Annotated in this window: 58 protein-coding genes and 3 pseudogenes (1 of these 61 running past the window's edge); 59 read left to right on the forward strand and 2 right to left on the reverse strand. The window is 52.5% G+C overall.

From position 1 onward, the window contains the following. Positions 1-140: 140 nt before the first annotated feature. From FNY10_RS25575 to FNY10_RS25595, 5 genes are all read left to right on the forward strand, one after another. Positions 141-479, forward strand: coding sequence for a hypothetical protein (locus tag FNY10_RS25575; protein ID WP_053390250.1), 339 nt, complete (start codon positions 141-143; stop codon positions 477-479). 54 nt (positions 480-533) lie between these two features. Continuing rightward, a complete protein-coding gene (locus FNY10_RS25580) occupies positions 534-881 on the forward strand; it encodes a hypothetical protein (protein WP_160705038.1) in 348 nt (115 codons plus the stop codon). 90 nt (positions 882-971) lie between these two features. After that, on the forward strand, positions 972-1,202 hold the full coding sequence (locus tag FNY10_RS25585; protein ID WP_032744242.1) for a hypothetical protein: 231 nt from the start codon (positions 972-974) through the stop codon (positions 1,200-1,202). A 46-nt stretch (positions 1,203-1,248) separates the two neighbouring features. Then, entirely contained in the window at positions 1,249-2,082 is an 834-nt protein-coding gene (locus FNY10_RS25590) for an N-6 DNA methylase (RefSeq protein WP_053390248.1), read from the forward strand. A gap of 648 nt (positions 2,083-2,730) precedes the next feature. Further along, a complete protein-coding gene (locus FNY10_RS25595; protein WP_053390246.1) occupies positions 2,731-3,273 on the forward strand; it encodes an antirestriction protein in 543 nt (180 codons plus the stop codon). A 22-nt stretch (positions 3,274-3,295) separates the two neighbouring features. Here the strand turns inward: FNY10_RS25595 and FNY10_RS25600 are convergent, their stop codons facing one another. Next, a complete protein-coding gene (locus tag FNY10_RS25600; RefSeq protein ID WP_053390245.1) occupies positions 3,296-3,790 on the reverse strand; it encodes a transglycosylase SLT domain-containing protein in 495 nt (164 codons plus the stop codon). A 433-nt stretch (positions 3,791-4,223) separates the two neighbouring features. Between FNY10_RS25600 and traM the strand changes: the two genes are divergently transcribed. From traM to FNY10_RS25850, 50 genes and pseudogenes are all read left to right on the forward strand, one after another. Further along, positions 4,224-4,616, forward strand: a complete 393-nt coding sequence (traM, locus tag FNY10_RS25605; RefSeq protein ID WP_053390193.1) for a conjugal transfer relaxosome DNA-binding protein TraM — start codon at positions 4,224-4,226, stop codon at positions 4,614-4,616. A gap of 237 nt (positions 4,617-4,853) precedes the next feature. Then, complete coding sequence (locus tag FNY10_RS25610) at positions 4,854-5,555, forward strand: hypothetical protein (protein WP_094898581.1); 702 nt, start codon at positions 4,854-4,856, stop codon at positions 5,553-5,555. 160 nt (positions 5,556-5,715) lie between these two features. After that, positions 5,716-5,877, forward strand: a complete 162-nt coding sequence (locus tag FNY10_RS25615) for a TraY domain-containing protein (protein WP_172686697.1) — start codon at positions 5,716-5,718, stop codon at positions 5,875-5,877. A 64-nt stretch (positions 5,878-5,941) separates the two neighbouring features. Beyond that, positions 5,942-6,310 (forward strand): type IV conjugative transfer system pilin TraA, encoded by a 369-nt coding sequence (gene traA, locus FNY10_RS25620; protein WP_064386081.1) that lies wholly within the window; start codon positions 5,942-5,944, stop codon positions 6,308-6,310. A 13-nt stretch (positions 6,311-6,323) separates the two neighbouring features. Beyond that, entirely contained in the window at positions 6,324-6,629 is a 306-nt protein-coding gene (gene traL / locus FNY10_RS25625; protein ID WP_064343526.1) for a type IV conjugative transfer system protein TraL, read from the forward strand. 15 nt (positions 6,630-6,644) lie between these two features. Beyond that, positions 6,645-7,211 carry a type IV conjugative transfer system protein TraE gene (gene traE, locus FNY10_RS25630; protein ID WP_064359954.1) on the forward strand — a complete coding sequence of 189 codons (567 nt, stop codon included), beginning with the start codon at positions 6,645-6,647 and terminating at the stop codon, positions 7,209-7,211. Continuing rightward, entirely contained in the window at positions 7,198-7,932 is a 735-nt protein-coding gene (traK, locus tag FNY10_RS25635; protein WP_064343528.1) for a type-F conjugative transfer system secretin TraK, read from the forward strand. Before traE ends, traK begins: the two co-directional genes overlap by 14 nt. Next, positions 7,932-9,353, forward strand: a complete 1,422-nt coding sequence (traB, locus tag FNY10_RS25640) for an F-type conjugal transfer pilus assembly protein TraB (protein WP_053390199.1) — start codon at positions 7,932-7,934, stop codon at positions 9,351-9,353. Before traK ends, traB begins: the two co-directional genes overlap by 1 nt. After that, on the forward strand, positions 9,346-9,780 hold the full coding sequence (locus FNY10_RS25645; RefSeq protein WP_020322358.1) for a conjugal transfer protein TraP: 435 nt from the start codon (positions 9,346-9,348) through the stop codon (positions 9,778-9,780). The genes traB and FNY10_RS25645 overlap by 8 nt, the downstream gene beginning before the upstream one ends. 33 nt (positions 9,781-9,813) lie before the next feature. After that, positions 9,814-10,398 (forward strand): type IV conjugative transfer system lipoprotein TraV, encoded by a 585-nt coding sequence (gene traV / locus FNY10_RS25650; protein WP_064343530.1) that lies wholly within the window; start codon positions 9,814-9,816, stop codon positions 10,396-10,398. A gap of 612 nt (positions 10,399-11,010) precedes the next feature. Further along, the gene (locus tag FNY10_RS25655) at positions 11,011-11,199 is read left to right on the forward strand and encodes a hypothetical protein (protein WP_053390286.1); all 189 of its coding nucleotides are present in this window, start codon (positions 11,011-11,013) and stop codon (positions 11,197-11,199) included. A gap of 83 nt (positions 11,200-11,282) precedes the next feature. Further along, positions 11,283-11,684, forward strand: a complete 402-nt coding sequence (locus tag FNY10_RS26680) for a hypothetical protein (RefSeq protein ID WP_064343532.1) — start codon at positions 11,283-11,285, stop codon at positions 11,682-11,684. Further along, positions 11,681-11,980 carry a hypothetical protein gene (locus FNY10_RS25665; protein ID WP_053390308.1) on the forward strand — a complete coding sequence of 100 codons (300 nt, stop codon included), beginning with the start codon at positions 11,681-11,683 and terminating at the stop codon, positions 11,978-11,980. Before FNY10_RS26680 ends, FNY10_RS25665 begins: the two co-directional genes overlap by 4 nt. Before the next feature lie 87 nt (positions 11,981-12,067). Beyond that, a complete protein-coding gene (locus FNY10_RS25670) occupies positions 12,068-12,451 on the forward strand; it encodes a hypothetical protein (protein WP_042946290.1) in 384 nt (127 codons plus the stop codon). Between the two features lie 92 nt (positions 12,452-12,543). Continuing rightward, positions 12,544-15,183 (forward strand): type IV secretion system protein TraC, encoded by a 2,640-nt coding sequence (gene traC, locus FNY10_RS25675; protein ID WP_064343533.1) that lies wholly within the window; start codon positions 12,544-12,546, stop codon positions 15,181-15,183. Beyond that, entirely contained in the window at positions 15,183-15,575 is a 393-nt protein-coding gene (gene trbI / locus FNY10_RS25680; RefSeq protein WP_064343534.1) for a type-F conjugative transfer system protein TrbI, read from the forward strand. The genes traC and trbI overlap by 1 nt, the downstream gene beginning before the upstream one ends. Further along, positions 15,572-16,198 (forward strand): type-F conjugative transfer system protein TraW, encoded by a 627-nt coding sequence (gene traW, locus FNY10_RS25685; protein ID WP_064343535.1) that lies wholly within the window; start codon positions 15,572-15,574, stop codon positions 16,196-16,198. Before trbI ends, traW begins: the two co-directional genes overlap by 4 nt. A gap of 43 nt (positions 16,199-16,241) precedes the next feature. Next, positions 16,242-17,201 (forward strand): conjugal transfer pilus assembly protein TraU, encoded by a 960-nt coding sequence (gene traU / locus FNY10_RS25690; RefSeq protein ID WP_229295972.1) that lies wholly within the window; start codon positions 16,242-16,244, stop codon positions 17,199-17,201. Between the two features lie 12 nt (positions 17,202-17,213). Further along, positions 17,214-17,861, forward strand: a complete 648-nt coding sequence (gene trbC, locus FNY10_RS25695; protein ID WP_064343536.1) for a type-F conjugative transfer system pilin assembly protein TrbC — start codon at positions 17,214-17,216, stop codon at positions 17,859-17,861. Next, entirely contained in the window at positions 17,858-18,241 is a 384-nt protein-coding gene (locus tag FNY10_RS25700) for a hypothetical protein (protein WP_053390297.1), read from the forward strand. The genes trbC and FNY10_RS25700 overlap by 4 nt, the downstream gene beginning before the upstream one ends. After that, on the forward strand, positions 18,238-20,193 hold the full coding sequence (gene traN / locus FNY10_RS25705; protein ID WP_064343537.1) for a type-F conjugative transfer system mating-pair stabilization protein TraN: 1,956 nt from the start codon (positions 18,238-18,240) through the stop codon (positions 20,191-20,193). Before FNY10_RS25700 ends, traN begins: the two co-directional genes overlap by 4 nt. Positions 20,194-20,224: 31 nt before the next feature. Then, positions 20,225-20,485, forward strand: a complete 261-nt coding sequence (locus tag FNY10_RS25710; RefSeq protein ID WP_053390216.1) for a hypothetical protein — start codon at positions 20,225-20,227, stop codon at positions 20,483-20,485. After that, positions 20,478-21,089 (forward strand): hypothetical protein, encoded by a 612-nt coding sequence (locus FNY10_RS25715; protein WP_053390217.1) that lies wholly within the window; start codon positions 20,478-20,480, stop codon positions 21,087-21,089. The genes FNY10_RS25710 and FNY10_RS25715 overlap by 8 nt, the downstream gene beginning before the upstream one ends. Then, positions 21,079-21,321: a conjugal transfer protein TrbE gene (trbE, locus tag FNY10_RS25720; protein WP_053390218.1), complete on the forward strand. Its 243-nt coding sequence runs from the start codon at positions 21,079-21,081 to the stop codon at positions 21,319-21,321. Before FNY10_RS25715 ends, trbE begins: the two co-directional genes overlap by 11 nt. A gap of 45 nt (positions 21,322-21,366) precedes the next feature. Next, entirely contained in the window at positions 21,367-21,693 is a 327-nt protein-coding gene (locus tag FNY10_RS25725; protein ID WP_053390219.1) for a hypothetical protein, read from the forward strand. 20 nt (positions 21,694-21,713) lie between these two features. After that, a complete protein-coding gene (traF, locus tag FNY10_RS25730; protein WP_053390220.1) occupies positions 21,714-22,466 on the forward strand; it encodes a type-F conjugative transfer system pilin assembly protein TraF in 753 nt (250 codons plus the stop codon). 10 nt (positions 22,467-22,476) lie between these two features. Beyond that, on the forward strand, positions 22,477-22,713 hold the full coding sequence (gene traQ, locus FNY10_RS25735; protein WP_053390221.1) for a type-F conjugative transfer system pilin chaperone TraQ: 237 nt from the start codon (positions 22,477-22,479) through the stop codon (positions 22,711-22,713). Next, positions 22,688-23,248: a type-F conjugative transfer system pilin assembly thiol-disulfide isomerase TrbB gene (trbB, locus tag FNY10_RS25740; protein WP_039698500.1), complete on the forward strand. Its 561-nt coding sequence runs from the start codon at positions 22,688-22,690 to the stop codon at positions 23,246-23,248. Before traQ ends, trbB begins: the two co-directional genes overlap by 26 nt. Next, entirely contained in the window at positions 23,235-24,605 is a 1,371-nt protein-coding gene (gene traH, locus FNY10_RS25745; RefSeq protein ID WP_075606918.1) for a conjugal transfer pilus assembly protein TraH, read from the forward strand. The genes trbB and traH overlap by 14 nt, the downstream gene beginning before the upstream one ends. Beyond that, positions 24,605-27,484, forward strand: coding sequence for a conjugal transfer mating-pair stabilization protein TraG (gene traG / locus FNY10_RS25750; RefSeq protein WP_064386194.1), 2,880 nt, complete (start codon positions 24,605-24,607; stop codon positions 27,482-27,484). The genes traH and traG overlap by 1 nt, the downstream gene beginning before the upstream one ends. 16 nt (positions 27,485-27,500) lie before the next feature. Then, positions 27,501-28,169: a hypothetical protein gene (locus tag FNY10_RS25755; RefSeq protein ID WP_128317877.1), complete on the forward strand. Its 669-nt coding sequence runs from the start codon at positions 27,501-27,503 to the stop codon at positions 28,167-28,169. Positions 28,170-28,521: 352 nt separating this feature from the next. Continuing rightward, the gene (gene traT / locus FNY10_RS25760; protein WP_064386198.1) at positions 28,522-29,253 is read left to right on the forward strand and encodes a conjugal transfer complement resistance protein TraT; all 732 of its coding nucleotides are present in this window, start codon (positions 28,522-28,524) and stop codon (positions 29,251-29,253) included. Between the two features lie 191 nt (positions 29,254-29,444). Next, a complete protein-coding gene (locus FNY10_RS26685; RefSeq protein WP_202395549.1) occupies positions 29,445-30,137 on the forward strand; it encodes a hypothetical protein in 693 nt (230 codons plus the stop codon). 118 nt (positions 30,138-30,255) lie between these two features. Next, entirely contained in the window at positions 30,256-32,574 is a 2,319-nt protein-coding gene (gene traD / locus FNY10_RS25770; protein WP_075606915.1) for a type IV conjugative transfer system coupling protein TraD, read from the forward strand. Next, the gene (gene traI, locus FNY10_RS25775; RefSeq protein WP_075606914.1) at positions 32,574-37,832 is read left to right on the forward strand and encodes a conjugative transfer relaxase/helicase TraI; all 5,259 of its coding nucleotides are present in this window, start codon (positions 32,574-32,576) and stop codon (positions 37,830-37,832) included. Before traD ends, traI begins: the two co-directional genes overlap by 1 nt. Before the next feature lie 82 nt (positions 37,833-37,914). Further along, positions 37,915-38,640: a type-F conjugative transfer system pilin acetylase TraX gene (gene traX, locus FNY10_RS25780; RefSeq protein WP_064386205.1), complete on the forward strand. Its 726-nt coding sequence runs from the start codon at positions 37,915-37,917 to the stop codon at positions 38,638-38,640. A gap of 156 nt (positions 38,641-38,796) precedes the next feature. Then, on the forward strand, positions 38,797-39,387 hold the full coding sequence (locus FNY10_RS25785; RefSeq protein WP_009651737.1) for a fertility inhibition protein FinO: 591 nt from the start codon (positions 38,797-38,799) through the stop codon (positions 39,385-39,387). Between the two features lie 149 nt (positions 39,388-39,536). After that, the gene (locus tag FNY10_RS25790) at positions 39,537-40,328 is read left to right on the forward strand and encodes a DsbA family protein (protein WP_075606913.1); all 792 of its coding nucleotides are present in this window, start codon (positions 39,537-39,539) and stop codon (positions 40,326-40,328) included. A 129-nt stretch (positions 40,329-40,457) separates the two neighbouring features. Further along, the gene (locus FNY10_RS25795; RefSeq protein WP_042927543.1) at positions 40,458-41,054 is read left to right on the forward strand and encodes a PIN domain-containing protein; all 597 of its coding nucleotides are present in this window, start codon (positions 40,458-40,460) and stop codon (positions 41,052-41,054) included. Positions 41,055-41,123: 69 nt separating this feature from the next. Beyond that, the gene (locus FNY10_RS25800) at positions 41,124-41,768 is read left to right on the forward strand and encodes a hypothetical protein (protein WP_042927545.1); all 645 of its coding nucleotides are present in this window, start codon (positions 41,124-41,126) and stop codon (positions 41,766-41,768) included. A 55-nt stretch (positions 41,769-41,823) separates the two neighbouring features. After that, positions 41,824-42,450, forward strand: coding sequence for a DUF2726 domain-containing protein (locus FNY10_RS25805; protein WP_009652809.1), 627 nt, complete (start codon positions 41,824-41,826; stop codon positions 42,448-42,450). Next, positions 42,447-43,013: a phospholipase D family protein gene (locus tag FNY10_RS25810; RefSeq protein WP_052544827.1), complete on the forward strand. Its 567-nt coding sequence runs from the start codon at positions 42,447-42,449 to the stop codon at positions 43,011-43,013. The genes FNY10_RS25805 and FNY10_RS25810 overlap by 4 nt, the downstream gene beginning before the upstream one ends. A gap of 132 nt (positions 43,014-43,145) precedes the next feature. Then, positions 43,146-43,412, forward strand: coding sequence for a replication regulatory protein RepA (gene repA, locus FNY10_RS25815; protein ID WP_042927547.1), 267 nt, complete (start codon positions 43,146-43,148; stop codon positions 43,410-43,412). Positions 43,413-43,635: 223 nt separating this feature from the next. After that, positions 43,636-43,713, forward strand: a complete 78-nt coding sequence (gene tap / locus FNY10_RS25820) for a RepA leader peptide Tap (RefSeq protein WP_009652807.1) — start codon at positions 43,636-43,638, stop codon at positions 43,711-43,713. Further along, a complete protein-coding gene (gene repA, locus FNY10_RS25825) occupies positions 43,706-44,725 on the forward strand; it encodes a plasmid replication initiator RepA (protein ID WP_009652816.1) in 1,020 nt (339 codons plus the stop codon). Before tap ends, repA (FNY10_RS25825) begins: the two co-directional genes overlap by 8 nt. Before the next feature lie 969 nt (positions 44,726-45,694). Continuing rightward, positions 45,695-46,182, forward strand: a pseudogene (locus FNY10_RS25830) (Tn3 family transposase); the annotation flags it as partial. Positions 46,183-46,204: 22 nt separating this feature from the next. Next, positions 46,205-46,705 (forward strand): annotated as a pseudogene (locus FNY10_RS25835) (NADH:flavin oxidoreductase); the annotation flags it as partial. Between the two features lie 32 nt (positions 46,706-46,737). After that, positions 46,738-47,706, forward strand: a complete 969-nt coding sequence (locus tag FNY10_RS25840; RefSeq protein ID WP_013815099.1) for an IS5-like element IS903B family transposase — start codon at positions 46,738-46,740, stop codon at positions 47,704-47,706. 300 nt (positions 47,707-48,006) lie between these two features. After that, on the forward strand, positions 48,007-48,207 hold the full coding sequence (locus FNY10_RS25845) for a hypothetical protein (protein ID WP_022631502.1): 201 nt from the start codon (positions 48,007-48,009) through the stop codon (positions 48,205-48,207). Positions 48,208-48,769: 562 nt separating this feature from the next. Then, positions 48,770-49,339: pseudogene (locus FNY10_RS25850) on the forward strand (substrate-binding domain-containing protein); the annotation flags it as partial. A gap of 57 nt (positions 49,340-49,396) precedes the next feature. Here the strand turns inward: FNY10_RS25850 and FNY10_RS25855 are convergent. Then, positions 49,397-50,365, reverse strand: a complete 969-nt coding sequence (locus tag FNY10_RS25855) for an IS5-like element IS903B family transposase (protein ID WP_004099053.1) — start codon at positions 50,363-50,365, stop codon at positions 49,397-49,399. 372 nt (positions 50,366-50,737) lie between these two features. On the opposite strand from FNY10_RS25855, the gene glgB reads away from it, so the two are divergent. From glgB to glgP, 4 genes are all read left to right on the forward strand, one after another. Then, positions 50,738-52,930: a 1,4-alpha-glucan branching enzyme gene (gene glgB, locus FNY10_RS25860; RefSeq protein ID WP_004099052.1), complete on the forward strand. Its 2,193-nt coding sequence runs from the start codon at positions 50,738-50,740 to the stop codon at positions 52,928-52,930. A 129-nt stretch (positions 52,931-53,059) separates the two neighbouring features. Further along, positions 53,060-54,343, forward strand: a complete 1,284-nt coding sequence (gene glgC, locus FNY10_RS25865) for a glucose-1-phosphate adenylyltransferase (RefSeq protein WP_015632388.1) — start codon at positions 53,060-53,062, stop codon at positions 54,341-54,343. A gap of 89 nt (positions 54,344-54,432) precedes the next feature. Further along, positions 54,433-55,866 carry a glycogen synthase GlgA gene (gene glgA, locus FNY10_RS25870; RefSeq protein ID WP_004197677.1) on the forward strand — a complete coding sequence of 478 codons (1,434 nt, stop codon included), beginning with the start codon at positions 54,433-54,435 and terminating at the stop codon, positions 55,864-55,866. Positions 55,867-55,884: 18 nt separating this feature from the next. Continuing rightward, positions 55,885-57,671, forward strand: partial view of a glycogen phosphorylase gene (glgP, locus tag FNY10_RS25875; protein ID WP_087812715.1) — the 5' portion only. It continues 661 nt past the right edge of the window; 1,787 of the gene's 2,448 nt are visible here — the first part of the coding sequence; it begins with the start codon at positions 55,885-55,887; its stop codon lies off the right edge, out of view.

Raw genomic sequence — 57,671 nt, forward strand, 5'->3', positions numbered from 1 at the left:
CGGCGAACGGCTCTCAAACGGGTGAAGGTAACAACCAGCGGAGCAGAGCAGCAGGTCCCCGCAAAACGTCAAAACCGCGGCCCCGGCAACTCAACGGGTGACGGTTTTAAAACCTCAAAGTCAGAAAAAGGAAAACACTCATGAATACCCGCATCGTTCATTCCATATCGTCCGTTCTGCGTACTGATGGCTTTGTGCGCAACATCCACGCCGCTAACCCGTTCGATGTTATCCGCGCCGATGTGGTGCTGGCACGCATCGAGAAAGAGGCGGGGCGCTGCTGCGGGATGCATTACGAGCTGTATCAGGCGCGCGTGCTGGGCGATGCGCTGGATTATCTGGGCGCGCTGCCGCTGAAAGACCGCCCGGCATTCATGGGTGCGGCGGCAAAACGTGGGTATCTGCTGACGTTAGCCGAAGAAGAGTGTGCGCAGGAAGCCCGCGATGTGCTGCTGAGTGAACTGGCGGCAAACGAGTAGACAACCCCGGATGGCGGCATGTAGCTGCCATCCCTTAACCCGAAGGAGAAAACCATGCACTTACATCTCACCGAATCCTCAGCCCGTCCGGGAATGCAGGTCACAACAGAAGCCGAGCGCGAATACTGGCTGAGTCGCCAGAAAGCAGCGGTGAAAGCGCCCGCTGAAATCGATGTTCACGCCTTCCATGATGCGCTGGGTCTGATGTACCCGCTCAACTGGTCAACGAGTGAGAGCGGTGGCTGGGAGACGTTCATGCTGCAGGAAATGGTCTGTGGTGACGTGACAGAGATTTATGCCCGCTACGGAGCCAGATATTTCCGGCTGCGGGATGTGTGCAACCTGAGCCATGCGCAGATTAAAACGCGCATTAAGGAGGAATTTAACCTGTTCCGGAAATGAAAAAAGCAGGGAAAACCCTGCTTTATCCACGCCGTAAAAGTCGCGGGAACGATTTTTTCGGCTTCACATACACGATATATGGAGGTCTGTATGACCCTGACTATTCTTTCACCTTCCACTGAGGCTGTAAAGCCCCGCCGTCACCAGCGCATTCTGCGCGATGACATCGCCGCGCGGGAGATTGACCCGGCGCTGAAAGCCTTCGGACGGCATATTGCCCGGAGCATTCGCAAGGGGCGCGGCGTCCATATCCCGGCGATGAACAACACCGCCTTCGGGCAGGTGCTCCGCACGCTTGAACTCAAACGCGCATGTAACTGATAAGGTGAGCCGCTCCTTCGGGAGCGGCAACAGCGGAGGTAATTGTATGTCGCAGCTGAGTTTTGCCGATGTGTTCAACATGGCCAGAGAAACCGCTGAGAATAGCCCTGTGATCCAGGTCAGGGCGCAGGTCGCGGAAGTGGTGCCTTCTGTTCAGCGTTTGATGAGTGAGCAGCACAGCCGGAGCCGGTTTATCCACGTGTTTAAAGACACGGGTCGCCATCTGGGACGCTGGGAGGTGTTCAGTGATTTTCTGTCACTGGCCGCCAGTGAACTGGATATGGCCCGGATAAGAGCGCCGGAAAGCATTGAGCACTGCCGGAAAATCTGCGCGCGTTATGAGGCGTCAGATATCGCGAAGATGCAGGAGATGTTCTGCATGATGGTGTGCGCACTGGAGGCTAAATTTCATGATTTCCTCGGCGCCATTTTCATGGTGCTTGAGCTGGGCGATAACTTTCGCGGGCAGTATTTTACCCCATATCCGGTCCAGTCCCTCATGGCCCGGATGCTGATGCCGGGCGTCAGGGACACTATCCGCCGGGAAGGGATAGCCACGGTCAGCGACCCGGCCTGTGGTGCCGCCGGGATGCTGATTGCGTATGCGGAGTGCCTGCTTGAGGCAGATATCAATCCTTCCATGCACATGTTCGGCAGCTGCATCGATATCGATCCGGTGGCGGCGGATATGGCATTCATCCAGCTGTATGTGCTGGGAATAGCCGCCGAAGTGGTGACGGGGAACACGCTGACGATGCAGATCCGGCGGGTAAGATACACCCCCGTGTATTATCTCAATGAGTTCGAAAAACGTCTGGCAGACCAGAACCGATACCGGGCTATGCTGGAGTTTATGCGCGGAATACCGGAGGCTGCGTAAATAACCGGAAGGGCAGGGGATAACCTGCCCGACTGCGGAAAAAAGGCCGCGCACCTGCGGTGCAGACTAATACCGGCTGCGCTACGCGCCGCCCGTATTAGTCCGTCGCGGGTTTCTCTCTTCATTAATATTTATTTGTCACTGTTATATTTCATCCGGCATCCTGCTGTTTATCTCTTCTGGTATTTACCCTTTGCGCTGAAAATAATAAAAACTGGTCCGGGCGTCGTCCCTGGCGGGACACGGCTGTCGTGAACAGAGCCAGCAAGCTGTCTCTGCCCGGCCCTTCGGTAAACCTCCGGGCAGCGGGCTTCCATCCTGACGCAAATTCAAAATTGCGCTTGCTGCATCCTTATCAGGATGCGCCGCTGTCACCGTGGCGATAAATACCCGCCACTCTGATGGCCGGAACGTGAATTCGATAAAGACCGAATTGGCGTTCCGGGTTGTGTGCATGCTCACCCCCGCGCTATATCGCCCGACATCATCTTTTCGCGGAGGGCGGCTTTTAGCATCAGCCGTGGCGAAAATAAAGGGGTATATAAACGCTTCGCGCCCCTTTATTTCCTCCCCGTCGGCTGCAAATTGCCCTTTGCCGCTCAGTGATGAAGTCGAACGATTTAATAAACCGCGAAGGAGAAGTTCAGCATGCACACAATTAACGTCAACACCAAGGTCAACACCGCCACTCGTGAATCAGACGAACAATTTAAAACAGACAAATATCTGCGTTATGCAGTGACCGATGGTGATGAGCGTCTGGATTTTATCCCGGCCCTCTTTTTTACGCCGTCAGCAGATAATATGGCGGCTAGCTGGTTACGCCAGCACTCCGATTACGACGGTGGTTTCTGGTCTTACTGGATCATTCCGCAGGGTGTCGGCGGAAATATCACGCCTAATCGCATCCAGTTCATCACTACGCAGACCGGGTATATCGCACCGGAAGGAAAACAGTCTTACAGGATGCGCATCCCCGGCAATTATTTTGACGGTGACGTCAGCGCCGATGCTGCAGGAATTATTGCTACACTAATGATAATGAACTGGCTGTCATGGCAAGTGGCTGATATGGGACCGGAATATGCCCGCGTCTGTAAATATCTTGTTTCCCGTCAGGATGCGCTGAAAGATTATCTCAGCATTATTCATCATCCCGAACGGCATTTAATCTGGCGGGCGATAGACTAATCATATACCTGAAAAAAAGACCTCATTCATGAGGTCTTTCGTTTTTAACCAGCCGGGATTGTCCGGCATTTTTATTTGCCTTGATGGCCCGGTAGATAGCTTCAATCTTTCTGGCATATGCCAGTCGTCGCATGGCCTGCCTGTCCGTTCTGCGGAATCCTGCGTTGTAGGCACCGACTGCCTCCCAGCTGACGCCCCACTTCTTAAACGCCAGCGCCAGATAATACGCACCGGTATAAATATTCAGGCAGGCATCCGTCAGAAGATGTTCCGGTTTAATACCGAACTCCGATAACCGGGCATGGTGCTGCGAATCGATTTGCATCAGTCCGGCACCGTAGCCCGATCCCGGATTTTTTCCGATGGCATTCACCACCCATTTAGACTCCTGCCATGAAATAGCCCGGAGCAGATCCGGATCTATTTGATAATCCCGACCCGCCATATCAAAACAATCCGTAGCCCATGCAGGCGTGGATATTAAAAGCAGGGCGGCAAACGCCAGTTTTTTTCTCAAAAGACTCCCTCCGGGCCGATTCCTGCAAATACGTTAACCCAGACCAGGGCCAGACTCAACAAATATGCACTCCTCACCACAAAATCACCACACACTACGCAAAATTAAAATTTTGCAGATTTGCATTTAAGAACAGTGGTTTAGTGTGAGTTAAATTAATTTATTTAATATAAGATTATACGATAGCGAATCGTCAATGAATTACCGACGATTCATTAACGAATCGCTAATGAATCGCTTACGATTCATAATATTAAATTCAGGTGGTTAAGGTGAATTGACTCTAGATTCAATTCGTGATGTGATTCGCCTGGTGAATTGCAAAAAAACAGTATGAATCTAGATTCGATTCACGATTCGAATCGTGGACGATTCATGCGTAATGGCTGGAGTTTATAAAATATGAAATCTGGATTTTTATAAGGAGTATGACGTGGCTAAAGTTCAGGCTTATGTCAGTGATGAGGTTGCTGATAAAATTAATGCGATTGTTGAGAAAAGACGTGTTGAAGGGGCAAAAGATAAGGACATCAGCTTTTCAAGCATATCAACAATGTTGCTGGAACTAGGCTTGCGTGTTTATGAAGCTCAGATGGAACGCAAAGAATCTGGTTTCAATCAGATGGCCTTCAACAAGGCCTTACTGGAAAGTGTGATTAAAACGCAATTTACAGTTAATAAAGTTCTCGGCATTGAATGCCTGAGTCCTCATGTCAGTGGAAATCCGAGATGGGAGTGGCCGGGACTTATTGAAAATATCCGGGATGATGTTCAGGAGGTTATGCTCCGATTTTTCCCTGACGAGGAGAGCGAAGACGAAGAGTAGAATAAGACTTTTCGTAGAAAGGTGATTGATTGTATAAATAGAGTGCTTTTTTATTCAAGGATGAATAATTGTTCTATTCATTGATGATTATTCAGAATAAAGATCTATGCTTATTTGGTGACTTTATTGAAAGTGAGTTTTATAATTCAGGTGTAGTTTAAAAATTGAGAAACATTAGCGTCAGAGGATGCACCCTCTGACGCTAACTATCCATAGAACCTTCTAAGGAGGCAACCTATGTGTGCGAAGGATCGTAGTCAAAACTCAGTATGCAGTCAAACGGAATTGGTGAATTCTTTATTCCATCTGGCTGATGTTTCGTCTTGTCCATGTCTCATTCGGGATTCATCGGGTATCATCGTCCATAGCAATCTATTGTTAACTTCAAAAATTTTAGAAGATATTAATATAAGTAAGGTTTTTTCTCTATTCTCACACTCTGATTTAAGATCTCTTAACGAGGAAGATGTCCGTGTAATTACATATGGAGGGGGGAAAATCGTTGATGGTGTTACGATCGGTAAATATAATTGTAGCATTTTAATTGAAGGTTTTTTTGTATGTGACAGGGTTTATACGAAGTGGACTTTTGTTAACATTAAAACTCTGGATTTTGATTTTTCCGATAAGTTGGTTTCCTTTAAAAATTCTTTTCTCGATCTTATATCTTCTTTGGCTAAGGAGAACGTTAATAAATGGTATGTGCTACATTTACACTCCTTCGGCTTTACTCATGGTCAGATCTCAAATCTTATTGGTATTAGTGAGAAAACATCGAGAAATTATTCCTTGGAAATACGAAGGGTATTAAAGGTTAGTAACCAGGATGAATTAATTTTACTTCAAATCTCATCATCACTTTACCATATACTCATTTCTAATATATCAAAGCCTCTTGCCCGAAAAGGGTTTTCTATAATCAAAGGACATTTCCGGTAAATGAATGTAAGTGGGATTTACTCAAAATCCCACCTTTATTTGTTTACTTTTGTTCTTGTCAATGTAAACTTTATTAAAGTTTATTAACTGTTTTTTTGGAGGACGATTGGAAAGAGCGGTTAGGAGTAACGCACGATCTGCGCCAGGAAAAAATGTGCTTCTGAAGCTGGATGAAGAGACTAATCGTCGGCTAATCAAAGCTAAAGACAGAAGCAGAAGAAGTAAAACGTCTGAGGCATATTTGCGATTGAAAGATCACCTTGAACGTTTCCCGGATTTTTATAATTCAGAAATCACTGAGCCAGGAGGTAAAAAGACATAATAAATTATGTAGTTTAAAGTTTTCTAGCTGTTTTAAATAATCATTCTTTTTAAAGGAAATAAATATGAATGCTGTATTAAGTGTTCAGGGAAATGCTTTCTCTGAAGAAACCAAACCGTCTTTTATGTCACGCGTTTTCAATAAAAAGACAGCGCTGAAAGTGACCAAGGCTGCGCTGCCGTTGGCTGTTCTGGCATCGTTCTTCCCGGACGTTGCTATGGCCACCACCACCGCAACAGACCTGATGAAATCCGGTGATACCACCGTGAAAGGCACCTTCGGCAAGTCTTCCAGCGTGGTCAAATGGGTTGTTCTGGCTGAAGTTATCGCGGGCGGCATCATGTATATGATGACCAAAAACGTGAAGTTCCTGTTTGGCTTCGCCATCATTTCGACCTTTATTACCGTCGGTATGTCGGTCGCAGGTTACTAACAGGATAAAGGTGATGACGGGAGACGAATTAAAGAAATACCGTTTCCCGGAAACACTGACAAACCAGAGCCGCTGGTTTGGCTTATATCTTGATGAACTTATCCCGGCCGTGATTTGTCTCGGCTGGGGTTTCTGGACCAGTAAGTTCTTATTTGGTATGGCCGCAGCGGCACTGGTTTTCTGGGGTATCAAGAAACTGAAAAAAGGGCGGGGCAGTTCCTGGCTACGCGACCTGATTTACTGGTATCTGCCAACCTCCCTTCTTAAAGGCTTCTTTCATGATGTTCCGGACTCCTGTTTCCGGCAGTGGATTAAATAATCGGGGAATTAACATATGGAACATGGAGCCAGGCTCAATACCACGCGCGTTATTGCGCTGGGTTATATCTGTCTGGGGACAGTCCTGGGCCTCAGTCTGACCACGAATATTATTCAGGGTATTAATAATTACCGCCTGCAGACCGAACAGAAAGTGGCTGTGACTCCCATGCTGTTCAATGCACCTTTCGCTGTTTCTCAGAATCAGGCGGACGCATCCTATCTTGAACAGTTAGGACTGAGTTTTATTGCGCTGCGTCTGAATGTCACCCCGGAAACGGTCGACGCCCAGCATGCCCAGCTGCTCCGGTATGTTTTTCCCGGGGCGCAGAACAGCCTCAAAATCCAGCTGGCAGAAGATGCTAAGCGGATAAAAGACAACAATGTGAATGCCTCTTTTTATATGACGTCTGTCCGTACGTACCCGGCTGAAAATCGGGTGGATATCCGCGGAGAACTGAAAACGTGGATAGGGGATTCTGCCCCCTACAGTGAAATTAAAAGTTACGTCCTGCAGTTTAATCGTGTGGATGGTGTCAGCTGGCTGGCGCGTTTTGGAGAAATAAATAATGAAAAAAATTAACCCGTTATTTCTCTCCGGTTGCCTGTTCTTTTCGCTACCTGCGATATCGGCCACCCTCAGCGGTACGCTGGCGCCGACCGTTGTTCCCCTGGCGAACGGCGGACAGGCAAACATCGCCGTGAGTAACACGGACCCCAACCTCTTCACCGTTCCCGGTGACCGTATCACCGCGATTAACAGTCTGGACGGCGGTCTGACAAACCAGGAGCAGACCGACAGCGGTGGCGCCATTCTGGCCACGGTCAGCAAAAAACCGTTCACGTTTATTGTGGAAACCGAGCGCGGACTGAACTTTTCCATCCGGGCGGTACCACGCGCCGGGGTTGGCCGGACTATCCAGCTGGTCTCCGAGCTCGTGGGGACACCGGGTCCCGCTAAATCATGGGAAGAATCCAGTCCGTATGAAGGCATTCTGGTTTCCCTGAACCGTGCTGTTCGCCAGGGCCAGATCCCTGATGAATACCAGGCTGTTCCTGTCACATCGGAATCACTGCAGGTGCCCGCTGGTCTTCGTGCGACAGCGGAAAAAGTCTGGACCGGGCATCACCTGAAAGTGGTGCGTTACAGCCTCGAAAATATCAGTTTTTCGCCCCGAATGATCCGCGAAAGCGATTTCTGGCAACCCGGCACCCGCGCCATCATGCTCAGCAGTCCTGCTGGTCAGCTGACCGGTGGTGGCCGGATGCAGGTCTGGATCACCACCTCTGAAGGGGGGCGCTGATGGCCAACTTCAATACGATCATCAAACGTAAGCAGTACCTGTGGCTGGGCCTCATTCTGGTCGGTGGCGCGGGCGCCATCGGGGGGGGAATGTATCTTTCTGACCTGAACCTGAGTTCGGAAGAAGAGGCCCCCGTGCAGGGAGAGCCTGCCCCGGATATGACAGGCGTGGTTGACAGTAATTTCAACAGCAAAGTGGAGCAGCATGCGACAACGGAGATGCAGGCCACTGCTGCGGACCTGAACAAGCGCTTTGGCGCACTGCAGGGCGAAGTGGACATACTGAGTAAGGGCCGTGCTGCCGATCAGGTTCGTATCGAGCAACTCAGCAATGAGAATGCCGCGATGCAGGAGCAACTGAGGACGCTGGGCGTCAGGCCATCCGTTCCCGGTGGAGAGCCGGCGCCGACCCCTCCCTCTCCGGCACCCGGGCCGGAAGGTGAACCGCAACCGGCAAATTATCCGCCACAGCCTGGTGGTGCGGTACCGCCGCCGACCGCTTTCTATCCGGGTAACGGTGCTGTGCAACCCCCGCAGGTCAGTTATCAGTCTGTACCGGTACCGAACCAGATCAACCGTAAAACGTTCATCTACAACAAAGGGAAAAAGGGCAGGGAGCTGCCGTATATCCCGTCAGGCAGTTTTGCGAAAAGCAGTCTGATCGAAGGCGCCGATGCGAATGCTTCCGTGACCGGGAATGAATCAACCGTACCGATGCAGTTACGCATCATCGGTCGGGTGGAAATGCCGAACAGTAAAACCTATGACCTGACCGGCTGCTTTGTCGGCCTGGAAGCCTGGGGGGATGTCTCCAGTGAGCGCGCCATTGTCCGGACCCGCAATATCAGCTGCATCAAAGGGGATAAAACCATCGACCAGCCGATTAACGGTCACGTCTCATTTATGGGCAAGAACGGTGTGAAAGGCGAGGTGGTGATGCGTAACGGCAAAATCCTCGGCTGGGCCTGGGGCGCAGGCTTTGTTGACGGGATTGGTCAGGGCATGGAGCGGGCTTCGCAACCTGCTGTTGGCCTGGGTGCAACGGCATCCGTTGGCGCCGGGGATGTGCTTAAGATGGGGATTGGCGGCGGGGCATCCAAAGCCGCACAGACCCTGAGTGAGTATTACATCAAACGCGCTGAACAGTATCACCCGGTCATCCCGATTGGTGCCGGTAACGAAGTCACGGTGGTGTTCCAGGACGGTTTCCAGCTGAAAACCATTGAAGAGCTGGAAGCGGAAAAGAACGGGCAACAACAGGCGCAGAACCAGGCACAACCTGAACAACCCGAGAGCAGGTCACAGCAATCCGGCGGGAACCTCAATGGTTTTAATACCGATGAGATGCTGAAGAAACTGGGCAAGCTTGACCCGCGCGAGTTCTCGCCAGGGGCTGCATCTCAGGGAGAAAACAATGGTTAAGTCTCTCATCACTCTCGTTCTGTCAACGCTGCGCTGGACTCACTGGCTGGTTCAGTATGCGGTGGTGTATCCGCTCGGTATGATGATGTTGCTGGTTGTCGTTGTGTTCTGGACTGGGCATAACACGCCCGGGCAGATGCTGGTGAAGACCATTGAATCGGTGCAACGCGAAGGATATGTCATTCACGACTGCACGGGGCCAGCTTCGCGTGAAGCACTTAATGGTGATGCGGTGAAGCCACTGCTGTCTCCGGTTTTACAGGAAGCCTGCACGACTGTCAGTACGGATGCGACAGGGTACGCAGCACATATCGACCAGGGTTACACAAAAAATATTCTCTGGCTCTGGCTGCTGATGGCGATGGTATTTACGGGGGGCTCGATAGTTATCGGGAGTACTCCCCGGACCGGAGTGACGGGATATTAATTTTTAATAAATAAACAGAGGACAGGTGAATATATGAAGGAATTAATACTGTTAATTCCTCTGGGCAGCGCTTTGCTTTTAACCGGGTGCGCGGGCACAGAGACGGAATTTGAATGTAATGCCACGACATCGGATACCTGTATGACGATGGAGCAGGCCAATGAAAAGGCGAAAGCAAAAGAGGAAAGTGCTTCGGCAAAGCCGGCTGCGGCAGGGTTGCCACAACTGGCTGAGGGTAATTTCAGAACAACGTCAGTTAATTCGTACCCGTTGCCGCCACAGCCCAACCTGACCCGGGCCAGAGTGGCCGTGGAAAAAGATCGAGCACGTGCAGTGTACCTAAATAATCCAACGGCAAAGAATGAAGCAGCATATTTCGAAACCGAGAAACGGAGCCAGTCTTTGCCGGTAGTAAAAATGTCTTTACCGGTGGTCGCGTCAACGTTTTCGTCACCGTCAACGCTGCCAGGTAATTATCCCCGGCCATTGAGAAAAGGGGAGGAGACAACGTCTTTGTGGATAGCGCCGTATGTAGATTCAGATGATGTTTATCACCAGCCCACAACGGTTGTATTTGTGGTTAAGCCATCGGCATGGGGCCAGCCCCGCATTAACTAATCAACAGCGCCGTTAATGGCGCTGTATATCTCTTTTTATTACTGGCTTTAAACGAGTGCCCTGTGCGTTGAAAGGGATGGGCGGTAGCGTACATAAATATTTTATGCTGAAAGGTAAATTGAAACCCATCTGTCTGGTTATAGCACTTATTTTGATGGTCCCTGGTGGATTGATTTTTTTATCAGTGCTCGGTGCTGTGAAAGAAGGAAGTCAGACATCTGATTTTACGGCGATTATATGGGTCTGTTTAATTATGGTGTTTACAGGCGTGGTTATGGTATTTAAATGGTTAGACAGTTAAATGATTAGGCAGAGGTGATAAAAAACATGTGGGATGACAGGATTATAAATTGCTTTTGTTTGGTTATGGTTGTGTTGGTGGGTGTAATGTTTTTTTTTAAATTAACACAACCCAGCAATGACGATTTAATTAAGGACGGTAAATACTGGTCAGCTGACTGCATTCTGAAGGAGGTTGATATTCCTACCGGTTTTTTAACTGGTAACATTAATCGACTGGATTGTTCCGGGGTCGTTGTTAATGTGGTGAAGGGAAAATACGACCAGGCAGTATCTGCGTATAACAAATCTAAAAATCAGAGGTGATGCAGGATGATTAACTTTAAAGATTTCACTGGTCTTAAAGAGAGTACATTCTTTATCTCTCAGGATGAAAAGCAAGCGACTATTGATATGAATGAATGGATTGAAAACAATACGGTTTCAATAATGTCGATTGAAACGATAGTGAAAGAATATCGATTTGTTTGTGTCAGGCTCTGGTACAAAGAGGAACGTTGAGGACGTGGTGCTGAACATCATAAAGATGAAAATATTGAAATCAAAGCCAGTGAGCCACCGAACGATACCAGGAGAAACTTGAAATGAACGCATTTTACTATGGTATCAATCTGGGATGGATAGCGGGAATATTTCTGGCGCTCTTTATTGTGGGGGGCATCCTGGCAGCATCAATGTGTGCAATCCCACAGAAGTATCAAAGCCGTTTTAACGCTGGGAACACCTTTATCTGGAGCTCACTGGCCGCCGTGGTGGGACTGGCTGGGATACTCCCCATCCTGATTATGACGGTATCAATGGATGACCTGGAAGCAGGTAAACACTGGCACACAGAATGCAAACTGATGGAAGTCAACATTCGGGATGGTGCCTTTTCAGAGCCTGTGAATAGACTGGATTGCGCCGGGGTTATCATCAATGTACCGTCCGAAAAATATTATCGTTATATCTCTGAATGGCAATTGTATAAGGCTAAAAATAAATGAAATCAGATGAGATGAGCTGGTTTAAACATGTTCTTAGTTTGTCTGTAATAATCATTTTTGCAGGTTTTTTGTTTTATCTTTATGACTCGGAATACAGAGGTGACAAAATAGCGACCGAAGAACAGTTGCTGGATATTTCTCATGAAATACCCTGTGCGGGAGAGGCTTTTTGGATGGTGCTTCGTAATAACCCGAAGCCGTTAACCCTTCGCTCAGCGAATAAAATAGCCTCAGAGTGTAACGAGAGGAATAAGCAACTTCAGGTATTAAGTAAAACCCGCTCCGATGAGGGGTGAATATATCCGTCAGTGGCAATTACATAAGGCTGGCGATAAATGAATTTACCCGGTTGGCATAATAATTATTAATGAGGTTTTTTAATTATGGCTTTGATTAAAAAGTATGGTTTTTTGCTTATTCCTGCGTTGTACTGGCTCATCTATCTGGGTGTCAGATTGACTTACAACGGACTGGCTGGAGAGTACACACCAGATTTCATTCAGAGTATACGCCATGACGGTGTGTTTATTATCTGCAGCTTACTGGTGTTTTATATTGCCTGTTTAAGAGTTGATGTCAGTGACGGAGAGCTTTCAGGGGTGCTCTTTTTGGCTGTTATTCTTTTTCATGTTGCTGCATTAATTATCTCGCTTCTTATCTGTTTATGGCAGGGGGCACTGTTGTCGGATGTTATTTTTATCTGGCAACTGGGCACCTCGATGATGATGTTAGTGTTCATCCCTGTACTCACTTTTAGATATGCTTAGTTATCCCATAAAAAATACAGCGTCTGACATGTCTGTTGTTTGCTGCTTCATCTCTTTTTTTATTATTTAAACGCTCATTAAGGAACGCTCACATGCGTAATAACCTGATGGATACCGTCGCTCAGGCCGTGAACTCGCTTGTGTCGGCACTACAGTTACCTGATGAATCTGCGAAAGCGAATGACACGCTGGGCAGCATGAATTTCCCCCAGTTTAGCCGGATTTTACCCTATCAGGATTATGATTCTGAAACAGGGCTTTTTATTAACACGAAAACGATCGGCTTTATGCTGGAAGCCCGACCCCTGCCGGGGGCAAACAAGGATATTGTCGGCACACTGGAGCATTTGTTGCGGACAAAAATCCCTCGTGGCGTGCCGTTCACTATTAATCTGGTGTCCAGTAAGCTCGTCGGGAACGACATTGAGTACGGGCTGCGTGAATTTAGCTGGAGCGGTAAGGAGGCGGAGAAGTTCAACGCCATTACCCGTGCCTATTATCTCCGCGCGGCAGAAACCCGCTTCCCTTTGCCGGAAAGCATGGATTTACCCCTGACCCTGCGGAACTATCGGGTCTTTATTTCCTGCTGTATCCCGAGAAAAAAGAAAAGCAAAGCACAGATAGTCGAGCTTGAGAACCAGGTCAAAATTATCCGCGCCTCACTGGGTGGCGCCTATATTCCCACGCGTGTTATGGACGGTGCCGCGCTGGTCGAACTGATGCGTGAAGTGATTAATCCTGATCCGGGGGAGATGTATCACAAACCCTATAAACTGGACCCGTATCAGGACCTCAACTATCAGTGTGTGGAAGACAGTTTTGACATGAAGGTCACGGCCGGGCACCTGAAGATCGGTCGTCTTGGTCACAACGGGAAAGAGACAGTCACCAGGGTGACCAGCTATCACCTTGAACGTGACCCGGAAATTGCCTTCCTCTGGACCAGTGCGGATAACTACGCCAATTTACTGAGCCCTGAGCTCTCCATCTCCTGTCCGTTTGTGATCACACTGACACTGATGGTGGAAGACCAGGTGAAGACCCAGAATGAAGCCAACCTGAAGTTCATGGACCTGGAGAAGAAAAGCAAAACCTCTTACGCCAAATACTTCCCGTCAGTGGAGAAAGAAGTCAAAGAATGGGGTGATATCCGCCAGCGTCTGGCGACCAACCAGACCAGCCTTGTGTCATATTTTTTCAATATCACCACCTATACCCAGGACAATGTTGAAGCCTCACTCACCACCGAACAGCAGGTGCTGAACAGTTTTCGTAAAGGCGGTTTCCAGCTGATCCCTGCCCGCTACCATCACCTGCGTAACTTTCTGGCCATGTTGCCCTTCAAATCCGGTGAGGGACTGTTCAGAGAGCTGCAGGCGGCCGGGGTGGTCAAACGGGCCGAAACGTTCCAGGTCGCCAATCTTCTGCCCGTGGTGGCCGACAGCCCGCTGGCCCCGGCCGGTCTGCTGGCGCCGACCTACCGCAACCAGCTGGCGTATATCGACCTTTTTTATGAAGGCATGGATAACACCAACTTCAATATGGCGGTCTGCGGCACCTCCGGGGCAGGTAAAACGGGGCTGATACAGCCGCTGATCCGCAGCGTGCTGGACTCCGGCGGTTTTGCCTGGGTGTTCGATATGGGGGATGGCTATAAGTCCCTGTGCGAAAACATGGGCGGGGTCTACCTCGATGGTGATTCGCTGAAGTTTAACCCGTTCGCCAATATTCTCGATGATGCCCACTTTGACCTCTCCGCGGAACGTATCCGTGACCAGATGTCAGTGATGGCCAGTCCGAACGGTAACCTGGATGAGGTCCACGAAGGCCTGCTGTTGCAGGCTGTGCAGGCGGCCTGGCTGAGCAAAGGGACGCATGCCCGCATCGATGATGTGGTGGCGTTCCTGCAGAGCGCCAAAGACAGTGAGGAATATGCCGACTCTCCGACCATCCGCAGCCGCCTGGACGAGATGATTATTCTCCTCGATCAGTACACGGTGAACGGGATTTACGGGGAGTACTTTAACTCGGACAAACCCACCCTGCGCGATGACGCCCGGATGGTGGTGCTGGAACTGGGGGGACTTGAATCGCGCCCGTCTCTGCTGATTGCCGTCATGTTCTCGCTGATTATCTATATCGAGAACCGGATGTACCAGTCCCCCCGGAGCCTGAAAAAGCTCAACGTCATTGACGAAGGCTGGAAACTGCTCGATTTCAAAAACGAAAAAGTGGGGCAGTTTATTGAGAAAGGGTACCGGACCGCGCGCCGGCATACCGGTGCCTACATCACCATCACCCAGAATATAGTCGACTTCGATTCTCCCACCGCATCCACCGCAGCCCGGGCGGCCTGGGGTAACTCCTCGTACAAGTCGATCCTCAAACAGTCAGCCAAAGAGTTCGCCAAATATAACCAGCTGTATCCGGATCAGTTCTCAAAGATGGAGCAGGACATGATTAACAGTTTCGGCTCTGCAAAAGAGCAGTGGTTCAGTTCTTTCATGCTGCAGGTGGAAGCGAACTGCTCCTGGCATCGTCTGTTCGTCGACCCGCTCAGCCGGGCCATGTATTCCTCCAAAGGCGCGGACTTTGAATTTATCCAGGCGCGTCGGAAGGAGGGTGTCGATATTCATGACGCGGTGTATGAGCTGGCCTGCCTTAACTTCCCGGCGGAAATGGCTGAGCTGGAAGCCCGCATCGCACGCGATAACGTAAGGAATACAGCCTGATGGAAAACAGTACAGAAAAACAGACAAGCACGACGTCCTCAACCTTCCGCCGGGTTTCCGTCATCGTTGCCCTGGTGCTCTTCACGCTGGCGACCAACGTCTTCCTCACGCGGGTGGTACTGGAGTACACCACGCCGCGGGTGGTGGCCTTTGATATGAAGAAAACGCTCGACAGTTTTATGGACAGTGTCAGTCAGAAACAGCTGTCAGAGGCGCAGTCCAAAGCGCTGTCGGAGCGGTTTAACAGTGCGCTGGAGCAGAGCCTGGCGGATTACCAGCTACAACATCATGTCCTCATCCTGGTCTCGCCGGCGGTGGTTCAGGGCGCTCCCGATGTGACCCGGACAATCCAGACGGACATCGCCCGCCGGATGAAAGGAGGCCGCGAATGATACGTCTTCGTCGTTACCTCCTAGCCAGTTGTCTGTTGTCGCCATTGACCTATGCCGCCGACCTCGGAACCTGGGGGGATTTATGGCCCGTCCGTGAGCAGGACATGCTGGAACTTATCACGCAGCGGCTGCAGGGACTGCAACAATCCGGCCAGTGGGATAAGACAATGGGCGAGTTTAAGCAGCGGGTGATCGAGAACAGCCAGCGCCCGGCCCCGGTGGAGGGGCTGCACAGAGCGGAGAAATATGCGCAACGCTGGTTTGACCCCAGCATTCGCCTGACGGAAGACCTGAAGGATAACGAAGGGCGGGTGTTTGCTCACCAGGGCGAGCTCATCAATCCCCTGAAAACCGTGCCCTTTATGCAGACCCTGTACTTTATCAACGGCGACGATCCTGACCAGATAGCCTGGATGAAACGCCAGGTGCCGGAAACGCTGATGAGCAAGATTATCCTGGTCCGGGGCAGCGTCCCTGACACCTCGGCTGCGCTGGACAGCCGGATTTATTTTGACCAGAACGGTGTGCTTTCAAAACGGTTCGGCCTGACCAGTGTGCCGGCGCGTATTACGCCGGCGCCCTCCGGTGAGCGGCTGAATATCGAAACCTTTCCTGTTAAATAAGGACGTTTCAGTGAAATCCCTGACCCTGTTTCTGAGTGCCCTGATGATGTGGGGATACAGCCTCAGTGCGGCTGCGGACCCCTCCTGCGAGGGACGTTTTGTTAACCCGATCACCGATGTCTGCTGGCAATGCATTTTTCCGATGTCCATCGGGAGTGTGTCGGTTGCGGCCGGAGGTGGCCCGGATACCGTGAATCCGGCCAGTCCGGTTCAGTACTGTCCCGCACCGCCCCCGATATTTGTTCGTATCGGTCTGGCGATTGGCTACTGGGAGCCGATGGCCATGACGGATGTCAGCCGTTCACCTGGCTGCATGGTGAACCTCGGGGGATTCAGTATCAATCTCGGCAAGACCGGGATGGGTACGGCTAAGAAGGATGACAGGCAGGTGAACGGGGCCTTCTATCACGTCCACTGGTACAAGTATCCGCTGACCTACTGGCTGAACATCATGACCTCAGCCGGGTGCCTGGAAGGAGGCGATATGGATATTGCCTATTTATCCGAAATCGACCCGACCTGGGTGGACAGCAGCCTGACCACCATTCTGAATCCGGAAGCGATTTTGTTTGCTAACCCGATCGCCCAGGGCGCCTGTGCGGCAGATGCGATTGCCAGTGCATTCAACAAACCACTCGATATTTTGTTCTGGTGCGCCGGCTCTCAGGGTTCGATGTACCCGTTTTCTGGCTGGGCCAGCAACGAGTCCAGTCCCCTGCAGTCATCGCTGTTACTCAGTGAGCGAATGGCCTACAAGCTTCACCGGCAGGGACAAATCATGGAGACCGTCGGCGCAGATGTGGCGGTCTGCTACGAATACCCGTCTCCGATCATCCCAAAAGAGCGGTGGCGCTATCAGATGGTGAATATGTATCCGGACAGCGGTCAGTGCCACCCTCTCGGGCGCAGTGTGATGCGCTGGGAGGCGGGCAGAAATCCACCCAACACGCGGAAAAACTACGGCTACCTGATGTGGCGTAAACGTAACTGTGTCTACCTCTGAATGGAGTCCCTGATGAAGTTAAAGAATGTATTAATGACGCTGGTTGTATTGTCAGGCCCAGTCGTCGCTGCCGGTAGCCCAGGCAGTCCGACTACGGCAGACAGGGAGTGGCTGAAACAGCAGGAAAACCTCAGTGAACAGTTACGTCAGCATCCGGACAAACAGCTGCAGCAGGAACTGGAAGCGCAGATTAACCGCAATCCCCTGGCACAGTCCGATCGTCAGTTTATTGACAACCTGGCCAGTCAACAAAAGGAGGCTAACCAGGAAAAACCGACTGAAGGGGCGCTGTACTTTGTCTCCTTCTCGATACCGGAAGAAGGTCTGAAGCGAATGCTTCACGAAACAAAGCAGTACAGCATTCCTGCCACGTTGCGAGGGCTGGTTAACAACGATATGAAAGCGACGACCGATGCGGTGATGAACCTGGTGAACGACGGGGTGACTGACGGTGTGCAAATCGACCCGACGCTGTATACGCAGTACAACATCCGTAGCGTGCCGGCCCTGGTGGTGCGCTGTCAGGCCGGCTTCGACGTGGTGCATGGCAATATCAGGCTGAAGCAGGCGCTGGAGAAGGTCGCAGAGAAAGGGGACTGCGCGCAGACGGCCCGACAGATGCTCGACCTGTCCTCAGGTGCCATCAGGAGCCAGCCATGAATGGAAAACCGTACCATTATATCGACAAGGATATCCGGTACCTGGTGGCCTGTATGAACGCCCATGAGTTCAGGACCTACGCATCCTGTCAGGGGTACGGGTTACCGGTTGATTCCATTATGCCTTATATCGCTTTCACCTCGTCTGTTGCGAAGGCCTCACGGCTCAGCCAGTGTCTGCGTGAAGATGCTGAATCAGGAGATCCTGTACTGAACTGGGGATGGGATATCACCGGCAGTTTTGATTCAACGTATTCCCTCTGTTTTCGGCTAAGCCCGACGAAGCCACATAACCACTTAAGCCGCTGGCGTCGGGGCTCTCTGCGAGGCGATTTCAATGTCATTGCGTGCTATGTGAAAAAACAAGGAGAGTTCTCATGAAAGAGGTTCCCCTCATTATTACTCTGCACGCTGCTGTGCTCGGGACATTTATCTGGTTTACGACGCCGGTCTGTGCCGACAGCAGTACGGATTACAAAGCCGGTTCGGATTTCGCAAAACAGGTTCAGGGAGGGGGGCTCGATGCCCTGAAAAACTTTAATGGTGAGCAGACCTTACCCGGTTATACCTCCCGACCCGACCAGACGAAATACTACGGTGGCGTGACAGCCAGCGGTGACAGTTCCCTGAAAAGAGACTCTGCCTCGGAGTTCAGCCAGAACGAGGCCGGACAAAGTATCACGGAGTCGTTCACCAACCGGCCCCCTGACAGTATTTCAGCGGATGCCCCCTTTATTCAGGCGGCACAGGACACCGAATCCCGGGCGGACAGCATTGTCGGCGATACCGGTCAGGCCTGTAAGGCACAGGTGGTTAATCGTAGCGAGTTCACGAACCATACGTGCGAGCGGGATTTGCAGGTGGAGAACTTCTGCACGCGGGAGGCGACGCTGAAAGACAACGCCACGACGCAAAAGGTCAGTCGTACCTACCAGCAGGCTGTCCCGATGAATTTCACCCGAAACAGCACCCGATGGAGCGGGACGCTGACCATCCCGTCGACAGGGCGGCTGCTCAGCGTGTCTGTTGACGGTGAACCTCTGCCGGTTCCCTGGATTTATGAATGTGACAACGAAGGAAAGGTCAGAGACAGTTGCAAGCTTGCAGTCAGTGAAAACATCAGCCTCTTTGATAAAACATTCCCTGTCGATGTGATGACCTGGCCGAATACGGTGACGACGTGCTCCGGGGGCCAGAACACACACTGTACAAGTCATTACTACGATGGCACCGGGAAAATTCATCAGTCTTTCAGCATGGACCGGAACGTTGTCGCCGGGCAGAGCTTTCCGGTAACGAAAACGTCGAAAACCCAGCCATCAGTGAATGTTAAATCCATTCAGGTGACGGTCATACTGGTCATGGAGGAGACGGAAACCGTATTTGCACCAGAGGTGGTCTGGGTTGAAAGCTGTCCGTTCAGCAAGGACGAAGGCACGAAAACAGGTGAAGAATGTATCAGCCCGGGCGGGACAAAAAACCTCAACCTGGGCGGGAAGGCGTATTCCTTCACAGAAGCATGCTGGAAATACAAGGACACCTGGCTCACACAGCCTGCGGATCATGGCTCCTGTGAGAGCCTGATGAACAATACAGCCTGCACGCTCTCTTCACGTCAGTGTGCCTTCACCGGTGAAGACGGGACCTGTCTGCATGAGTATGCCACGTACTCCTGCGAAACCCGGACCAGCGGTAAGCAGATGATCTGCGGCGGGGATGTATTCTGCCTTGATGGTGAATGCGATAAAGCGGTCAGCGGCACGAACAACGGCTTTGGACAGGCAGTTTCAGAGCTCGCGGCGCTGGCCGCTGCGGGTAAAGATGTTGCGGCGCTGAACGGGGTGGACGTCAGGGCATTCACCGGCAAGGCAAAATTCTGTAAGAAGTTCGCTGCAGGCTTCAGCAACTGCTGCAAGGACAGCGGATGGGGCCAGGATGTGGGCCTGGCACGCTGCAGCAGCGAAGAGAAGGCGCTGGCCAAAGCGAAAACCAACAAGCTGACAGTCAGTATTGGTGAGTTCTGCTCGAAGAAGGTACTGGGGATCTGTCTGGAGAAAAAACGCAGTTACTGCCAGTTTGACTCAAAACTGGCTCAGATAGTCCAGGAGCAAGGCCGTAACGGACAGCTGCATATTGGGTTCGGTGGTGCCAGCAGTCCGGACTGCCGGGGGATCACGGTAGCAGAACTGCAGGGCATTAACTTTAATCAGCTGGACTTCACGAACTTCATGGAGGACCTGATAAATAACCAGAAAATACCGGATAACAGTGAGCTGACTGATAAAACAAAACAACGCATAAAAGAACTTCTCACGCAGTCTTCAGCAAAATGATTTCTGAATAATTAAATTTAAAGGTGATAAAATGACAGCGTCATTTATGATGATATTTCAGCTGCTGACCTTGTTTTTAATTCCATTCATCCTTGCTGTGTTCATGTCAGGCCGCAGCCTGATCCTGATATTTTTCGGTGCTCTGACATCACAGGCAACAGTTGCTGTCGCGTTTTCTCTGCTCTCCAGTCGGGACGGGGCTGAGTGTATGGGGATGGGGGCACTGTCGCTTGTTTTTTATGTCATCACGTTGTCCCGTATTGAAAATAATAAGGATGGTTTAAATGAATAGACTGGTCAGGTCCGCCACGGTTTTGTTTTTTATTCTAATAATGCCATTTTCAAATGCCGCAAGCAGAGAGGAACTCGAGAAGCTGTATTCAATGCAGATGCCCGGCACTGTCATTCAGTGTAAGAGAACAGATGAAACGTTTTTTACAAAAATAAGAATGATTTCCCGGTATACGGTTACGGAGCAAAGTGAAAATAAAACAAAAATGGATGGGCGGGTTGCCATGTACGCCACCGGTCTGAAAACGTTACGATTTGAAGCTGAATTTAAAGCTACCCGGACAATGCTGGATACTCGTGATATGTGGGAGGTCGACCCCGACTCGCTGGTTATGAAAGTATCAGGTGAGGATGCAAAACGCTTTAAAAATAAGGGAGGGGTTGATTTTTTCAGGGATAATAGCAGGTTAAACTATGACGATCACTCTGATATTCGATTTACTACCTACCCCGATTATATTATCGGGGAGGATGACCCCGGATTCTTTACATCAAAAGGCGCAGAGGAATGTACCACTCGCTTTGCTGACAGTTTTCCCGCGGGGAAAGCCGGGCTGAAGGTGAAGGAGGATAACAGTAATAAGGAACACAACCATGAAAATTAACTTTCATAAATATCCTGCCGTCGATTTTCTGGTGAGATTACTGCTGACAATAATCATTATCTCCCCTGTGCTGTATTTCTCATGGGATGCCGTCAAAGGGACGTCAGGTAGTGATTATATTGAGAGTGTGGTTTTTATTCTCATGGTCGGTTTTTTCTGGCTGGTGAGTTACCTGTTTTTTTCTGCTCTGGCGGGACTGATAAAAACCAGTCGTAAGGAGAAAAAAAGATGACTCAGCCTATGCCACTATTTTTCACGATGTGACCAGGAGGGGGGCATGGAAGAGAAAAAATCATACGGGGTGGTGATGCTGTTTGTCGGCGTGTTTGTCGTCTTCCTGGTCTGTGTCATGTCGTACAGCCTGTGGCGCGATAAGCAGATTAATGCGTTTATGACCACCAACCGGGCCTGGGGTATTCAGTGTGACCGGGTTTCTCAGGCCGCGTGGGTGGTTAAAGGAGGGGAGCGGGTGAACCTGGAAATGAATTCGCTTCCCCTGTACTGCAGCGGGTATCGCTTTGAAGCCCGCAATGACGCAGGAAAAACACGGCGTCTTCTTGATAAGTACAGCGTCTATCAGCATCTGTCACGCCAGCCGCGTTAATTCATAAAAGGGTATTTACCATGCGAACAATACATGCCGCCATGCTGGCGGGGTGCCTTTGCTGCACCCTGATGCCGGCTTACGCAAAAGACGCGGGCTGGCAGTGGTACAACGAGAAACTGAAGTCCCGGGAAGAAGAGCAACTGCCGGCACCAGCGGCCTCACCGCCGCAAATGGATATTCTGGAGAAACAGGCAGCTCTGCAACATGCAACGAAAAAAGCATTAGCGGAAGCCATCTTGTACCCCTCAGTGCCGGCTTTTGTGAAGTTCTTCCGTCTCCAGAACTACTGGACGCAGCAGGCTGGCCTGTTCTCGATGAGCGCAAAGAAAGCCATGCTGGAAAACCCGGAGCTCGATTACAACCTGCAGTACAGCCACTACAACGGCACTGTGAAAAACCAGCTGGCTGCCGACTATGCCGAACAGCGAAAGGCTATCGCCACTCTCGCACAGCACTACGGTGTGATGTTCTTCTACCGGGGGCGTGAGGCCATCGATGGACAGCTGGTCCAGGTGATTCAGAACTTTCGCGAGACTTACGGCCTGAGCGTGATACCGGTCTCTGTGGACGGCGTGGTGAATCCCCTGCTCCCTGACAGCCGGATGGACCAGGGCCAGTCACAGCAGCTCGGCGTGAAGTACTTCCCGGCGATGATGCTGGTCAACCCGAAAAGCGGGCAGGTGAAACCCCTCAGTTACGGCTTTATCAGTCAGGACGACCTGGCAAAACAGTTTCTCTATGTCTCCAGCGACTTTAAACCCAATTTTTAAGGAGAGTGTCATGCGAAAGATTCGTTTTCCCGATTTAGACATTACCGGGATGTGGGTGCTGGCCGTGGGCGTATTTTTCCATCTTATCGCCCGGCTGGTAAGGAAGCAGCCTGAGATGGCCATTCAGGCCGGAGAAATTCTGGGGTTAGGGATGGTTATTTTCGGCGGGTACAAAATTATCAACGCCCTGATTGCTGAGGCAGAAAAACAGGAGAAAGCCCGTGAAAAGCCATCTGAAGATAATTAGTACGGGCGCTCTGCTGCTGGCACTTTCTCCCGTGATTTACGCCGGTACACTCGATGAAGTGAAATCCCTCTGGGATCCGCAGGGCATAACTGGCGCCGCTCCGGCGGCATCCACTGGCGTACCTGCGTCTGAGAAGCCGGTCTCTCAGGTCCGCTTGTACCGGCTCAGCAACGGCAGACAGGTCAACCTCAGCGACTGGAAAGTGGTGTTGTTTATGCAGGGGCACTGCCCGTACTGCCACAAGTTTGACCCGGTCCTGAAGCAGTTATCAGGCCAGTATGGTTTCTCCGTGTTCTCTTACACCATTGACGGGCAGGGGGATGAAGCGTTTCCCGAAGCGCTGCCGGCACCGCCTGACGTGATGCAGACCTTTTTCCCGAATATCCCGGTGGCCACGCCGACCACGTTTCTGGTCAACGTGAACACCCTGGCGGCATACCCGATATTGCAGGGAGCCACGGATGCGCAGGGGTTTATGGCCAGAATGGATACCGTATTTCAGATGATGGGGGCGACAGGGAATGAGCAACATTAAAAGGGCCGCGCTGGCCGGAGGTTTTTTGCTGGGTATCTCTCTCCCGGCCGCCGCCGATGTGAACGGCGATATGAACAACTTTTTCAACAAGCTGGGGTTCGCGTCCAATACCAGCCAGCCTCAGGTCTGGCAGGGGCAGGCGGCGGGTTACGCCTCCGGTGGTTCGCTGTATGCCCGGACGCAGGTGAAAACGATCCAGCTGGTCAGCATGACCCTGCCGGATATTAATGCCGGTTGCGGCGGCATCGATGCATATCTGGGTTCGTTCTCTTTTATCAACAGCGAACAGCTGCAGCGCTTCGGCAAACAAATCATGTCCAACGCCGCGGGCTACTTCTTTGACCTGGCACTGCAGACCACTGTACCCGAAATCAAGACCGCAAAGGACTTCCTGCAGAAGATGGCCAGCGACATCAACAGCATGAACCTCAGCAGCTGCCAGGCCGCGCAGGGAATTGTCGGCGGGCTGTTTCCTCGAACCCAGGTCGCTCAGCAGAAGGTATGCCAGGATATCGCCGGCGAGAGCAATATCTTTTCGGACTGGGCCGCGTCCCGACAGGGCTGTTCGGTGGGCGGGCAGATGGACAAGGTGCAGGACAAAGCCAGCGACAAGGACAAGGAACGGGTCATGAAGAACATCAATGTCATGTGGAATGCCCTGTCCAAAAACCGCCTCTTCGACGATAACAAAGAGCTGAAAGAGTTTGTGATGACGCTGACCGGTACCCTGATTTTTGGCGAGAACAGTGAAATCACACCGCTGCCGGCACGGACCACGGATCAGGACCTGATTAAGGCGATGATGGAGGGAGGGACGGCTAAAATCTACCACTGCAATGATTCAGAAAAATGTCTCAAGGTGGTGGCCGATGCCAGCGTGACGATTTCAGACAAAAAGGCGCTGAAGAACCAGATCTCCGCTCTGCTGAGCAGTATCCAGAACAAAGCAGTAACGGATACCGCGCTGACAGAGCAGGAGAAAGGGTTTATCTCCAGCACCACCATCCCGGTCTTTAAATACCTGGTTGACCCGCAGATGCTCGGGGTCTCTAACTCGCTGCTGTACCAGCTGACGGACTATATCGGCTACGACATACTGCTGCAGTACATCCAGGAGCTGATCCAGCAGGCCCGTGCAATGGTCTCGACCGGTAACTACCCGCAGTCGACGATGGACATGATCCTCGAGAACCTGAACCAGGCGAGTGTGCAGATTGCCGCTTTTCAGTCCCGGATACAGGTGCAGCAGGACGCGCTGCTGGTCGTTGACCGGCAGATGAGCTACATGCGTCAGCAGGTATCCGCCCGCATGATGACCCGCTACCAGAACAACTATCACTTCGGAGGGAGCCTCTGATGCTGGAAATCTACACGATAGCCGGCGGCGACTGGTTTCGGGGCAACCTGAATGCCATTGCCGCTTTCATGAGTACCGGTACCTGGTCCTCCATTGAGAAAATGTGTATCGCCTTTTCCGTACTGATTGTCGCCAGCAGCTGGGTGAAAAAGCACAACGTCATGGATCTGGTCGGCTGGGTGTTTGCCCTGACGCTGGTCTCGATGCTGGTCGTCATTCGCAAACCGGTGCAGATTATCGACTACAGTAATGTCTCTCAGGTCTATCAGGTCGACAATGTCCCGATAGGCCTGGCGATTCCTGCCTCACTGACAACACGCGTCGGGAATGCGCTGGTACAGAGCTATGAGATGATTTTCTCCCTGCCCGACAGCGTGACGTACAGCAAGACAGGGATGCTGTTTGGCAGTAATTTAATCGCTAAAAGCACCGACTTTTTATCGCAGAACCCGGAGATCACCACGTTGTTCTCTGACTATGTGCAGAACTGCGTCATGGGCGATATTTTTCTCAACCATAAGTATTCCTTTGAGGAGCTGATGGAATCTGCTGACCCGTACTCGCTGATATTTTCTCAGCCGAGTCCACTTCGTCAGGTTCCTAATAACAGCTATAAGTTTCTGGAGAAAGACTATATTGGCACCACGTTTATCAGCTGTCAGGTGGCGGCAACGGAGCTGAAGCAACGGCTGGCTCTGGATACCCAGACGGGCGGGAAAACCTGGAACTACTATGTGCGCCAGCTCTTTGGCGGCAAACCCAACCCGGACCTGCTGTTCAGCCAGATGATCGGTGACAGCTATAACTTCTTCTACAGCTCGGGGCAGAGCGCGGGACAGATAATCCGCCAGAATGTCACCATGAATGCACTGCGCAGCGGTATTCAGAGCTACGCGGCCCGCAGTGGTGATACGGCCAGCCTGGTGAACATCGCCAACACCTCTTCGCTGGAGAAACAACGCCTGGCACAGGCGACAATGGGCCACCAGGCATTACGCTCCCTGCCGTTGATGCAGACGGTGGTGATGGGGATCATGATTGGCCTGTTTCCGATCATGGTGATGGCCGCCATGTTCAACATGATGACAATGCAGGTCATCAAGGGTTACTTTTATGCGCTGATGTGGCTGCAGTCCTGGCCTCTGCTGTACGCCATTCTGAACAGCGCGATGGCGTATTATGCGAAGCAAAATGGAGTACCGGTGGTCCTGTCTGAACTCTCTCAGGTTCAGCTCAAGAACTCCGATATTGCGACAACTGCGGGCTACATCTCGATGATGATCCCCCCCTTAACCTGGGCCATGATTAAAAGTATGGGGGCAGGGTTTTCCAGCGCGTACAGTCATTTTGCCTCGTCGGGCCTCAGCTCGACGTCGCAGGCCTCTTCCAGCGTCGTGGACGGGAATTACTCGTTTTCGAATATGCAAACGGACAATGTCAGCGGAAACAGCTGGAACACCAACAGTTCAACGGCATTTGGACAGATGTCCCGGCAACTGGGGAACGGAGGCATGGGTACACAGACCCGGGATGGTTCGATGGTCTGGGACAGCAGCGGTGCGATGTCAAAACTGCCGGTGGATATTAATGTTGGCCGTCAGATAGCCAGTGCACAGCAGCAGATGGCACGTGAATCTGACGTCCAGGCAGAGAGCTCTCTGCAGGGCTATAACAGCAGCGTGACCAGTGCCTGGAACAGCCTGAAGCAATTTGGCACAAATATGGGGACCAGCGCGTCAACCACCACGGGGGCAGATAATACCGAGTCGTCGCAGGATTCAATGGCGAAAAGCAAAATGTGGAACGCGGTTGTTTCAAATGCAAAAGCCAACAACATAAGTAACGAACAGTCGTTCCAGAACTTGATGGATGAATCGACAAGGGGCTCAATCACGGGTGAAGCTTACGGTGGGGTGAAATGGAGCTCGGGAGATCAGCTTGCCGGTAAACTGGGTAAATTGGCTACAGGAGCCAGTATCGATGGAGGTCTGAAAGTTGCAGCAAGTGGTACTGCGGGCACGGGTTCAACTGATACTGTAGGGCAATCCGGCCGCCACTCAGTAGATACCAGACATGATACCAGTAGCCAGGCGGCGAAAGATTTTAAAGAGGGGGCTGACTACATCACCAGCCATAAAACCAGTACATCAGGTAACACGACAGATAATAATGCAAGCTCCCGCGTGGACCAGTTCTCTGCGTCACTTTCCAGTGCGAAAAACAGCTACGACCAATATACAAACAGCCGTACTCGCAGCCATGAATTTAGCGAAATGGCTTCTCGAACAGAGAGTATGAGCGGCCAGATGAGTGAGAATCTGACGCAGCAGTTTGCAAACTTTGTCCAACAACGGTCTCCACAGAATGCAGAAGCTATCCTGACAAATACCAGTTCGCCGGAAGTGGCAGCACAACGAGAATCGCTGGCCCGTGAATTTGTTAAGGCACAGGTAGAGCCTAAGGTTGATGGCGCCTATCAGGATGCGAGAGGCACAATCGGTCAGGGAATGCCTACTGTGTCAGGAGGTGGAGGGGCTGGTACCGTAGAAGCCGATTATAACCAGCACAGTGGCAGTATTGATGGAATGACGCATAATGCTGGAATCAAGGGTAATGTGGGTCAGACAGTGGGATCGATGGTGTCTCAAAACAAACAGGCACACGAGGAAAGCCGTCAGGGAATTCAGCAGCAGGGGGATGATGTGAAAACACAGCAGACCGGTCTGGAAAACCACCACAAAAAAGAAGGAAATAATTTTAGTGAGCAATATAATAAAGAGATAAGTTCTCAACGAGACACGTTGATAAGTGATACAACGGAAAAACTCAGGGAGAATGCCTTAAAGAGATCAAAAGATCTTGAAGATAAGCTCCCTTAGGATTTGGGGATAGAAGATGATAACTGAGAAAATTATTCAAAAAGAATTGGGCGTTTTAGTTAAAGTGCTAAGTTATAGTGGTTTGAAGTCGGTATCGTTTTGGAAAAGTGTATGGCCAGGGCTTATGCTTTGCAGTTGGTTTGTTTTTTGGCCGCTAATGTTTTTTAGTGGTCGATTATATTCACCTTTTAATATTAGTGAGGAGCGACTCGGAGTCGTCGTGTCTATAGGAACTTCTTTTGTTTTAGGATTGTTATCTTTAATTTTTATTGGTAGCGCTCGTTCTTTATATTTGTCTGCTCCGTACAGCTTTAGAATTAACTCGAAAATGTATTTTTTTCTCTCCAAGAAAATAAAAAGATACGCTGCCGTGTTTTCTTTTTGGTATGCTGTGCTTGTTGTCTTTTGTGCTTTATTTAATCTAAGTACGATATGTTTTTTGTCTGCAATCATTGCTTCAGTGATTGGTTTCTCTGTGTACATGAATATAGATTTTAATCGATATAAAATAAATGAGTTGGCATATATTTTAACACCATGTAAACGTGTTGGCGAAAGTATAATATCAACCAGTAGTAGTTTTGATGGCATAAAAATAGATGAGCATAATCCAGCAACAGGTCTTCCAATGAATGGTGGTGTTGATGTTGCGGGGAATCCATATGGTTACAGTAGACATGAGTAAGCTTTGAGTTGTAGTTTAAGTAAATGTGGTTTACTCGGCTGCTTATAAATTAAGCTGTCATTTGTATTTGTATTTGTATTTGTATTTGTATTTGTGTTTTATGTGGGTGTTGCATTAATTGTCATTAGTTCACAGCACTCGCATGCTTATCCTAGATGTAAAATGAAAACTCTCAGGCCTATTAATTATGGTAGTTTATTAATAGGCTAAGAGTTTCTTTGGGTTATTATTGATTGTTCAAACCGTAATAAATTTATACCTTTCCCTTAAAATTCCTTTATAGTGAATGCGCATTCCGAAGAAATAAGAGAATGTGTATTCACTTATATTGATTATGTCTCAAGGATTCAGGATGAAACTAAATAAAATCATGGCTGTAATGGTCATCAGTTCAGCACTGGTGCTTTCCGGTTGTAGCGCAATGGGTACAGCAATTAAAAAGCGTAATCTGGATGTAAAAACACAGATGAGCGAAACAATCTGGCTGGAGCCGTCAAATAATAAGACCGTTTATCTGCAAATCAAAAATACCTCTGATAAAGATATGAGCGGGCTCCAGTCGAAAATCACCAGTACCGTCACAGCAAAAGGCTACCAGGTCGTCACTAATCCCGATACCGCGGGTTACTGGATTCAGGCAAATGTCCTGAAGGCCGATAAAATGGACCTGCGTGAAACCCAGGGCTGGCTAAGCCGGGGTTATGAAGGTGCGGCAACAGCGGCTGCGCTGGGTGCAGGGATCACCGCCTATAATTCCAGTTCAGCCGGCGCGACCCTCGGTGTCGGTCTGGCAGCTGGACTGGTAGGCATGGCGGCTGATGCGATGGTGGAAGACGTGAACTACACGATGATCACCGATGTTCAGATCTCCGAACGGGCCAAAACCCAGGTACAGACGGATAATGTCGCGGTATTACGCCAGGGTACCTCCGGTGCGAAAGTGCAAACCAGCACCGAAACCGGTAATCAGCATAAATACCAGACGCGCGTTGTCTCCAGTGCGAACAAAGTTAATCTCAAGTTCCCGGAAGCACAGCCTGTTCTGGAAGACCAGCTGGCTAAATCTATCGCGAATATTCTGTAAGTTTGCCACCTCACGGCCCGGGTATACCGGGCCAGACTGACATCGCCTCCCTGGCCTGTCAGGTTAATTCGACATTTAATCAGCTTATTCCTCCTCAGAACGGTGAGCAGTTGCACAATTTATTTGTGCATCTGTGAGGCGTTGCCGCCATCGGCGGAGTTATTTCATCTTTTTTAATTTAGAGGTTATATATGGCAACATCTGAATCTGCCAGATCTGTTGATACGCATGAATTGATGCCGAGTGATTTTTATCCGCACCCCTCAGAGGGTGGCGCTTATTCCTCATCGCAACAGAGTGTCCCGACTTTCGTTGATGACTATGTTGTGTATTTCGGCGGTGCATTTGTTATTGTGTTCTTTGTTTTGATAATATTATTCTTGTCCCGAAAAAATACTTCTTTACACACGAAAAGTAAGCGTGATGCTTTGCCTGTCAATCCCGATAAAAAGCCTGAAGGATGGAGCCAGCCAGAATATTTCCAGCTCTCCTTATGTGTGGAAGGGCCGGCAGACGCTGATGATTCCGTCTTTTCTTCTCTCGCCTCTCGTGTTGTCCGCGAAGCTGAAAATCTGTATATCCCCGGCGTCAATCGCCGCGACAGCTCTGACGGTGAGTTTGCCTGGTCTGTGCAGACTAAATTTCCTTCTGACAAGCTGTGCGGCTCCTGGCTTTCTCCGGGGACAGGCTGGTTTGAACGTCCGGATATCATTGAACGTCCCGTGAAATGGCTCTGCGTCTGCCTGCAATATACGGCTGAAACATCGCCATCCGCACTCCATTCCCTTGTTGATGAGGCCGGACGGCAGGTAGCGAAATCGTACCTCAAAGGCGGACATTGTCACGGCTCTGAGGGCTATACCTTCTGCATACGTAGCTTCTGAATGATTGCAGCGGATGAGGACCCGCAACAATGCTGTGATGACATTTTCTGTAGTGATGTATTTCCTTTGATTCATCTGTTCCCCCCCGGCTGTATTAATTTAATGACGGATTATTGCCATGAGTTTTAATGCCAAAGATATGACGCAAGGCGGTCAGATTGCCAATATGCGCTTTCGCATGTTTGGCCAGATTGCCAATATTATATTCTATGTGCTTTTTATTATTTTCTGGGTGTTGTGCGGGTTGATACTGATGTACCGGCTCAGCTGGCAAACTTTCGTTAACGGCTGCGTCTACTGGTGGTGTACGACACTGGCGCCCATGCGCGATATTATTCGCTCCCAGCCGGTCTATACGATTAACTATTATGGGAAATCGCTGGAATATAATTCGGAGCAAATCCTTGCCGATAAATATACCATCTGGTGCGGTGAGCAGCTCTGGACCAGCTTCGTTTTTGCCGCCATAGTGTCGTTGACCGTCTGTATTGTGACGTTCTTTGTCGCCAGTTGGGTGCTGGGGCGCCAGGGGAAACAGCAAAGCGAAGATGAGAATACCGGGGGCCGCCAGCTATCCGATAAACCAAAAGAAGTGGCCCGCCAGATGAAACGCGATGGGGTGGCCTCCGATATTAAAATTGGCGATCTGCCTATTCTTAAACACTCTGAAATCCAGAACTTCTGTCTTCACGGTACGGTTGGCTCAGGTAAATCCGAAGTCATCCGCCGGCTGCTGAATTACGTGCGTGCACGCGGTGATATGGCCATTATTTACGACCGCTCCTGTGAGTTCGTCAAAAGCTATTACGACCCGTCACTGGATAAAATCCTTAACCCACTGGATTCCCGCTGTGCAGCCTGGGATATATGGCGCGAATGCCTGACACTACCGGATTTTGATAACGTCTCTAATACGCTGATTCCGATGGGCACTAAAGAGGACCCGTTCTGGCAGGGCTCCGGCCGCACCATATTTTCCGAAGGTGCGTACCTGATGCGCGAGGATAAAGACCGTAGCTACGAAAAGCTGGTTGATACCATGCTGTCCATCAAAATCGACAAGCTGCGCGCGTACCTGAAAAACACGCCGGCCGCCAACCTGGTTGAGGAGAAAATTGAGAAAACGGCCATCTCCATTCGTGCCGTACTGACCAACTACGTTAAAGCCATTCGCTATCTGCAGGGGATCGAGAAAAACGGTGAGCCGTTCACTATCCGCGACTGGATGCGGGGCGTACGTGAGGACCAGCCCAACGGCTGGTTGTTTATCTCCTCCAACGCTGACACGCATGCGTCACTGAAGCCGGTTATCTCGATGTGGTTGTCTATCGCCATCCGCGGCCTGCTGGGGATGGGTGAGAACCGTAACCGGCGCGTGTGGATTTTTGCGGATGAGCTCCCCACGTTGCACAAGCTGCCGGACCTGGTCGAGATCCTGCCGGAAGCGCGTAAGTTCGGCGGCTGTTATGTGTTTGGTATCCAGTCTTATGCCCAGCTGGAAGATATTTACGGCGTGAAGCCCGCGGCGACGCTGTTCGACGTGATGAACACCCGTGCCTTTTTCCGCTCCCCGAGTAAAGAGATTGCTGAGTTTGCCGCCGGCGAAATCGGTGAGAAAGAAATCCTCAAGGCCAGCGAGCAGTACTCTTACGGTGCAGACCCGGTGCGTGACGGCGTGTCGACCGGCAAGGAAAAAGAGCGGGAAACGCTGGTCAGTTACTCCGACATCCAGACGCTGCCTGACCTGTCCTGCTATGTCACCTTGCCGGGCCCGTATCCGGCGGTGAAGCTGGCTCTGAAATACAAATCCCGGCCGAAAATTGCCGAGGGATTTATTCTCCGTAACCTCGATACGCGGACGGACGCCAGACTGGATACCCTGCTGGAAGCCCGCGAAGCGGAAAGCAGTCATGCCCGGACGCTGTTTACGCCAGATGCACCGGCGCCTGAGCTGGCGGAGAAAGACGAAAAAGTCGGGAATCCGCCTGAGCAGAGTCAGCCTGCGGAAAGCAGCGGAACGCCTGCGACGGTAAAAGTACCGTCAACGGCGAAAACGCCGGAAGCCGATGAATCCGGTCAATCACCTGAAGTTTCTAATCCTGCTGCACTGCTCACGAAAGTGGTGACTGTTCCGTTAACCCGCCCCAGGCCTGCTGCAGCGACGGGCACGGCTGCAGTGGCATCCGCTACCGATGTTCGTGCTACACCTGCAGGAGGGACAGAGCAGGCGCTCGAGACGCAGCCTGCAGAGCAGGGACAGGACATGCTGCCTCCTGGTGTGAACGAATACGGCGAAATCGATGATATGCACGCCTGGGACGAGTGGCAGTCGGGAGAGCAGACACAGCGTGACATGCAGCGACGTGAAGAGGTCAATATCAATCACAGCCACCGCCGCGATGAGCAGGATGATATCGAGATTGGAGGGAACTTCTGATGCTGAGTTTCAGCCAGGTTAAATCGGCGGGCAGTGCCGGTAACTACTACACAGAGAAAGACAATTACTACGTCATCGGCAGCATGGAGGAGCGCTGGCAGGGAAAAGGCGCGGAAGCTCTGGGGCTGGAGGGGAAGGTAGATAAGCAGGTCTTTACAGAGCTGCTGCAGGGAAAACTCCCTGACGGCAGCGACCTGACCCGGATGCAGGATGGCGTCAATAAGCACCGACCCGGTTACGACCTGACGTTCTCGGCACCGAAGAGTGTATCGATGCTGGCCATGCTGGGTGGAGATAAGCGTCTTATCGACGCCCATAACCGGGCAGTCACCGTGGCACTGAATCAGGTTGAATCCCTGGCATCAACACGGGTACAGAAAGACGGCGTGTCGGAAACAGTCCTGACCAACAATCTGATTATCGCCCGGTTTAACCACGATACGTCGCGCGCGCAGGAGCCACAGATACACACGCACAGCGTGGTTATCAATGCGACGCAGAACGGAGATAAATGGCAGACGCTGGGCAGCGATACCGTCGGTAAAACCGGGTTTTCCGAAAACATACTGGCCAACCGCATCGCTTTCGGAAAGATATACCAGAGCACTCTCCGGGCCGATGTTGAGTCGATGGGTTACAAGACAGTGGATGCGGGTAAGCATGGCATGTGGGAGATGGAGGGCGTGCCGGTTGAGTCTTTTTCCACGCGCAGTCAGGAGCTCAGGGAGGCAGCCGGACCTGATGCCTCCCTGAAGTCCCGGGATGTGGCCGCGCTCGATACCCGCAAGTCGAAGGAAGCTATCGACCCGGCAGAGAAGATGGTGGAGTGGATGAACACGCTGAAGGAGACCGGGTTCGACATCCGGGGCTATCGTGAAGCCGCCGATACTCGGGCAAAGGAACTGGCCAGCGCGCCTGCTGCGCCGGTGAAAACGGACGTCCCCGATATCAGCGATGTGGTGACGAAGGCGATTGCCGGTCTCAGCGACCGCAAGGTGCAGTTCACGTATGCCGACCTGCTGGCCCGCACGGTCAGCCAGCTGGAAGCCAAACCCGGTGTGTTCGAGCAGGCGAGGACCGGTATCGATGCGGCGATCGAACGCGAGCAGTTGATCCCGCTCGACCGCGAGAAAGGCCTCTTTACCTCAAACATCCATGTCCTGGACGAATTATCCGTTAAAGCGCTGAGCCAGGAGATCCAGCGCCAGAATCATGTTTCCGTTACGCCAGATACCGCTGTTGTGCGCCAGTCACCGTTCAGCGATGCCGTCAGTGTGCTGGCCCAGGACCGGCCAACAATGGGGATTGTCTCCGGCCAGGGCGGCGCGGCTGGCCAGCGTGAGCGGGTGGCTGAGTTAACCCTGATGGCCCGGGAGCAAGGGCGAGATGTGCACATCATTGCGGCTGACAACCGATCGCGGGAGTTTCTGTCTGCGGATGCGCGGCTGGCAGGGGAAACGGTGACCGGGAAATCTGCCCTGCAGGACGGAACCGCCTTCATCCCGGGCGGGACACTTATCGTTGACCAGGCGGAGAAGATGAGCCTGAAGGAAACGTTGTCCATGCTGGATGGCGCCATGCGTCATAACGTTCAGGTCCTGCTCTCCGACAGTGGGAAGCGCAGCGGTACCGGCAGCGCGCTGACAGTACTGAAAGAGAGCGGGGTAAATACTTATCGCTGGCAGGGCGGAAAGCAGGCGACTGCGGACATCATCAGTGAGCCGGAAAAGGGCGCGCGTTACAGCCGCCTGGCGCAGGAGTTTGCCGCCAGCGTACGCGAAGGGCAGGAAAGCGTGGCGCAAATCAGCGGGAGCCGTGAACAGGGCATACTGAACGGGCTCATCCGGGAAACGCTCAAAAGTGAGGGCGTACTGGGTGAGAAGGATATGACGGTCACCGCGCTGACGCCGGTCTGGCTGGACAGCAAAAGTCGCGGTGTCCGGGACTACTACCGGGAAGGGATGGTGATGGAGCGCTGGGACCCGGAAACCCGACAGCATGACCGCTTTGTGATCGATCGGGTGACCGCCAGCAGCAATATGCTGACCCTCAGGGACAAAGAGGGGGAACGTCTGGACATGAAGGTTTCTGCCGTCGACAGCCAGTGGACGTTATTCCGGGCCGACAAACTGACGGTGGCTGAAGGTGAACGTCTGGCCGTGCTGGGGAAGATACCCGACACGCGCCTGAAAGGCGGCGAGAGCGTCACGGTGCTGAAGGCGGAGGAAGGGCAGCTGACGGTGCAGCGTCCCGGACAGAAAACCACCCAGTCGCTTTCTGTAGGCAGCAGCCCGTTCGACGGTATCAAGGTCGGGCACGGATGGGTGGAAAGTCCTGGCCGCTCGGTCAGCGAAACGGCGACGGTCTTTGCCTCGGTGACGCAACGTGAGCTGGATAACGCCACGCTGAACCAGCTGGCGCAGAGCGGGAGCCACATCCGGCTGTACTCGGCGCAGGGTACTGCCCGCACGACAGAGAAGCTGGCCCGGCATACCGCCTTCAGTGTGGTGTCTGAGCAGCTGAAGGCCCGTTCAGGCGAGACAGACCTGGATGCAGCCATCGCATCACAGAAAGCCGGGCTGCACACCCCCGCAGAGCAGGTCATTCACCTTTCCATTCCTTTACTGGAAAGTGAGGAGCTGACCTTCACGCGCCCGCAACTGTTGGCCACCGCGCTGGAAACCGGCGGAGGTAAGGTTCCGATGACGGAGATAGACGCGACCATTCAGTCGCAGATTCAGGCCGGCAGTCTGCTGAATGTGCCGGTGGCCCCAGGCCACGGCAATGACCTGCTGATTTCCCGCCAGACCTGGGATGCCGAGAAAAGCATTCTGACAAAGGTGCTGGAAGGAAAAGAGGCCGTTGCACCCCTGATGGACAATGTACCGGGAAGCCTGATGACGGACCTGACGTCAGGGCAGCGTGCTTCCACCCGGATGATACTGGAGACCACGGACCGGTTCACGGTGGTTCAGGGCTATGCCGGGGTGGGGAAAACCACCCAGTTCCGGGCCGTGACGGGGGCCATCAGTCTGCTGCCGGAAGCGACCCGGCCTCGGGTCATCGGTCTCGGTCCGACACACCGTGCGGTCGGGGAAATGCAGAGCGCCGGCGTGGATGCGCAGACTACCGCCTCGTTCCTGCATGACACGCAGCTCCTGCAGCGTAATGGCCAGACACCGGATTTCAGCAACACGTTGTTCCTGCTCGACGAGAGCTCAATGGTGGGGCTGGCCGATACCGCGAAGGCGCTCTCCCTGATTGCGGCCGGGGGAGGACGGGCGGTGCTCAGCGGCGATACCGACCAGCTGCAGTCCATTGCACCGGGCCAGCCGTTCCGGCTGATGCAGCAGCGCAGCGCCGCCGACGTCGCCATTATGAAAGAGATTGTGCGCCAGGTACCTGAGTTGCGACCGGCGGTCTACAGCCTGATTGACCGGGACGTGAACCGCGCGCTGGCGACGATTGAGCAGGTTACACCGGAACAGGTGCCGCGAAAAGACGGGGCCTGGGTGCCCGAAAACTCCGTGGTGGAATTCACCCCCGCACAGGAGGAGGCGATACAGAAAGCGCTGAACAAGGGTGAAAGTGTGCCGGCAGGTCAGCCCACCACGCTGTATGAGGCACTGGTGAAGGACTATGCCGACCGTACCCCGGAGGCGCAGTCACAGACGCTGATTATCACCCATCTGAATGATGACCGGCGGGTGCTGAACAGTCTGATTCATGACGCGAGGCGGGACAATGGTGAAGTGGGCAGAGAGGAAGTCACTCTGCCGGTACTGGTGACGAGCAACATCCGTGACGGAGAGCTGCGCAGACTGTCGACCTGGACGGCTCATAAGGGAGCCGTTGCCCTGGTCGATAATGTCTACCACCGTATCGGGAGCGTGGATAAGGAGAACCAGCTTATCACGCTGATGGATGGTGAAGGGAAAGAACGGCTTATTTCACCCCGGGAGGCGTTGGCTGAAGGTGTCACGCTCTACCGTGAGCAAGAGATTACAGTGTCTCAGGGGGACAAAATGCGCTTCAGCAAGAGTGACACGGAACGCGGCTATGTGGCCAACAGTGTGTGGGAGGTGAAATCCGTTTCAGGTGACAGTGTCACGCTGTCTGACGGCAAAAGCACCCGCACGCTGAACCCGAAGGCTGATCAAGCGCAGCAACATATCGACCTTGCCTACGCCATCACCGCGCATGGTGCGCAGGGGGCCAGTGAACCGTTTGCCATCGCACTGGAGGGCGTGGCCGGTGGCCGGGAACGGATGGCCAGCTTTGAATCCGCCTATGTCGGGTTATCACGTATGAAACAACATGTCCAGGTGTATACCGACAACCGTGAGGGCTGGATAAAGGCCATAAATAATTCACCAGAGAAAGCGACAGCCCACGATATTCTGGAGCCGCGTAACGACCGGGCCGTGAAAACGGCCGGCCAGCTGTTCAGCCGGGCACGAGCGCTGGATGAGGCGGCTGCAGGCCGGGCCGCCCTGCAGCAGTCCGGTCTGGCGCGCGGGCAGTCCCCGGGAAAATTCATTTCACCGGGCAAAAAGTACCCGCAGCCGCACGTGGCGCTGCCGGCGTTCGACAAAAACGGGAAAGACGCCGGCATCTGGCTCAGCCCGCTGACGGATAACGACGGACGTCTGCAGGTGATCGGCGGTGAGGGGCGCATCATGGGCAATGAAGATGCCCGCTTTGTGGCGCTGCAGAACAGTCGCAACGGCGAAAGTCTGCTGGCCGGGAATATGGGCGAAGGCGTCAGGATCGCACGCGATAACCCCGACAGCGGGGTGGTGGTCCGGCTTGCCGGAGATGACCGCCCCTGGAACCCGGAGGCCATCACCGGCGGTCGCATCTGGGCTGATCCCCTGCCGAATCCTCCGATCAATGATACCGGTACTGACATCCCGCTCCCGCCAGAGGTTCTGGCACAGCGGGCCGCAGAAGAGGCACAGCGCCGGGAGATGGAAAGACAGACGGAGCAGGCGACCCGGGAAGTGTCCGGAGAGGAGAAGAAAGCGGGCGAGCCGGGCGAGCGGATAAAAGAGGTTATCGGGGACGTCATTCGGGGTCTCGAACGTGACCGGCCAGGAGAGGAGAAAACGGTGCTGCCGGACGATCCGCAGACCCGGCGTCAGGAAGCGGCCGTTCAGCAGGTGGTATCAGAGAGCCTGCAGCGGGACCGTCTGCAGCAGATGGAGCGGGATATGGTTCGTGATCTCAATCGTGAGAAAACGCTTGGGGGCGACTGACGCGCCGGCGGCTTGTCTGCCCCGGCATTCTCCCCGATTAAAATCGGGTACCCTGCCGGGGCGCTGATAAAAGGAAAGGAATATGACAATGTACGAAACCCGCCTCAATGCCGTCGATCGCTGGCTGCAGGGGCTGCTGACCTGGACGCCTGGACAGACGGATATCATCAAAACGGTGGCGCTGGTGCTGATGATTGTCGATCACACCGGTTTGCTGCTGGCCGGGAATAATGAACTCATGCGTCTTCTGGGGAGAGGCTGCTTTCCCCTGTTTGGTCTGGTCTGGGGAATGAACCTGGCGCGCCACGGGGCCATCCGCCAGACACAGCTGAACAGCCTGTGGTGCTGGGCGCTGATCGCCCAGGGCTCCTTTATTCTCATCGGGTACCCGTGGTACATGGGGAATATCCTGTTTAGCTTTGCGGTCACCGGCCAGGCGCTGCGCTGGTTCAGTCTGCAGACCCGCAATGATATTCTGCTGGCGATCGCCATTGTAGTGGCCTGGCTCCCCTTATCTGCCGACAGCTACGGTCTGGCCGGGGTCTTCATGCTGATCAACAGCTGGCGGCTTTGTCGGGCGAAAGAGCCTGTAGAACGGATCGGGTATGCCGTGCTGTGGGCTGTCATGGTACTACTGATGAATGCCCATGATATTACCCAGGCCATTGCCAGCCTGATGGTCGCTTTGCTGGCCCTGGCGGTCTGTTCTGACCTCGGTCGTTCTGTTCCGCGCTTCTGGCCGCGGCACTTTTTTGTGATGTTTTATGCCGTGCATCTGGCGGTGCTGGGGATAGTGGCGACGATGTAAAAAAAAACCGGACAGAGGTCCGGGGAGCGGGAACAGTATCCGTAAGTGTGACAAAGGGAACATCATCGCTGTGACCAGTGCAGCCTGAGATGAAACGATGATGCCGTTAGCGTATCGTATACCCCAGACCTGAAGCTTTAATTGATATGGCCCCTTATGAGTGAAGAAAAACGTCCGGTACTGAGCCTGAAACGCAAACCAGCCACAGATAATGCAGGAGCGAACAACAACACGGGCACCCCTGATGTTGTGGTGCGCCGCAAAAAAGTGGTGGTGGTGTCGACCCCGCCCGCCTGGAAGGTCAAAAAAGAGAAGCTTGAGAAAAAGGCCGCTGAAGCCGCAGCGCGAAAAACTGTGCCGGTCATGGCCAAAGCCTTAAAGGTACCGCCTCCGGTCCGGTATCTCCGCTTACTGCCTCCGGAACAGGCCATCATGACTCTGAAGGCATTCTGGCCACAGTTGTTCGACGGTGACTCACCCCGTCTGCTGGCGACGGGGATGCGTGAACAGCTGTTTGCCGATATCGCGGGGCGCGACCTGCCGCTGTCGCATAAACAGGTGATTAAGTGCCTGAAAAGCCTGACCCGGTCGGCAGGTTATCTGTCCCGGATGCGGGAAGGTGCCTCCCGCTATGACCTGCAGGGGAATGTGGTGGCTACGGTCACTGCTGATGAAGCGCACTACGCCAGTGAGCGCATGATGAAAGAGCTGTTACGCGCTGAACGAAAGATGAGTCAGACCGTTTAATTCTTTTCAGTTCGCTCAGATTAAATATCAGTACGTCCACAGCTAATGGGTATCACATCCATTAGCTGAATGGTATTCGTCACAAATAAGAGAGTCAATAATATGAAAACCCTTATTATATCCATGCTTAACCTGTTAAAGGAATAAAAATGAAATTCAAATTCGGATTGTATTTTCTGCTCCCGTTTATTTCGGCTGTCGCTTTTAATACCAGTTTTGCTCAGAATAATGAACCAGATAAAACGTTTTCCGCCGCCCAGGAAAAAAGAATCGGGGAAATCGCAGCGGATTATCTGCGTGCTCATCCTGAAATACTGATTCAGATGAGTGAGAAACTTCAGCAGGAGCAGGAGGCGAAACAGACCCGCGGTCTTAAATCCACTGCACTGGAACAGCAGGCTAACATTCTGGGTAATAAAAATATCCCCTCCTGGGGTCCCGGGGACGGAAAGGTGATGGTGGTTGAATTCTTTGACTACCAGTGCATCTGGTGCAGCCGGTTCGCACCCGAACTGGAGAAGGTCATCGGGAGCAACACGGACGTGCGTTACTTCTTTATGGAGTGGCCGGTGTTTGGTAGCCGGTGGCCTGCATCATTGCTGGCGGCGAAAACCGGCCTGCAGGTCTGGAAAGAAAAGGGCTCGGAGGCTTACAGGAGCTATCACAATGCGGTTTATGGTACAGGACTGAATGAAGGGAAACTGACGCAGGAGATTATCGAAAAGGTTTCTGGTCATATTAAATTTAAGCAGAATACGATTGATGAGATAAATACCACACTGAAAAATATTAATGATATCGCCACGGCGACGGGATTAACCGGAACGCCAGGTATTATTGTGATGCCGGTGAAGGGCGCGACGGAAGAAAACGTCACGGTCTTTTCCGGAATGACTGAAGCACAGAATGTTCAGGCGGCTATAAATAAATCCCGACAATAACAAGTTACTGTTGTCTCTTCTGAATGGAAGAGGATGTCTCTTAAAACAAAAAGGCACACTGCTGTATGTTGTTCGTCGTACTAACGGACTGGTATTCTGGCAGTCGGTCCCGGTGGAGTCTGGAGAGTTATGTCTGAGAATATCATTGCGCTGGTTGATTATGAAAATATCGGAACGCTTGAAAATGTAATGTTGTCGCGTTATGAACGTCTTATTTTGTTTACCGGGTCTCAGCAGGAGTTTATTCGTTTTCCGTCCGTAACACATGCCGGTAATATATCGGTCAGTGTGTTTCAGGCGCCCTGCGTGTCGAAAAATAATGTCGATTTCCACCTGGTACTTGAGCTGGGACGACTCAGCGTCACCGCTCCGGAAGATACGATGTTTCATGTTATATCGAATGATAAAGGGTATGACAGCGTGATTGCATTGCTCTGCAGGACAGGGCGACGATGTTGTCGTATACCCTCACCACGTTCAGCAGAGAAGGCGAAAACGGTGTCTGCGCTCATCAGCAACGATGAGGTGCTACGCCTGACCGATAAAATACAGTCATTGAGTAAAAAGTCTGCGGTAAACCGACCTGTAAGCACCTCGTCACTGATGAATTATATTAAATGTCATTCCGGTAACATCAGAAATACAGCGATTTTAAATCAGGTCAGGGACGAATTAATCAGGCGAGGCGTGATTGCCGTTTATGAAAAAACGGTGGTCTGGCGCTAATGAAATAAATAAGCAGGTTGTGATTATCTTTCTTGTCTAAAAAGTATTCTTGTCTAAAAAGGAATGAGTATGTTCAGCTATTTCATGCTGCGCACTGAGCAGCAGTTATTTTGTTATTTATACGGGGGCGCGCTGGCACTGTCTCTGCAACTCTTATTTTCTCCCTCTTTTCCGGGAAATGGATTTATCCTGGTATCACTGCCCGTTGCACTATTCTGGGCCGGGCTGGCCCTGTATACGCGGCACATCGACCAGATGAGGAAGCCTGATGTCTCGCCGCTCGTCAGTATCCGTGACGGCATCCAGGTGGTGGCCATGCTTCCGCGGCATGAGAAAGCGCGGCTTGAATGGAAGATTCTGCAGGATGATGAGGTGTACCGCCGTCAGATGCACGCTCTTTTAAACCTGATGCAACGGGTTATCAGTCGGGGATTTCTGTATGCGCCGGCAGTGATACTGGCGGGCGCTGGCGTGCTTGTCTGGGGGGTTCCGCAGGCCGGTGTCCGGCTGGTGACCGCCCTTCGGAATATGTCCCCCGGAGAGCTTATGCATCAGACCGGCTTCATCATTCGCTATGTGCTGATGATTTCTGCCATATCGGTCCTGATAGCAGACATTGTGGCCGGTCAGGGTCTGCCAAATGCCTTCCGGCGCGCGTTGCTGGATCGGTTGCCGGCAGAGGCCTGGCGTATCCCCAGAGGGACAGAACGATGAGGAGACTGCGCAGTAAACACATCGGAAAAAATATGTCCACAAAGGAAGAAGCAACATGGCAAAGATATTAATGATGACAGGCAGTGCCGTTGTTGTGCTGAGTCTGCTGGGGTTCCTGGTGCTGTTTCTGAAGGAACGTGCAACAGGGAAGACATCCCCGGTCCTACAAGCGCTGAAAGCGGCGGGTATTCGTACCGGAGAGGCTGAACAGAGACTGTGTCGCCAGCGGGTCTGGATGGGTAATGACACGCTGATGACGCCCCGGGAACAACATTTTTTCCGGGCATTGCTGAAACATACCGACCGGAAACACTGGCTGCTGTGCCCGCAGGTGCGAGTGGCGGATATCGCCAGCCTGGCACCCCATATCAGGCCCCGCTCCCGGACCTGGTGGCAGCTGTTCCGGATGGTGTCACAGTGGCACTGCGATGTGGTGGTGGTGGATATCAGGACCTTTGCCATTGTGGCCGCCATCGAGCTGGATGATGCGTCGCATCTGAAAAAACACCGGGTTCGCCGGGATATCCTGCTGGAAGAAGTACTCAGGCAGGCGGGCATTCCGCTGCTGAGAGACCGGGATGCTGAAAAGCTGGTCAGACAGATCAGGGAATTTTTAATACGTCGGGAAACTGAAACTATCACCACACCATTGACGGTGGTCAGGGGAGAATACAAAGGATGAAAAGGAAAATAGCAGTAATAAACAGAACCCGTGTCCGCACAGGATTTGTGGCCGGAGTCCTCAGCCTGAGCCTGTTAGCGCTGGCGCCGGCAGTCGACGCCGCGACCATCGAGACAGGTTTTTCTCCGGAAGGCACAGCCCTGCAGTTGGTCCTGAAGACCCTCGATTCCGCGCAGCAGGAAATCCGGCTGATGGGGTATTCCTTCACCTCCCCGGAGGTGGTTCGCTCACTCATCGCGGCGAAACAACGTGGGGTGGATGTCCGCGTGGTGCTGGACCAGAAGGCGAATAGCGGAAAAGCCAGCGTAGCCGCCCTGAACCTGCTGGCCAGCGCGGGCATTCCGGTTCGTACGGTCAGCGCCTACAAGATTTTGCACGACAAAGTGATCGTCGCGGACAGGCGCAATACAGAGGCCGGCTCGTTCAATTTCAGCCGTGCCGCTGACCGTTCGAATTCAGAGAATGTGCTGGTTGTATGGGATGACTCGGCTGTTGCCCGGCGCTACCTGCAGCACTGGTCGTCTCGCTGGTCACAGGGAACGGACTGGAAACAGACATACTGACATCGCCATAAACGATCCCCGGACGTAAACCGTGCGCCAACGCGGGTTACGTCCATAAAGTAAGTCGCTGAATTCTGATATCTGTAGTATTCTCTGCAAACGATCCTTTTTTAGATCTTTGAGGAGGCAGAGATGTCACAGGTCGTAAGCGCGGTTACTTCCTCAACGAAAGCAAAACGCAGTTACCGAAAAGGCAGTCCGAGGAGTGCTGTAGAACGTCAGCAGAGTCATCTTGCCAGAAAGAAAGAAACGCATAAGGAAATGCGGGTGTACGTCACAAGCGAAATTAAAGATGAATTTCGACTGATGTGTGAAACCAAAGGCGTGACCCAATCAGAGATGATTGAAAAGCTCATAAAAGAGGCAGTTAACCAGCATGGTTGCCTTGTTAAGGATTGACGTTCTTGTGAGTTTCGACGGTAGGTGCTAGATTACTGATCGTTTGGTATTTTATGGCTGGCCACGCCGTAAGGTGGCAGGGAACTGGTTCTGATGAGGTGTCTACCCGGAGCCGGAAAAGACAAAACCCCGATAATCTTCGCTAAGTTTGGCGACTGAGAAGATTACCGGGGCCTTCATAAACTGCATAGAAGCTGTTGCTCTATGCAGGGAGTATAGTTTTATGCTCAGAAAACTGCAATACCCGTTTCTGTGCCATTTGCTCCTTCCGTGCAACATAAGCGCGGGATGGTGTGACTGAACAGCACAATCCGCAACACTGGAGTCAGCTGGATACGGAAGAACAGATCCGTTTCTGGCAGGGCGTTGAAGATGGCCACGTTGAATCTTTTCTGGTTTCCCCGGAAAAGAAGCGTACCCGTCGTCGTCGTGGTGAGCACTCCACCAAACCCAAATGCGAAAACCCGTCCTGGTTCCGGCCATCTCACTATAAGGCGCTCGGTGGCCAGCTTGGCCACGCCTATAACCGTCTGGTGAAGAAAGATCCGCTCACGGGGCAACACAGCCTGCGCATGCATATGTCCCTGCACCCATTCTATGTCCGGGAACGTCAGCGCGCCGGGCGAAAATATGCTTTCCGTCCTGAAAAACAGCGTCTCCTCGATGCGCTGTGGCCGGTGCTGGTCAGCTTCTGTGATGCCGGTAAACACACGGTAGGGATGTGCGTGTCCAGGCTGGCCAGAGAGCTCAGTCCGAAAGACGGCAAAGGTAAAGTCATTCCGGAAACTGAAGTGACCATTCGCCGGGTTTCGGCGCTGATAGCCGAGCAGGTCCGCTTTGGTGTCCTGGGGGTGTCAGAAGAAACCGCCTGGGATCGGGAGTCCCGTAAACGTCTGCCAAAGTACGTGTGGATCACCGCCGCCGGCTTCAGGATGCTGGGCGTTGATTTGATGAAGCTGCAGGAGCAGCAGCAGAAGAAACTGCGCGAAAGCGAGGAACGTCAGGCACTCATTAAAGAGGGCATGTTAGGCGAGCATGAGGATATTTCTGTCCATAAGGCGCGTAAGCGCTGGTATGAGCAGCGTAGTCGTGAGGCCCTGCAGTATCGTCGTGCACAAGGCGCGGCACGCAAACGCGCCAACCGCCTGGCCAGAATGCCCCGGGACCGCCAGGTCTATGAGATGACCTGCTGGCTGAAGAAGACGCTGCCGGCAGACGAGCTCTATGGCTATTCTGAGAACAAGCTTGAGCAGCTGGCGGTACAGCATCTCTATCAGCTGGAACTCTCGCTGAGCCATCCAGCGCCGCATTAGTCCGGCCAGCCAAAATTTGTAAAAAAATAGCCCCTCCGGGGCTTTTTGTGCTGGTATTTTTTGGCCATTTTTGTCTTTCCTTCCTTTTCCCGCCTGAGTTTTTCTCTTTCCCTGATGATTTCGCCGGCATGCTGGCCATCAAACGCCCCCACGTGATCAGTTATCCACAAAAATCCGCAAATAGATAAATGAGAGAATCTGCAAATAAATAACAGGAAACCCGCAATACAGTCTTAACCCAGTATTTTTATCCCCTGCATTGCAAGCAGCAGGGAGATCTTTTGTCTCTGAACACCATTGTGAATAAATCAAAAAGGCCTTCGCTTACAGCGGCCGCAAGCGTCCACGTCGCTCAGAACCAGAAGTGCCTCCCGCCGCTATGCGGCGGGCATAGGCACAACACATAATTTAGTTACATCATCCGGTTAGATTCCCCGTGAACCGCACCAGCGCAATCCTCAGCACCGCACATACCACTCAGAACACCGCAGAAACCTCGCCTCCCACCACCGGAGAACGCTGACGCTTCAACAACATATGTGCCCCCTCCCCACCACTGAAAAGCGCCGCCGCCCCCGGCCGAAGGCCGGGGAACAACATCGCTTTTAATGATGAGTGTTGTAACTACTCTTCTTCATCGCTGTGGGTGGAGCTGCGGTCAGTTGTCTGGTACACGCTCGTAAGCGGCCCTACCGGCCCGCTAACGCGGAGATACGCCACGACTACGGCCCTTGCCTTGTCGTGACCACTCCGACCGCGCACAAAAGCTCCTGAGTTATTTTTAGCGGGTATGGCTTAACAGGGTAAGGGATGGGATAGGCAGAACCTTTCAAAACGGTAACCGGCTTCGCCGGGCGACGGCGCCACTTACCGACGGAGCCTTGTTCAAATTCATCTGGCGCCTCCATGCCGCAAAGCGGCATTCAGAAGACAGGCTGCGCACTGCTCGCGTCGCCTCCGAACGGAAATACCGTGGTTTTCACCGATCTTGCCAGCTACCCCAAGCAAAACGGACTTGCCAAAGCATTGAGGGAAATTGGCCGTATAGAACGAAAGCTGTTTATGCTCGACTGGTTCCGCGATCCGGCACTTCGTCGGCGGGTACAGGCTGGATTGAATAAAGGGGAGGCCCGTAACGCACTGGCGTGTGCGGTATTCCTGCACCGACTGGGGGAAATCAGGGACCGCAAACCGGAAAATCAGAGCTATCGCGCCAGCGGACTGACGGCAGCTATCTCGCTGTGGAACACCGTCTATATGGAAAGAACGATCGATGCCCTGAAGCGTAAAGGAGTGAAGAGCAACGAGCAACTGCTGTCGCATTTGTCGCCGTTAGGCTGGGAGCACATCAATATGACAGGCGATTATATCTGGATAAGCAACCGGCTTCCGGTAAGTTTCGTCGGCTGAGGCCAGCTAAAGTCGAAAGGTCAAAAAATAGCCTTAGCGTACAATAATTTTCGATATCCAAACTGCCCCCAGAGAAACGGAGTGGGTTTCACCAATGAATTCGCAGCCTACGATGATCGTTTTATCCCGAGTCTGAGGAAACTGGCTGATGCGGCAAAAAGCGGGGGGGCGCTGGCAATCCTGCAACTGTTTCACGCCGGTAATAAAGCGGTTCCCGAACTCATCCCAGATGGAGAGCTCGTCAGCGCCAGTGCCCTGGCCGCTCCGGCTGGCCCTTTTAATCGCGGGGAACAAGCCAGCCGGGCGTTGGGTCATGACGAAATTTCTGGTGTGATCCATGACTTCGGCGAAGCCACTCGCCGCGCAATTGAGGCCGGTTTTGATGGTGTTGAATTGCACGGCGCGCATGGTTTTCTTATCCAGAACTTCTTCTCCCCCTGGTTTAACCAGCGTACTGACGAATGGGGTGGTTCATTAGCAAACCGGATGCGTTTTCCGCTGGAGGTCGTTCGGGAAGTCCGGCGGGTTATTGAAACTCATGCCAGGAAACCCTTTTTATTGCGTTACCGGGGCTTTGTTGAATAAATCGAACTTTTGCTGAGTTGAAGGATCAGATCACGTATCTTCCCGACAACGCAGACCGTTCCGTGGCAAAGCAAAAGTTCAAAATCACCAACTGGCCCACCTACAATAAAGCCCTCATCAACCGTGGCTCCATAACTTTCTGGCTGGATGATGAAGCTATTCAGGCCTGGTATGAGTCAGCAACACCTTCTTCACGAGGCAGACCTCAGCGCTATTCTGACCTTGCCATCACGACTGTGCTGGTCATTAAACGCGTATTCAGGCTGACCCTGCGCGCTGCGCAGGGCTTTATTGATTCCATTTTTTCTCTGATGAACGTTCCGCTACGCTGCCCGGATTACAGCTGTGTCAGCAGGCGGGCAAAGTCGGTTAATGTCAGTTTCAAAACGCCCACCCGGGGTGAAATCGCACACCTGGTAATTGATTCCACCGGGCTGAAGGTCTTCGGTGAAGGCGAGTGGAAAGTCAAAAAGCATGGCCAGGAACGCCGCCGTATCTGGCGTAAGCTGCATCTCGCCGTTGACAGTAAAACACATGAAATCATCTGCGCTGACCTGTCGCTGAACAATGTGACGGACTCAGAAGCCTTCCCGGGTCTTATCCGGCAGACTCACAGAAAAATCAGGGCAGCATCGGCAGACGGCGCTTACGACACCCGGCTCTGTCACGATGAACTGCGGCGTAAGAAAATCAGCGCGCTTATCCCTCCCCGAAAAGGTGCGGGTTACTGGCCCGGTGAATATGCAGACCGTAACCGTGCAGTGGCTAATCAGCGAATGACCGGGAGTAATGCGCGGTGGAAATGGACAACAGATTACAACCGTCGCTCGATAGCGGAAACGGCGATGTACCGGGTAAAACAGCTGTTCGGGGGTTCACTGACGCTGCGTGACTACGATGGTCAGGTTGCGGAGGCTATGGCCCTGGTACGAGCGCTGAACAAAATGACGAAAGCAGGTATGCCTGAAAGCGTGCGTATTGCCTGAAAACACAACCCGCTACGGGGGAGACTTACCCGAAATCTGATTTATTCAACAAAGCCATAAAAAAATAAAACATACGCCTGATGACAGCTCAATCATTCTGGGTTGCAACTTCATGGCAGCATTTACCTCCACCAGACGGCCTGACAGGCGGATTGCGGCGGCAGGAAACGCCCTAAAGTACAAAATCTGCGGCTGGCCTCACAGTTTTCGCGACTCTGCAGGAGAATATCGAGAGGCTGGGCCATACTGAAAATAGCAGAGCATAAACCTTACTCTTCATGGCGATTAAAAGGGAGGAATATGCAGGCAATACACCACGTAGAAAAGTTTCATCCAAAAGATTTTGATTTTATTGCATTAAGTCTGGCCCAGATGAACTCACAAGGGCGGAAAGTGGACGTTGAACAGGTCACCGGCAGTATGAATGATGCATGTAAATCCCGGTTCCTCGACAGCTACCGCTACCATCTCAATCTATTTGTCGAAAAATCACCAAGTTGACACAACAGGCCGGATAGCATAATCCGGCCTGTTCATTATTGTGTTCCGGCAACATCTCTGTGAAGGCAGATAACACCCCCAGATGGGGTTCACGACTTTGCAGAAAAAGTATTTTTCCACCCTGCTCCTCATTACCAGTAAGAGACGTTGTCAGTCGCTGATGCACGTATCGGTGTATACCCCTGCAAATCACATATCTTTTTTCCGCATGCTGGTTCCCCGGTCAGCAGACTTATCTATGGTGATAAAAATTACTAATGAGACATGCGAAATAAAAAATTAATTTTATGACTTAAATTCGCTGTATTCGGGCATCACCTAAAACCCCTGAAATGTTATCAAATGGTTAAATAATATGATTTAAAACCACCATTAATTAACATTTTATTTTGTCTTCCCCCATCAATCCCTCATTATTTAACACAAAATCAACATAAAAAATCATGAATTTTAACATTAATGTGCATAACTCACAATTACGTAATCCTGACTTCCTGAGCTATTCCCTTTACCGGTAATCTTTCCATGACATCCACCCCCTACAGTTCAGAAAGGCAAAAATATGAAACTTAAAATTGCATTGCTTAGCGTAGCTATGTCTTCAGCATATATTTTTTCCGGTTCAGTATTCGCAGCAGAGAAATATGAAATTGCCTTGGTTGCAAAAGTCAATGGTATCCCATGGTTTAACCGGATGGGGATTGGCGTAAAGGAAGCTGCCGATAAACTCAATGTTAATGCCTATCAGACAGGGCCAGCAACCCCGGATCCGGCTCAACAAGTTAAAGTCATTGAGGACCTTATTGCTAAAAATGTTAATGCAATTATCGTTGTACCAAATGATGCAACGGTTCTGGAGCCTGTATTAAAAAAAGCCCGGGATAAAGGTATTGTTGTGTTGTCTCATGAGTCCCCTGATAAGCAGATAGCTCAATGGGATGTGGAAACTATTGATAGCGAAAAATATGCTCAGGCCAATATAGATGAACTTGCAAAAGATATGGGTGGAAAAGGTGGATATGTGATTTACGTTGGTTCACTGACTGTACCACTGCATAATAACTGGGCCGACCTTGCGATTAAGTATCAGAAAGAAAAATATCCTGACATGCATGAAGTGACATCCCGTTTACGGCTTTGTTGAATAAATCAGATTTCGGGTAAGTCTCCCCCGTAGCGGGTTGTGTTTTCAGGCAATACGCACGCTTTCAGGCATACCTGCTTTCGTCATTTTGTTCAGCGCTCGTACCAGGGCCATAGCCTCCGCAACCTGACCATCGTAGTCACGCAGCGTCAGTGAACCCCCGAACAGCTGTTTTACCCGGTACATCGCCGTTTCCGCTATCGAGCGACGGTTGTAATCTGTTGTCCATTTCCACCGCGCATTACTCCCGGTCATTCGCTGATTAGCCACTGCACGGTTACGGTCTGCATATTCACCGGGCCAGTAACCCGCACCTTTTCGGGGAGGGATAAGCGCGCTGATTTTCTTACGCCGCAGTTCATCGTGACAGAGCCGGGTGTCGTAAGCGCCGTCTGCCGATGCTGCCCTGATTTTTCTGTGAGTCTGCCGGATAAGACCCGGGAAGGCTTCTGAGTCCGTCACATTGTTCAGCGACAGGTCAGCGCAGATGATTTCATGTGTTTTACTGTCAACGGCGAGATGCAGCTTACGCCAGATACGGCGGCGTTCCTGGCCATGCTTTTTGACTTTCCACTCGCCTTCACCGAAGACCTTCAGCCCGGTGGAATCAATTACCAGGTGTGCGATTTCACCCCGGGTGGGCGTTTTGAAACTGACATTAACCGACTTTGCCCGCCTGCTGACACAGCTGTAATCCGGGCAGCGTAGCGGAACGTTCATCAGAGAAAAAATGGAATCAATAAAGCCCTGCGCAGCGCGCAGGGTCAGCCTGAATACGCGTTTAATGACCAGCACAGTCGTGATGGCAAGGTCAGAATAGCGCTGAGGTCTGCCTCGTGAAGAAGGTGTTGCTGACTCATACCAGGCCTGAATAGCTTCATCATCCAGCCAGAAAGTTATGGAGCCACGGTTGATGAGGGCTTTATTGTAGGTGGGCCAGTTGGTGATTTTGAACTTTTGCTTTGCCACGGAACGGTCTGCGTTGTCGGGAAGATGCGTGATCTGATCCTTCAACTCAGCAAAAGTTCGATTTATTCAACAAAGCCTTTTTTTATATACGATCTGACGAATTCAGCAGAAGGAAACTCATCATTCGTGACGAAATAAAAATTAGTTTCCCCATTAATATAGAAATGAGTGTTTACTCACAGAAAGAAAATCAGGAGTAATTATTCTGAAGACAGATAATACAGAAGTCGTACAGCGCATTTAACTCACTTCTCAGGAGGTTAATCACTCTCTATTTGTGGACAACCGACATGTCTTAAGGCTCTGGAATAACGTGTTGATATTTCGATGCGTAGCATGCAGCGGAATATTACCGGATCAATAAAGCAGGAAGAGGCGTTTTAATTCTTTCCGCAGGATGATAGTAGGGTGACTGCCATGTCTGATTATAATGAAAAAAGTGCGATCTCCGCACTTCTCGCAGGTCATTGTTCCGATCCATTTTCCGTGCTTGGCATGCACTCAACCGATGCGGGTCTGGAAGTGCGCGCATTATTACCCGATGCCACCGATGTATGGGTGATTGAACCGAAAACCGGGCGCAAAGTCGGTAAACTCGAATGCCTCGACACACGCGGGTTCTTTAGCGGCGTTCTGCCGCGCCGGAAAAATCCTTTTCGTTACCAGCTGGCCGTCACCTGGCACGGTCAGCAAAACCTGATTGACGACCCCTATCGCTTTGGCCCGCTGCTGCAGGAGCTTGATGCCTGGCTGCTCGCTGAAGGGACTCATCTGCGGCCCTACGAGACGCTGGGAGCCCATGCCGACACCATGGACGGCGTCACCGGGACGCGTTTTTCCGTCTGGGCGCCGAACGCCCGTCGTGTGTCGGTGGTCGGACAGTTCAACTACTGGGACGGCCGCCGCCACCCGATGCGTCTGCGCAAAGAGTCCGGCATCTGGGAGCTGTTTGTCCCCGGCGCGCATAACGGCCAGCTGTATAAGTTCGAGCTGATTGACGCCCACGGCCACCTGCGGGTGAAATCCGACCCGTATGCCTTTGAGGCACAGATGCGCCCGGAAAGCGCGTCGCTTATCTGCGGCATGCCGGAAAAGGTCGAACAGCCACAGTCCCGTCAGCAGGCCAACCAGTTTGATGCACCGATTTCGATTTATGAAGTGCACCTTGGCTCGTGGCGCCGCCACGCCGATAACCATTTCTGGCTCAGCTACCGCGAGCTGGCGGACCAGCTGGTGCCTTACGCGAAGTGGATGGGCTTCACCCATCTGGAGCTGCTGCCGGTAAACGAACATCCGTTCGACGGCAGCTGGGGCTATCAGCCCACCGGGCTGTACGCGCCGACCCGCCGTTTTGGTACCCGTGAAGACTTCCGCTACTTCCTGAATGCTGCCCATGCCGCGGGTCTGAACGTGATCCTCGACTGGGTGCCGGGCCACTTCCCGTCGGATGACTTTGCGCTGGCATCGTTCGACGGCACCGCGTTGTATGAACACAGCGACCCGCGAGAAGGTTATCACCAGGACTGGAATACGCTGATCTACAACTACGGTCGCCGTGAAGTCAGCAACTTTCTGGTCGGGAACGCGCTGTACTGGATTGAACGCTTCGGGATCGACGCCCTGCGCGTGGATGCGGTTGCGTCAATGATCTACCGCGACTACAGCCGCAAAGAGGGGGAGTGGGTGCCCAATGAGTACGGCGGCCGGGAAAACCTCGAAGCGATTGAATTTCTGCGCAATACCAACCGTGTGCTCGGTGAGCAGACGCCGGGAGCGGTCACGATGGCGGAGGAGTCCACCGACTTCGCCGGGGTTACACGACCGTCTTCGACGGGCGGTCTTGGCTTCTGGTTCAAATGGAACCTCGGCTGGATGCATGACACCCTCGACTATATGCAGCTCGATCCCATCTATCGTCGTTATCATCACGACAAGATGACCTTCGGGATGCTCTACAACTACACCGAAAACTTCGTGTTGCCGCTGTCACACGATGAAGTGGTTCACGGCAAAAAATCGATTCTTGACCGGATGCCTGGCGATGCCTGGCAGAAGTTCGCCAACCTGCGCGCCTACTACGGCTGGCTGTTTGCCTTCCCCGGTAAAAAGCTGCTGTTTATGGGCAACGAGTTTGCCCAGGGGCGGGAGTGGAACCACGACGCCAGCCTCGACTGGCATCTGCTGGAAGGGGGCGACAACTGGCATCACGGGGTGCAGCGTCTGGTGCGCGATCTGAACCATACCTATCGCCACCATAAGGCACTGCACGAACTGGATTTTGACCCCTACGGCTTTGAATGGCTTGTTGTGGATGACCATGAACGGTCGGTGTTTATCTTTGTCCGTCGCGATAAAGCCGGGAACGAGATAATCGTGGCGAGCAACTTCACGCCAGTACCGCGTCACGGCTATCGCTTCGGGATTAACCAGCCGGGGCGCTGGCGTGAAGAGCTGAACACCGACTCGATGCACTACCACGGGAGCAACACCGGCAACGGCGGCTGCGTGGCAAGCGAGGCGATCGCCAGCCACGGTCGGGAGCATTCGCTGTCGGTGACTCTGCCGCCGCTGGCGACAATCTGGCTGGTACGGGAATCTGCAGGGCAATAAAACGCGCAGCTGATTTATTGCAGCTGACTTATTACCGGAGGTGATCACTTCTGAATTATTTTGCAGAAGAGTGAGGCTTTTTCTTCATTATTTTCTTTTATGGCTTTTATTTAATAGCAGGACATTATTATGAGTAAACTTGAATATACTGACAACTTAATGCTGTCGCGCCAGTTACCGCTTAAATCCGTGGCCCTGATCCTCGCCGGCGGACGTGGCACACGATTAAAAGACCTGACCACTATTCGCGCAAAACCTGCGGTGCATTTCGGCGGTAAATTCAGAATTATTGATTTTGCTTTATCGAATTGTATTAACTCCGGAATAAGACGTATCGGGGTCATTACACAATATCAGTCCCATTCACTGGTGCAGCATATTCAACGCGGCTGGGCATTCTTTAACGAAGAAATGAATGAGTTCGTGGATTTATTACCGGCGCAGCAGCGGGTGCATGGTGAGAACTGGTATCGGGGGACGGCGGATGCCGTGACCCAGAATCTGGATATTATCCGCCGCTATGATGCGGAATATGTCGTTATTCTGGCCGGGGACCATATCTATAAACAAGATTATTCGCGGATGCTGCTCGATCACGTTGAAAAAGGGGCGCGCTGTACCGTGGCCTGCCTGCCGGTCCCGGTTGAAGAGGCAAGCGCTTTTGGCGTCATGGCCGTGGATGAGAATGACAAAATCATTGAATTTGTTGAAAAACCGGCTAATCCGCCCACCATTCCTGGCGATGAAACCCGCTCGCTTGCCAGTATGGGCATTTATGTGTTTGATGCGGAATATCTCTACCAGCTGCTGGAAGACGACGATCGGGATGAACACTCCACCCATGATTTTGGCAAAGATATTATTCCCAGGATAACGGCGGCAGGTGAAGCGTATGCGCATCCGTTCCCGCGCTCCTGCGTTCAGTCGGATAATAATGCCGAGCCATACTGGCGCGATGTCGGAACCCTGGAGGCGTACTGGAAAGCGAATCTGGATTTAGCCTCAGTAGTGCCAGAGCTGGACGTTTATGACCGTAACTGGCCTATCCGTACCTATGTCGAATCGCTGCCCAGCGCCAAATTTGTTCAGGACCGTTCCGGCAGTCATGGCATGACCATGAATTCTCTGGTCTCCGGCGGCTGTATTATTTCTGGCTCGGTGGTGGTGCAGTCGGTTCTATTTTCCAGAGTTCGGATTAACTCGTTCTGTAATATTGATTCGTCGGTTTTATTACCGGGCGTCTGGGTCGGTCGCTCCTGCAGGATAAGACGCTGCGTGATCGACCGGGGATGCGTTATTCCGGAGGGGACGGTGATTGGCGAAAATGCCGTTGAGGATGCGCGACGCTTTTATCGTTCGGAAGAAGGCATCGTTCTGGTTACCAAAGAAATGCTGAACCGACTTGAACTATGAAGCCGTTGGCGGAAATAAAAGCTGCCGCAGCTGTGATTGCCGTCATTGGCATCGCGTCGCCTTCATGCCTGAATAATTAAGGAGCATCCATGCGAGTTTTACATGTAGGAGCGGAGATGTTCCCTCTGTTGAAAACGGGGGGGCTGGCTGATGTGACCGGTGCTCTCCCGGCGGCGCAAATAGCCGAGGGCGTGGATACCCGCGTGCTGCTGCCGGGGTTTCCCGCGATCCGCGACGGAGTAGGGGAACCGCAGGTGGTGGCCAGCAGGGAGACCTTCGCCGGGCCGATGACGCTGTTGTTTGGCGACTTTAACGGCGTGGGCATCTATCTGATTGATGCCCCGCATCTCTATGACCGACCGGGTAATCCTTATCATGACCCGCAGATGCAGGATTATCCCGATAACGTCCTGCGTTTCGCGCTGTTGAGTTGGGTCGCGGCTGAGCTTGCTGGCGGTCTGGATCCGTTCTGGCGGCCTGAAATCGTCCACGCCCATGACTGGCATGCGGGCCTCACGCCGGCTTATCTGGCCGCCCGCGGCAACCCCGCCAGGTCAGTGTTTACGGTGCACAACATTGCCTATCAGGGCTTGTTCCTCGCCCGGCATATGGCGGAGATCGCTTTACCGTGGTCATTCTTCCAGATGCATGGGGTGGAGTTTAAAGGACAGATCTCCTTCCTTAAGGCGGGCCTCTATTTCGCTGACCATATCACCACCGTCAGCCCGACGTATGCCCGTGAAATTACCGAACCGCAGTACGCGTTCGGTCTGGAAGAGTTGCTGCGGCAACGTCAGCGGGAAGGGCGACTGTCGGGGATCCTTAACGGCGTCGACGAAAGCATCTGGGATCCGCGCCGCGATCCGCTGCTGGCTGCGCCTTACGACCGGAACTCGCTGGCTGAGAAAGCGAAGAACAAGCAGCAGCTGCAGACGACGCTGGGGCTGAAGGAGGACGGCCGGGCGCTGTTGTTCACCGTCGTGAGCCGGCTCACCAGCCAGAAGGGGCTGGATCTGCTCCTTGGCGCACTGCCGGGAATCATTGCGCAGGGAGGGCAGCTGGCGCTACTGGGATCCGGCGACCCGGATTTGCAGGCCCGTTTTCTTGCCGCTGCGGCGCAATACTCCGGGCAGGTGAGTATCCGGATCGGTTACGACGAGGCGCTGTCGCATCAGATGATTGGCGGCGCCGACGTCATCCTGGTGCCCAGCCGTTTTGAACCCTGCGGTCTGACCCAGCTCTATGGCCTTCGCTACGGCACATTGCCGCTGGTTCGTCGCACCGGCGGACTGGCGGATACCGTCGCCGACTGTTCGCTCGAAAACCTTGCTGACGGGATCGCGAGCGGATTTGTGTTTACCGACAGCGAGACTGAATCACTATTACATGCCATCCACCGGGCCTTTGTCCTGTGGTCCCGTCCATCGCTGTGGCGGTACGTGCAACGTCAGGCAATGAGCATGGATTTTAGCTGGCAAATTGCCGCTAAGTCTTTCCACCAGTTGTATCAGCGTATTATTTAATTGCTACGGATAAGAAAAATGGAACCACGCTTAAGTTATATTTCACCCAGTCTGAATGAAGAAGCGCTACAGCATGCTATCGCTTATAAGCTCATGTTTATTCTTGGTAAAGAGCCCTCACTTGCCAATAAACATGAATGGCTCAACGCCACGCTGTTCGCCGTTCGCGATCGGCTGGTAGAACGTTGGCTGCGGGCGCATCGGGCGCGGATCTCGCAGCAGGCCCGGCAGGTTTATTATCTGTCGATGGAGTTTCTCATCGGCCGAACCCTCTCTAATGCCTTACTGTCGCTGGGCATCTATGAGGATGTGAAAACGGCTCTGGCAGGGATGGGGCTGGATCTGGAAGAGCTGATTGATGAGGAGAACGATCCGGGGCTGGGCAACGGCGGTCTCGGTCGTCTGGCGGCCTGTTTTCTCGATTCCCTGGCCACACTGGGGCTGCCAGGCCGCGGCTATGGTATCCGCTACGACTACGGTATGTTCAAGCAAAACATCATCGACGGCCGGCAGATGGAGTCACCGGACTACTGGCTGGAGTACGGTAACCCGTGGGAATTCGAGCGCCATAAAACCCGCTATACCGTGCGCTTTGGCGGACGTGTTCAACATGAGGGCAAAAACTCACGCTGGCTGGAAACCGAAGAAATTATTGCCGTGGCCTACGATCAGATTATCCCGGGTTATGACACCGATGCCACCAACACCCTGCGTTTGTGGAGTGCCCAGGCCAGCAGTGAAATTAATCTCGGTAAATTTAACCAGGGGGACTATTTCGCCGCCGTGGAGGATAAGAACCACTCTGAGAACGTTTCCCGCGTGCTTTACCCGGACGACTCGACCTATTCCGGGCGTGAACTGCGCCTGCGTCAGGAGTATTTCCTTGTTTCGGCGACGGTACAGGACATCCTCACCCGTCATTACCAGCTGTATCAAACCTATGACAACCTGGCGGATAAAATTGCTATCCACCTCAATGACACCCATCCGGTGCTGTCGATCCCGGAGCTGATGCGTCTGCTGATTGACGAACACCGCTTCAGCTGGGATGACGCGTTTGAGGTGACCTGTCGGGTCTTCTCCTACACCAACCATACCCTGATGAGCGAAGCGCTGGAGACCTGGCCTGTCGATATGCTGGGGAAAATCCTGCCGCGCCATTTGCAGATTATCTTCGAGATTAATGACTATTTTCTGAAAACGATGCAGGAGCACTATCCCGATGATATGGCGTTGCTGAGCCGGACCTCGATTATTGATGAGTCCAATGGTCGCCGCGTGCGGATGGCCTGGCTGGCGGTAGTGGTCAGTCACAAGGTTAACGGCGTGTCGGAACTGCACTCCCGGCTGATGGTGGAGTCGCTATTTGCCGATTTCGCCAGAATCTTTCCGCGCCGCTTCACCAACGTGACTAACGGCGTCACGCCGCGCCGCTGGCTGGCTGCCGCTAACCCGTCCCTTGCCGCGGTTCTGGACCGCCATATCGGCCAGACCTGGCGAACGGATTTAAGCCAGCTGAGCGAAATGGGGGAATATCAGGATTATCCGCTGGTTAACCAGGCCGTCAGCGCCGCCAAACTGGCGAATAAACAGCGTCTGGCCGATTATATCGCCCGTCAGCTGGGCGTGGTGGTGAACCCGAACGCGCTGTTTGATGTGCAAATTAAACGGATCCACGAATATAAACGCCAGCTGATGAATGTGCTGCATGTGATCACCCGCTACAACCGTATCAAGGCGGACCCGCAGGCCGAATGGGTGCCGCGAGTGGTGATTTTCGCCGGCAAAGCCGCGTCCGCTTACCA

This window comes from Klebsiella sp. Lac1 (assembly GCF_009825425.1).
In the GTDB taxonomy this organism is placed as follows: Bacteria; Pseudomonadota; Gammaproteobacteria; order Enterobacterales; family Enterobacteriaceae; genus Klebsiella; species Klebsiella electrica.

Bases quoted from the DNA above. Each gene is read 5' to 3' on its own strand.
- traX (WP_064386205.1), top strand. From the start codon at position 37,915: ATGACAATGTACGAAACCCGCCTCAATGCCGTCGATCGCTGGCTGCAG.
- tap (WP_009652807.1), top strand. From the start codon at position 43,636: ATGCTCAGAAAACTGCAATACCCGTTTCTGTGCCATTTGCTCCTTCCG.
- FNY10_RS25800 (WP_042927545.1), top strand. From the start codon at position 41,124: ATGTTCAGCTATTTCATGCTGCGCACTGAGCAGCAGTTATTTTGTTAT.
- traN (WP_064343537.1), top strand. From the start codon at position 18,238: ATGAAAGAGGTTCCCCTCATTATTACTCTGCACGCTGCTGTGCTCGGG.
- FNY10_RS25665 (WP_053390308.1), top strand. From the start codon at position 11,681: ATGAAATCAGATGAGATGAGCTGGTTTAAACATGTTCTTAGTTTGTCT.
- FNY10_RS25725 (WP_053390219.1), top strand. From the start codon at position 21,367: ATGGAAGAGAAAAAATCATACGGGGTGGTGATGCTGTTTGTCGGCGTG.
- trbE (WP_053390218.1), top strand. From the start codon at position 21,079: ATGAAAATTAACTTTCATAAATATCCTGCCGTCGATTTTCTGGTGAGA.
- traC (WP_064343533.1), top strand. From the start codon at position 12,544: ATGCGTAATAACCTGATGGATACCGTCGCTCAGGCCGTGAACTCGCTT.
- FNY10_RS25805 (WP_009652809.1), top strand. From the start codon at position 41,824: ATGGCAAAGATATTAATGATGACAGGCAGTGCCGTTGTTGTGCTGAGT.
- traF (WP_053390220.1), top strand. From the start codon at position 21,714: ATGCGAACAATACATGCCGCCATGCTGGCGGGGTGCCTTTGCTGCACC.
- FNY10_RS25715 (WP_053390217.1), top strand. From the start codon at position 20,478: ATGAATAGACTGGTCAGGTCCGCCACGGTTTTGTTTTTTATTCTAATA.
- FNY10_RS25610 (WP_094898581.1), top strand. From the start codon at position 4,854: ATGTGTGCGAAGGATCGTAGTCAAAACTCAGTATGCAGTCAAACGGAA.
- traG (WP_064386194.1), top strand. From the start codon at position 24,605: ATGCTGGAAATCTACACGATAGCCGGCGGCGACTGGTTTCGGGGCAAC.
- glgB (WP_004099052.1), top strand. From the start codon at position 50,738: ATGTCTGATTATAATGAAAAAAGTGCGATCTCCGCACTTCTCGCAGGT.
- FNY10_RS25785 (WP_009651737.1), top strand. From the start codon at position 38,797: ATGAGTGAAGAAAAACGTCCGGTACTGAGCCTGAAACGCAAACCAGCC.
- FNY10_RS25595 (WP_053390246.1), top strand. From the start codon at position 2,731: ATGCACACAATTAACGTCAACACCAAGGTCAACACCGCCACTCGTGAA.
- FNY10_RS25710 (WP_053390216.1), top strand. From the start codon at position 20,225: ATGACAGCGTCATTTATGATGATATTTCAGCTGCTGACCTTGTTTTTA.
- traQ (WP_053390221.1), top strand. From the start codon at position 22,477: ATGCGAAAGATTCGTTTTCCCGATTTAGACATTACCGGGATGTGGGTG.
- traU (WP_229295972.1), top strand. From the start codon at position 16,242: ATGATGTGGGGATACAGCCTCAGTGCGGCTGCGGACCCCTCCTGCGAG.
- glgC (WP_015632388.1), top strand. From the start codon at position 53,060: ATGAGTAAACTTGAATATACTGACAACTTAATGCTGTCGCGCCAGTTA.
- FNY10_RS26685 (WP_202395549.1), top strand. From the start codon at position 29,445: ATGGCAACATCTGAATCTGCCAGATCTGTTGATACGCATGAATTGATG.
- traW (WP_064343535.1), top strand. From the start codon at position 15,572: ATGATACGTCTTCGTCGTTACCTCCTAGCCAGTTGTCTGTTGTCGCCA.
- traH (WP_075606918.1), top strand. From the start codon at position 23,235: ATGAGCAACATTAAAAGGGCCGCGCTGGCCGGAGGTTTTTTGCTGGGT.
- FNY10_RS25590 (WP_053390248.1), top strand. From the start codon at position 1,249: ATGTCGCAGCTGAGTTTTGCCGATGTGTTCAACATGGCCAGAGAAACC.
- FNY10_RS25700 (WP_053390297.1), top strand. From the start codon at position 17,858: ATGAATGGAAAACCGTACCATTATATCGACAAGGATATCCGGTACCTG.
- trbI (WP_064343534.1), top strand. From the start codon at position 15,183: ATGGAAAACAGTACAGAAAAACAGACAAGCACGACGTCCTCAACCTTC.
- FNY10_RS25575 (WP_053390250.1), top strand. From the start codon at position 141: ATGAATACCCGCATCGTTCATTCCATATCGTCCGTTCTGCGTACTGAT.
- repA (WP_042927547.1), top strand. From the start codon at position 43,146: ATGTCACAGGTCGTAAGCGCGGTTACTTCCTCAACGAAAGCAAAACGC.
- traD (WP_075606915.1), top strand. From the start codon at position 30,256: ATGAGTTTTAATGCCAAAGATATGACGCAAGGCGGTCAGATTGCCAAT.
- FNY10_RS25585 (WP_032744242.1), top strand. From the start codon at position 972: ATGACCCTGACTATTCTTTCACCTTCCACTGAGGCTGTAAAGCCCCGC.
- traL (WP_064343526.1), top strand. From the start codon at position 6,324: ATGACGGGAGACGAATTAAAGAAATACCGTTTCCCGGAAACACTGACA.
- FNY10_RS25790 (WP_075606913.1), top strand. From the start codon at position 39,537: ATGAAATTCAAATTCGGATTGTATTTTCTGCTCCCGTTTATTTCGGCT.
- trbC (WP_064343536.1), top strand. From the start codon at position 17,214: ATGAAGTTAAAGAATGTATTAATGACGCTGGTTGTATTGTCAGGCCCA.
- traK (WP_064343528.1), top strand. From the start codon at position 7,198: ATGAAAAAAATTAACCCGTTATTTCTCTCCGGTTGCCTGTTCTTTTCG.
- FNY10_RS26680 (WP_064343532.1), top strand. From the start codon at position 11,283: ATGAACGCATTTTACTATGGTATCAATCTGGGATGGATAGCGGGAATA.
- FNY10_RS25845 (WP_022631502.1), top strand. From the start codon at position 48,007: ATGCAGGCAATACACCACGTAGAAAAGTTTCATCCAAAAGATTTTGAT.
- traA (WP_064386081.1), top strand. From the start codon at position 5,942: ATGAATGCTGTATTAAGTGTTCAGGGAAATGCTTTCTCTGAAGAAACC.
- traI (WP_075606914.1), top strand. From the start codon at position 32,574: ATGCTGAGTTTCAGCCAGGTTAAATCGGCGGGCAGTGCCGGTAACTAC.
- FNY10_RS25655 (WP_053390286.1), top strand. From the start codon at position 11,011: ATGATTAACTTTAAAGATTTCACTGGTCTTAAAGAGAGTACATTCTTT.
- traB (WP_053390199.1), top strand. From the start codon at position 7,932: ATGGCCAACTTCAATACGATCATCAAACGTAAGCAGTACCTGTGGCTG.
- FNY10_RS25670 (WP_042946290.1), top strand. From the start codon at position 12,068: ATGGCTTTGATTAAAAAGTATGGTTTTTTGCTTATTCCTGCGTTGTAC.
- glgA (WP_004197677.1), top strand. From the start codon at position 54,433: ATGCGAGTTTTACATGTAGGAGCGGAGATGTTCCCTCTGTTGAAAACG.
- FNY10_RS25810 (WP_052544827.1), top strand. From the start codon at position 42,447: ATGAAAAGGAAAATAGCAGTAATAAACAGAACCCGTGTCCGCACAGGA.
- FNY10_RS25645 (WP_020322358.1), top strand. From the start codon at position 9,346: ATGGTTAAGTCTCTCATCACTCTCGTTCTGTCAACGCTGCGCTGGACT.
- FNY10_RS25580 (WP_160705038.1), top strand. From the start codon at position 534: ATGCACTTACATCTCACCGAATCCTCAGCCCGTCCGGGAATGCAGGTC.
- FNY10_RS25795 (WP_042927543.1), top strand. From the start codon at position 40,458: ATGTCTGAGAATATCATTGCGCTGGTTGATTATGAAAATATCGGAACG.
- traV (WP_064343530.1), top strand. From the start codon at position 9,814: ATGAAGGAATTAATACTGTTAATTCCTCTGGGCAGCGCTTTGCTTTTA.
- FNY10_RS25755 (WP_128317877.1), top strand. From the start codon at position 27,501: ATGATAACTGAGAAAATTATTCAAAAAGAATTGGGCGTTTTAGTTAAA.
- traE (WP_064359954.1), top strand. From the start codon at position 6,645: ATGGAACATGGAGCCAGGCTCAATACCACGCGCGTTATTGCGCTGGGT.
- traT (WP_064386198.1), top strand. From the start codon at position 28,522: ATGAAACTAAATAAAATCATGGCTGTAATGGTCATCAGTTCAGCACTG.